Annotated in this window: 41 protein-coding genes and 2 pseudogenes (1 of these 43 running past the window's edge); 27 read left to right on the top strand and 16 right to left on the bottom strand. The window is 40.1% G+C overall.

Annotation, left to right across the window (positions count from 1 at the left end; all coding sequences use genetic code 11):
* Positions 1–480 precede the first annotated feature (480 nt).
* Positions 481–1,524, bottom strand: a complete 1,044-nt coding sequence (locus H5180_RS14580) for an IS110 family transposase (RefSeq protein ID WP_182758458.1) — start codon at positions 1,522–1,524, stop codon at positions 481–483.
* Between the two features lie 187 nt (positions 1,525–1,711).
* Here H5180_RS14580 and H5180_RS14575 point away from each other — a divergent pair, with 187 nt between their 5' ends.
* Positions 1,712–1,963: a hypothetical protein gene (locus tag H5180_RS14575; protein WP_101343115.1), complete on the top strand. Its 252-nt coding sequence runs from the start codon at positions 1,712–1,714 to the stop codon at positions 1,961–1,963.
* 94 nt (positions 1,964–2,057) lie between these two features.
* On the opposite strand, the pseudogene H5180_RS23635 reads toward H5180_RS14575, so the two are convergent.
* Positions 2,058–2,353 (bottom strand): annotated as a pseudogene (locus H5180_RS23635) (hypothetical protein); the annotation flags it as partial.
* A 14-nt stretch (positions 2,354–2,367) separates the two neighbouring features.
* Here H5180_RS23635 and H5180_RS14570 point away from each other — a divergent pair.
* A pseudogene (locus H5180_RS14570) lies at positions 2,368–2,596 on the top strand (transposase); the annotation flags it as partial.
* A gap of 798 nt (positions 2,597–3,394) precedes the next feature.
* On the opposite strand, the gene H5180_RS14565 reads toward H5180_RS14570, so the two are convergent.
* The gene (locus tag H5180_RS14565) at positions 3,395–6,112 is read right to left on the bottom strand and encodes a TonB-dependent receptor (RefSeq protein WP_182758457.1); all 2,718 of its coding nucleotides are present in this window, start codon (positions 6,110–6,112) and stop codon (positions 3,395–3,397) included.
* A gap of 568 nt (positions 6,113–6,680) precedes the next feature.
* On the opposite strand from H5180_RS14565, the gene H5180_RS14560 reads away from it, so the two are divergent.
* Together H5180_RS14560 and H5180_RS14555 are read left to right on the top strand one after the other, a co-directional pair.
* Positions 6,681–7,592 (top strand): pectinesterase family protein, encoded by a 912-nt coding sequence (locus H5180_RS14560; RefSeq protein WP_310736504.1) that lies wholly within the window; start codon positions 6,681–6,683, stop codon positions 7,590–7,592.
* 64 nt (positions 7,593–7,656) lie between these two features.
* Entirely contained in the window at positions 7,657–9,741 is a 2,085-nt protein-coding gene (locus H5180_RS14555; protein WP_182758456.1) for a pectinesterase family protein, read from the top strand.
* A gap of 241 nt (positions 9,742–9,982) precedes the next feature.
* Here the strand turns inward: H5180_RS14555 and serA are convergent, their stop codons facing one another.
* The 5 genes from serA to H5180_RS14530 all read right to left on the bottom strand — a co-directional run bounded on the left by serA (position 9,983) and on the right by H5180_RS14530 (position 14,733).
* Positions 9,983–11,212, bottom strand: coding sequence for a phosphoglycerate dehydrogenase (serA, locus tag H5180_RS14550; RefSeq protein ID WP_145241268.1), 1,230 nt, complete (start codon positions 11,210–11,212; stop codon positions 9,983–9,985).
* A gap of 13 nt (positions 11,213–11,225) precedes the next feature.
* Entirely contained in the window at positions 11,226–11,879 is a 654-nt protein-coding gene (gene rpiA, locus H5180_RS14545; RefSeq protein WP_145241270.1) for a ribose-5-phosphate isomerase RpiA, read from the bottom strand.
* A gap of 53 nt (positions 11,880–11,932) precedes the next feature.
* Entirely contained in the window at positions 11,933–12,529 is a 597-nt protein-coding gene (locus tag H5180_RS14540) for a 5-formyltetrahydrofolate cyclo-ligase (RefSeq protein ID WP_182758455.1), read from the bottom strand.
* 20 nt (positions 12,530–12,549) lie between these two features.
* Positions 12,550–13,107, bottom strand: a complete 558-nt coding sequence (locus tag H5180_RS14535) for a hypothetical protein (protein ID WP_145241274.1) — start codon at positions 13,105–13,107, stop codon at positions 12,550–12,552.
* A gap of 108 nt (positions 13,108–13,215) precedes the next feature.
* Entirely contained in the window at positions 13,216–14,733 is a 1,518-nt protein-coding gene (locus H5180_RS14530; protein WP_145241276.1) for a S10 family peptidase, read from the bottom strand.
* Between the two features lie 268 nt (positions 14,734–15,001).
* Here H5180_RS14530 and H5180_RS14525 point away from each other — a divergent pair, with 268 nt between their 5' ends.
* From H5180_RS14525 to mrcB, 5 genes are all read left to right on the top strand, one after another.
* On the top strand, positions 15,002–16,234 hold the full coding sequence (locus tag H5180_RS14525) for a diguanylate cyclase (protein ID WP_182731495.1): 1,233 nt from the start codon (positions 15,002–15,004) through the stop codon (positions 16,232–16,234).
* 176 nt (positions 16,235–16,410) lie between these two features.
* Positions 16,411–16,749, top strand: coding sequence for a P-II family nitrogen regulator (locus H5180_RS14520; protein WP_016708666.1), 339 nt, complete (start codon positions 16,411–16,413; stop codon positions 16,747–16,749).
* Between the two features lie 9 nt (positions 16,750–16,758).
* Positions 16,759–17,988: an ammonium transporter gene (locus H5180_RS14515; RefSeq protein ID WP_145241280.1), complete on the top strand. Its 1,230-nt coding sequence runs from the start codon at positions 16,759–16,761 to the stop codon at positions 17,986–17,988.
* Positions 17,989–18,164: 176 nt separating this feature from the next.
* A complete protein-coding gene (locus H5180_RS14510; protein ID WP_145241282.1) occupies positions 18,165–18,326 on the top strand; it encodes a YqaE/Pmp3 family membrane protein in 162 nt (53 codons plus the stop codon).
* 411 nt (positions 18,327–18,737) lie between these two features.
* On the top strand, positions 18,738–21,086 hold the full coding sequence (mrcB, locus tag H5180_RS14505; RefSeq protein ID WP_145241284.1) for a penicillin-binding protein 1B: 2,349 nt from the start codon (positions 18,738–18,740) through the stop codon (positions 21,084–21,086).
* A 71-nt stretch (positions 21,087–21,157) separates the two neighbouring features.
* Here mrcB and hemL read toward each other — a convergent pair whose 3' ends face one another.
* The 4 genes from hemL to H5180_RS14485 all read right to left on the bottom strand — a co-directional run bounded on the left by hemL (position 21,158) and on the right by H5180_RS14485 (position 25,757).
* On the bottom strand, positions 21,158–22,438 hold the full coding sequence (hemL, locus tag H5180_RS14500; protein WP_182758454.1) for a glutamate-1-semialdehyde 2,1-aminomutase: 1,281 nt from the start codon (positions 22,436–22,438) through the stop codon (positions 21,158–21,160).
* A gap of 29 nt (positions 22,439–22,467) precedes the next feature.
* Positions 22,468–23,484, bottom strand: a complete 1,017-nt coding sequence (locus H5180_RS14495) for an aspartate carbamoyltransferase (RefSeq protein WP_145241288.1) — start codon at positions 23,482–23,484, stop codon at positions 22,468–22,470.
* A 136-nt stretch (positions 23,485–23,620) separates the two neighbouring features.
* Complete coding sequence (locus H5180_RS14490) at positions 23,621–24,055, bottom strand: CopD family protein (protein ID WP_145241290.1); 435 nt, start codon at positions 24,053–24,055, stop codon at positions 23,621–23,623.
* Positions 24,056–24,074: 19 nt separating this feature from the next.
* Positions 24,075–25,757, bottom strand: a complete 1,683-nt coding sequence (locus H5180_RS14485) for a chloride channel protein (RefSeq protein ID WP_145241292.1) — start codon at positions 25,755–25,757, stop codon at positions 24,075–24,077.
* 458 nt (positions 25,758–26,215) lie between these two features.
* Here H5180_RS14485 and H5180_RS14480 point away from each other — a divergent pair, with 458 nt between their 5' ends.
* From H5180_RS14480 to H5180_RS14440, 9 genes are all read left to right on the top strand, one after another.
* Positions 26,216–27,049 (top strand): MipA/OmpV family protein, encoded by an 834-nt coding sequence (locus H5180_RS14480; RefSeq protein WP_145241294.1) that lies wholly within the window; start codon positions 26,216–26,218, stop codon positions 27,047–27,049.
* Between the two features lie 11 nt (positions 27,050–27,060).
* Positions 27,061–27,492: a DUF3019 domain-containing protein gene (locus H5180_RS14475; protein WP_259398234.1), complete on the top strand. Its 432-nt coding sequence runs from the start codon at positions 27,061–27,063 to the stop codon at positions 27,490–27,492.
* A 26-nt stretch (positions 27,493–27,518) separates the two neighbouring features.
* The gene (locus tag H5180_RS14470; RefSeq protein WP_182731507.1) at positions 27,519–28,208 is read left to right on the top strand and encodes a winged helix-turn-helix domain-containing protein; all 690 of its coding nucleotides are present in this window, start codon (positions 27,519–27,521) and stop codon (positions 28,206–28,208) included.
* A gap of 1 nt (position 28,209) precedes the next feature.
* Positions 28,210–29,502 carry an ATP-binding protein gene (locus H5180_RS14465; RefSeq protein WP_182758453.1) on the top strand — a complete coding sequence of 431 codons (1,293 nt, stop codon included), beginning with the start codon at positions 28,210–28,212 and terminating at the stop codon, positions 29,500–29,502.
* A 474-nt stretch (positions 29,503–29,976) separates the two neighbouring features.
* Positions 29,977–31,656 (top strand): phosphoethanolamine transferase, encoded by a 1,680-nt coding sequence (locus tag H5180_RS14460; protein ID WP_182758452.1) that lies wholly within the window; start codon positions 29,977–29,979, stop codon positions 31,654–31,656.
* Positions 31,653–33,356 (top strand): ShlB/FhaC/HecB family hemolysin secretion/activation protein, encoded by a 1,704-nt coding sequence (locus H5180_RS14455; RefSeq protein WP_182758451.1) that lies wholly within the window; start codon positions 31,653–31,655, stop codon positions 33,354–33,356. Before H5180_RS14460 ends, H5180_RS14455 begins: the two co-directional genes overlap by 4 nt.
* A gap of 29 nt (positions 33,357–33,385) precedes the next feature.
* Entirely contained in the window at positions 33,386–33,778 is a 393-nt protein-coding gene (locus H5180_RS14450) for a diacylglycerol kinase (protein WP_145241304.1), read from the top strand.
* Between the two features lie 203 nt (positions 33,779–33,981).
* The gene (gene erpA / locus H5180_RS14445) at positions 33,982–34,320 is read left to right on the top strand and encodes an iron-sulfur cluster insertion protein ErpA (RefSeq protein WP_058560150.1); all 339 of its coding nucleotides are present in this window, start codon (positions 33,982–33,984) and stop codon (positions 34,318–34,320) included.
* Between the two features lie 882 nt (positions 34,321–35,202).
* Positions 35,203–35,442: a helix-turn-helix domain-containing protein gene (locus tag H5180_RS14440; RefSeq protein ID WP_016708680.1), complete on the top strand. Its 240-nt coding sequence runs from the start codon at positions 35,203–35,205 to the stop codon at positions 35,440–35,442.
* Positions 35,443–35,508: 66 nt separating this feature from the next.
* Here the strand turns inward: H5180_RS14440 and H5180_RS14435 are convergent, their stop codons facing one another.
* The 4 genes from H5180_RS14435 to H5180_RS14420 are packed head-to-tail and all read right to left on the bottom strand — an operon-like array spanning position 35,509 to position 39,260.
* Positions 35,509–36,888: an AmpG family muropeptide MFS transporter gene (locus H5180_RS14435; protein ID WP_145241306.1), complete on the bottom strand. Its 1,380-nt coding sequence runs from the start codon at positions 36,886–36,888 to the stop codon at positions 35,509–35,511.
* A 43-nt stretch (positions 36,889–36,931) separates the two neighbouring features.
* The gene (locus tag H5180_RS14430; RefSeq protein WP_145241308.1) at positions 36,932–37,552 is read right to left on the bottom strand and encodes a peptidylprolyl isomerase; all 621 of its coding nucleotides are present in this window, start codon (positions 37,550–37,552) and stop codon (positions 36,932–36,934) included.
* Between the two features lie 2 nt (positions 37,553–37,554).
* Complete coding sequence (locus H5180_RS14425) at positions 37,555–38,109, bottom strand: YajG family lipoprotein (RefSeq protein WP_182731490.1); 555 nt, start codon at positions 38,107–38,109, stop codon at positions 37,555–37,557.
* Positions 38,110–38,111: 2 nt separating this feature from the next.
* A complete protein-coding gene (locus H5180_RS14420) occupies positions 38,112–39,260 on the bottom strand; it encodes a methyltransferase (RefSeq protein WP_145241311.1) in 1,149 nt (382 codons plus the stop codon).
* A 42-nt stretch (positions 39,261–39,302) separates the two neighbouring features.
* Here H5180_RS14420 and H5180_RS14415 point away from each other — a divergent pair, with 42 nt between their 5' ends.
* From H5180_RS14415 to nqrF, 9 genes are all read left to right on the top strand, one after another.
* Positions 39,303–39,896: an alpha-ketoglutarate-dependent dioxygenase AlkB gene (locus H5180_RS14415; RefSeq protein WP_182719114.1), complete on the top strand. Its 594-nt coding sequence runs from the start codon at positions 39,303–39,305 to the stop codon at positions 39,894–39,896.
* A 73-nt stretch (positions 39,897–39,969) separates the two neighbouring features.
* Positions 39,970–40,281, top strand: coding sequence for a BolA family transcriptional regulator (locus tag H5180_RS14410; protein ID WP_145241315.1), 312 nt, complete (start codon positions 39,970–39,972; stop codon positions 40,279–40,281).
* Between the two features lie 100 nt (positions 40,282–40,381).
* Positions 40,382–41,575 (top strand): enoyl-ACP reductase FabV, encoded by a 1,194-nt coding sequence (fabV, locus tag H5180_RS14405; protein WP_145241317.1) that lies wholly within the window; start codon positions 40,382–40,384, stop codon positions 41,573–41,575.
* A gap of 376 nt (positions 41,576–41,951) precedes the next feature.
* Complete coding sequence (locus tag H5180_RS14400; protein ID WP_145241319.1) at positions 41,952–43,295, top strand: Na(+)-translocating NADH-quinone reductase subunit A; 1,344 nt, start codon at positions 41,952–41,954, stop codon at positions 43,293–43,295.
* 4 nt (positions 43,296–43,299) lie between these two features.
* Positions 43,300–44,502 (top strand): NADH:ubiquinone reductase (Na(+)-transporting) subunit B, encoded by a 1,203-nt coding sequence (locus tag H5180_RS14395; RefSeq protein WP_145241321.1) that lies wholly within the window; start codon positions 43,300–43,302, stop codon positions 44,500–44,502.
* Complete coding sequence (locus H5180_RS14390; protein ID WP_145241323.1) at positions 44,495–45,259, top strand: Na(+)-translocating NADH-quinone reductase subunit C; 765 nt, start codon at positions 44,495–44,497, stop codon at positions 45,257–45,259. The genes H5180_RS14395 and H5180_RS14390 overlap by 8 nt, the downstream gene beginning before the upstream one ends.
* Positions 45,259–45,891 (top strand): NADH:ubiquinone reductase (Na(+)-transporting) subunit D, encoded by a 633-nt coding sequence (locus H5180_RS14385; RefSeq protein ID WP_145241325.1) that lies wholly within the window; start codon positions 45,259–45,261, stop codon positions 45,889–45,891. Before H5180_RS14390 ends, H5180_RS14385 begins: the two co-directional genes overlap by 1 nt.
* Positions 45,892–45,901: 10 nt before the next feature.
* A complete protein-coding gene (gene nqrE, locus H5180_RS14380; RefSeq protein WP_145241327.1) occupies positions 45,902–46,510 on the top strand; it encodes an NADH:ubiquinone reductase (Na(+)-transporting) subunit E in 609 nt (202 codons plus the stop codon).
* Positions 46,511–46,529: 19 nt separating this feature from the next.
* Positions 46,530–47,470, top strand: the 5' portion of a protein-coding gene (gene nqrF / locus H5180_RS14375) for an NADH:ubiquinone reductase (Na(+)-transporting) subunit F (RefSeq protein WP_145241329.1). Its footprint extends 289 nt past the window's final position; only the first 941 of its 1,230 coding nucleotides appear in the window; it begins with the start codon at positions 46,530–46,532; its stop codon lies beyond the right edge, outside the window.

Below are 47,470 nucleotides of genomic sequence, written 5' to 3'. Positions count from 1 at the left end.
TAACACATATGAGCCTTAACTCTGTCAATAGGCAGTAGTGTTTTTTTTGACCGTTTTTATAAATTGACGGTCAATTAAAAATCAATAAACAAATTCGTTTACTTCGCCTGTCGATGTGGCTGTTAAGCAAGTTGCTTACGGCAAACACATATAGAGGCTCTCTTATTGCGATCTCATCGCAGCCTACAAATCCATATCCTTATGGATTTGTAGGGGCACTAGACATTCATCGGTTAACCTAATCATGGCACTATTCAAGGCGGCTGGTTCATCATTATGACCAGTTAGTTTCAGGCTCAAGTCAGGTGTAAGCGACTTTGTTTATTGTATTAATGCACGCGTACTGAGCGTCTAATCAAGGCAAGTGGCTTAGGTCTGTAGGCATATAATCAGGTTAAACCTTGTTGGTTATTAACTCACCCAATTGATTGATGCTCAGCCTTATATCCAGTTAGATGTTCAGCTCACTCAGTACCGTGACTAACTCTTTAAGAATTTTGCTTCATCGAATACCGTCTCTTTTTTAAGCATAAAATAAACACAGCGACCCAGCTTATGCGCAAGCGCTGACAGTGCTTTGGCTTTGCTCATTCGCTTTTGTAGTTTTTCAAGGTATTTGTTGGCGTTGTGATTGTGGCGCAGCAGCAATACAGCGGCTTCGGAGAACGCCCATTTTAGATGTGCATTGCCAATTTTATTGCCTTGTGTGCCGTAAGTTTTACCAGCTGACTCCGCTTTGCATTTGACTAACCGACTGTATGAAGCGAACTTTTGTACGCTTGAAAAACGATTGATGTCACCAATTTCGTAAATGATGGTAAGTGCTAAAATGCGGCCTATGCCATTAATTGTTTGCAAAATATTAAGGTGGACAGGGTTGTGCTGCTTGGCCATTTGTTCAATATAATGCTCTAGAGGCTTAAGCTCCTTATGATAGCAATCGAGTATAGCCATGTTTAAATTAATAGAGCGTTGTACAACGGGATCAGGAAAGTAATAGCGCATCTTTTCTCTGTCGCAGACGTTCTTTAAATTGACATTATGGGCAGGTAAATTGTACTGGCTGGCAGTATTGGCGACATGGGCTTTTAAATCAGCGCCGTGACGAACAATTTTGGTTCTGCGACGTAATAAGTCACGCGTAGCACGCATATCTTTGTCATAAACATAAGCAAGAGGGAAATTACCACCACGGATGAGTTTGGCAATTTTATGTGAATCTATTTTATCGTTTTTAGCTTTACCGCCATGAATCGCTTTCATATACAAAGCATGACCAAGGATAAAATCGATAGTGTGTTCTTTGCAAAAATCAGCGACCCAATACCAACAGTGCATGCACTCTACGCCAACCACAATGTCACCGATATACGGTTTAAGTAGTTTTAGAAGTGCGTCAGGATCATCTTTAATTTTCTTGTGAACAAGGATAAGTCCTGTATTATCAATGATACAGACGTAAAGTAATCGCGCGTGTAAATCGATTCCACAATAATATGGATGCATGTTATTGTAAAAGTTCATTGAGCTTTCTCCTGTAAGGTTGGTTGCCTTTTCAGCGTAGCGAATAATCGCGATGCTGGGGAGGAGGCTCAATGAGTATCAAGGCCAGTCAATCTGACCTCCGTAAACTGTCTTCTTTTTTGCAAAAAGACGCAAAAAAGCAGCCAATTCACTCCGGCAGTTGCTGGCGGCGTTATAAGGTTTTGATATGGAAGTCACATTAGAGTTGATTATTGGCATCGCATTTTTCTTAGTCGGTGCTAGATTTGTTTATATTGGTAAAATGGATGTCGAGTTTGGTATCACTAATGGTCAATCAGGCTCTCGTACAAAATTCACTTCTTCTCAAACTAAATCTTTAGAGGGAACAAGTGCTAGACTAGCTGGTGCATTAATATCTATCTTTGGTATTTTACTGTACGTGTTTATGGAAAAAGGTGACGTCTTGTTTGTGTTGTAAACAACCTTATAATCGGGTAGCCTGAGGTCTCTAACCTCCAGCCCCCACACCACCCATCATGCGCTTTTTATTAGCAGGAAGTGCAATGGGCGGTTCATCTCCCGTAATGAATATTGATCCAAATATCTCTCAATGACACTAACCCTTGTGAAGCTAAGTAATCATTGCTTAATGCAATGTTAATCCCTTTTGTTTTTGAGCTTCTACAAGGATCTTCGCTTCCAAGCGCCTACTTTTGGTACTGGTGATACCACAGGCTATGGCGAGCCGTTCGCTGACACCCAGTTTCATTAAACTGCGTACTTTAGTGCGTGCTATTCCTTATAAATAGTGCCATTGTCGCCAGTAGCACATTTTTATCCTACGGCGGATCCAGAGATCTAAATCCACCGTTAGCTATAATAATCAAAGTCAAAATAGACAGCCCAATGGGGCGACGGCAGCTTTTTATTGAAGGAATGGCAAACGACTAGGCTGTATAGAGCCTGCATTCCTTTAAATAAACAGCGGAATATTACAGTCAATAAAGGCATGAACAAACTGACCTTGAGAGGACAAACGAAAGTGAATGCGCAATGGCAACTGTACTGCCTTGTTCATAATATAGAAAAGCTGCAAAACACGATGCATTAATAAAGGTAAGCTGCTACCTCTCCAAATAAGCCACTTAAACACCTGCAATCCCTTCCAAAACGCCCATTAAAGAAACAGCAAATCCTCTTTTTATATTTTACGTAAAAGTCAGTTGTCGATTGAATCAAAATAGGAACTCAGCTATGGTTAATGCATCAATAAAAATAAATTAAAAACGAGTTATTCTACAGGCTCGTTAGTTGCACTGGAAAATTATGAGTACAGCTGGAATTATCATTTTTGTGTTCCTACTTATCACATTTATCTTCACTTTTAGAAATTTCGTCATTTTCATAACAGCTTTTTGGCGTGGTAAATTTAAACTAAAAGAGTGTAATTGCTGGTTGTTGGGTTTTATTATTTTTGTATTAACTTTTAGTGTCACAACACATTTTCACGAAGAGTTAGGTATAAAGAAAACTTGTGCACAAAATGCTGCAACTTGCTGAGTGGGTGCAACTTAACACATATGAGCCTTAACTCTGTCAATAGGCACTAGTATTTTCTTTGAGCGTTTTTATTCAGTGACGGTCAATTCTAAATCAACTCTAATTCAATAAGCAAATTCGTTTACTTCGTTTGTCGATGTGGCTGTTAAGCAAGTAGCTTAGGCAAATACATATAAGGTGCGTTACGCAGTAATCGATTATTGCAATCTCATTGCAGCCTACTTTTTTGCATATCTTTAATGGGTTTTTACAAACATTACATAAAAGCTAGATACAAAAAAGCCCGCATATTTTATGTATCTGCGGGCTTTTTTATCAGTTCAAATAGACACTGATTCGTTGCAGTTTACTAAAATGTATAACTTGCGCCGATAAAGTATTGTGTACCGGTATGGCTGTATTCTCTCGTTAAGTTGAGATCTCCGTCTCCGGTACCATATATACGTTCAACTTCGTCTGTTAAATTAATAATTTCCAGTGAAAGCGAAATGTTTTCATTCACATTATAAAATGCAGATACGTCTACATGAGTCGGACCAAACTTACGCTCTTGAGCATGGCCGTTTCCGGCTGGCTCTTGAAGTAGGTAATCATCGCGTTTGTTTAATGATATACGAGCGCCATAGTTTTCTTCATCATAATACAATGTTGCATTATAAGAATTGGGTGACAAGCCTGTAGAGTCTTGTGCGCTTACATGTGTGAAGTTAGCAACCACACCAAAGTTAGACAGCCAACCGTCTAAAAAGATAAAGGGTTGTTGATACATCAGCTCATAACCAGTCACGCTATAGCCGTCGTTATTATTGACTGGTATGCGGTGTGTATAGGTTTGCGATGCGGGGTCACCTAGGGGGGCTGTGGCTATATACTGAGGATCAGCGTAAATAGATGGCCAAAACTCTTCGTCTACCAGTTTTTCTACTTCTTCAGTATCAAGAGAGGTCACTATGTCTTTATTAAAAACATTAAAAGCAACAACAGCTTCTTCAGCGAAATACCATTCAACACTCAGGTCAACATCATTTGATTCATAAGGGTTCAGTCCAGGATTACCTAAGTTACCTACAGTAAAAGTCGTATACCCAAACTGCGGTGAAGCAATATTTAAACTACCTAGACTTGGGCGAGTCATGCTGCGAGCATAAGCAAAACGAGTCACTATATCATCGGTGACTTCAAGTGCTAAATTCATCGATGGTAAGAAGTTATTGTAATCGCGCGTAACCGACAAAGGACTATTGTTTATAATGGCTTCAGAAGTGACCTCAGTGTTGACATAGCGCACGCCAAAGTTAGTACGAAGATACATGTCACCAATTTCATGATCACTGTTTAATTCAAGGTAAAGGGCTTGTGTTTTCTCACCTACCACCCAGCCTTGAGCTGCATTATTGGTATAATTATGAGTAAGAATACCGTCGGCCTCTAGCTTATCAAAGTCAGCAACAAGAAAAGGAGCCAAAGTAGCGCCATCTAAGCCTTTACCAAAATCCGAATACGGAAATGGGGTTGTATATTTTGAAGGGTCAAAGGGAGTAAAGTCACCATCTGCCGTTCGATATTCTACTTCTCTGTCATTAAAGGCAAGTCCGGTTTTTATATCAAAGCTATCTCCGGCATAAGCGAGATCCAGTTTCACTGTGGTATTTGATTTTTTAACATCGTCACTACGATTAGAGGCATTGACTGCATCAAGGTAGTTATTAGGATCGGTCGTATCGTAATCGCCATAATCTACTGTCGCTGCATTTCCACTGCTGTAATCATAGGAGTAGAAGTGGGGAACCGATCGGTAGTAATAACGAATTTCTTCTCTGTCAGCGTCGTTTTTAGCCAAACCAGCCATAAGGTCAAGCGACCAGCGATCATTAAGTTGAATATCGCCAGATAACACATACTGGTCAAATATCGAATCGGACACCTGGTATCGGCTTTCGTACCATGAGGTGACATTTTCAAAACTGCCAGCAATAAGGACTTTACCCGACTCATCGACCGTAAACGAAACGGGGCTTTGACCTTGGAAATCACCCGGAGCACCACGATTAACTAGCCACTCCATAGAGTTGTAGTTTCTGCGATCATTTTCTAACTCAGAATGCAATATATCCAATGTGAATAACATGTCGTCATTAGGCTTATATTGCAAAGAACCGGTAACCCCAATACGTTTTTGCTCATTCCCGAAAAAATCAGCCCGCGGTAACCGAGGTACCCATAAACAGGATATAGCTTCTTCAGCACCACAGTAATTACTAGGCGTTCCGTTGATGGTCGATAGCCCAGAAGTGTCACCCCATGTGCCATTACCAATTCGATTTGTTGGCTCCCAGCGCACGCTGCCAAAGCCTTCTTGACGCACACTTCTATCTGATACTGCAACCGAAAAAAGTGTACCAAAGGTATTATCAGCAAATGTATTACTGGCTAAGAAAGCAAACCTAGGGTCAACTTCACTGGTTAAATCATTATAGCCACCTTTAAGTGACAGGGTCGAATTGAAGCCGGGGTTATCAAAAGGGCGTGCAGAGTACATATCGACTGTACCAGCAATACCACCTTCTTCAATCGAGGCTGTTTGCGTTTTTTGAATATCTATACGGTTGAAAAGCTCTGATGCAAATACATGGAAGTCAAAGGCTCGACTATTGTTAACAGTTACGCCGCCAGAATCGAGACCATCACTTCCTGCGGGTACTTCCATACCGTTAAGCGTGGTTCGGGTAAAACCCGGGCTAAAACCTCGTAGAACAATATTACGACCTTCACCACCTTCGCGCGATATTGCCACTCCAGGAACTCGCTGAATGGCTTCTGCCACATTCAAGTCTGGAAACTTACCAATATCTTCAGCCATAATTGACTCACGAGTATTAGCTGCATCTCGTTTGGCTTCTAAGGCTTTAATTAAAGAACCACGAAAGCCTTTTACTTCAATGACCTCAACATCCTCAGATGCTGCTGGTTGAGATTCTTGAGCGTTACTAAAGAATGAACTTACGGTAAGGGCGGCAAGCACGTTAGTAGCAATTAAGCTTTTTATAAATGTGTGTGTTAGTTTCATTATTGCTTCCTTGGAACAAAGAGAGATTAAATTGCGCACTATTTGATAAGGTAGCGCGTTAAATTAAAAGTAGAGATGCTGTTACTTTGTTTACATAAGTTACCACTAATAAAATTTATTTTTATCAGATTGCCACCGGTGGCAGTTTGGTGTCAAGTTGTTTGTTAATATAATGTATTATTTGTATCGTTAGATCTGCGAGCTTTATTTTTGTAAAAAATAACACGCTGATTTTTTTAGGGAATGATATTTAAATAAATTTGCCACCGGTAGCATAATTTGTTAGAAATAAGTATTGAAGAAGATTTTTTGGATAAATACCAGTCCAATTAGTTGGAATTGCGTTACATGCTAACTTCGTTCACAGATAATCAGCTATGTTGCAAACTGTGACTGCTATGTAGAAGTTATGGCTACAGGTGTTCAGTTGCTGTCCCCATAAGATGAGAGCGATTGTGATATCAATAATAAAAGGGTGGTTACGACAGTGATTACAAAAAACAAAAGAACAAGTCCTTTAGCGCTTTTAATTACATTGTTTCTTGTATCATTTGGGGCGCGATCGGTAGTGGCTCAAGAGTACGCCACAAAGATGGTAGTCTCCAAAGATGGTACGGGCGATTTTACTTCCATTCAGGCAGCAATCAATGCAAGTAAAACTTACCCTTGGCATGACATAAGTATTTTCGTTAAAAATGGCGTTTATGCAGAAAAGGTAGAAGTTTACTCATGGAATACACGAATAAAACTAATAGGTGAAAGTAAAGAAAATACAATTATTACCTATGGCGACCATTTTAATAAGATAAATTTAGGTCGAAATAGTACCTTTCACACATATACATTAATGGTGCGAGGGAATGACTTTAGCGCCCAAAATTTGACTATTATTAATAGTGCAGGCGCGGTTGGGCAGGCTGTTGCTTTGCATATCGAGGCTGATCGAGTAAGCATAAATAACGTAGCTATCAAAGGCCATCAAGATTCCTTGTACCTAGCTGGCGAAGGGTTTCGCTCGTATTTCAAAGATTGTTATATCGAAGGCACCACAGACTTTATTTTTGGTGAAGGCACAGCAATGTTCGAAGACTGTGAAGTTAAGTCACTCAGTAACTCTTATATTACAGCTGCTTCTACCCCTAAAAATCAGGCGTTTGGATTTGTGTTTAATCGTGTGAAGCTAACTGCCAGTGCTGCTGTTGATAAAGTTTATCTTGGCCGTCCTTGGAGACACCACGCTAAAACTGTGTTCATTAACTCTGACTTAGGTCTGCATATTGCTCCTGAAGGTTGGCAAAATTGGGGGGATGTTAGTAAACAGGAAACCGTTTTTTATGCTGAGTTTAATAACTCAGGGCAGGGGACTAATAGTATTAAGCGAGTGGCTTGGGCGCATCAACTGAGTCAAGCCGAAGCGCAAGACTACACCATTAAAAACGTGATGCGTGGCTGGCAGCCAAATATAGTTAGTAAAAAATGATCTTACTTACTCGCCACAGGCCTACTTTAAACATGCTATTTTTACTATGTAAGGAAAACTTCACATGCAGTTACATGGTCGGTTAAAAACAATAAGCGGTACTATTCAGGGCTTATTATTTTTCTTTGGACTTATATGTCAAAGTTTATCTGCGAATGAACTCGTATCACCACGAGTTGATGCAATTGTTGATAAAAACAATGAACACGCTTTTGCCACCATTGCACAAGCTATTGAGCAAGCACCTAATAATTTATCTCAGCCCTATATTATTAAAATAGCCTCTGGTGACTATTATGAAAAACTCGTTATTAACAAACCTTTTATTACGTTATCAGGTGCAGGGGCTGATACTACTCGATTATATTTTGATGACTATTCAGGAAAAGCAACAGTAAATGGTGGCAACCTAGGAACATCAAACTCAGCCACGTTAACTATTAAATCACCCAATTTTAGTGTTGAAAACTTGCATATTGAGAACACCTTTGACTTTGCGTATTACGATGCGCTGAGTAACGAGGATCCAAAACGCGTATCAGGTCTACAAGCAGTGGCTGTATTGACCGACTATGGTAGTGATAAAGCATTGTTTAATCATGTAAAAATCAGTGGATATCAAGATACTCTTTACACGAAAGCAGGGAGATCTTTATTTATCAATAATACCATAAGTGGTCATGTTGACTTTATTTTTGGGGGCGGAGCCGCCGTTTTTTATAAGTCGAACATAGTGACTCGGGCTAGACCTAACAAACAGTTACCGATAGGTTTTATTACTGCACCAAGTACTAATATTGAGCAAGCATTTGGTCTGGTTTTTATTGATTGTGCTCTTAGCGCAGAGGAAGGGGTGCAAGACAATAGTATGGGGTTAGGAAGACCTTGGCATCCTACAACTACATTCCCTGATGGAAGGTATGCAGATCCTAATGCAATAGGACAAACAGTATTTATAGATACTTGGATGGGAGCGCATATTCAACAACAAGCTTGGCATCCAATGGAAGGAACAGCTAGAGCCGGTGGGAAAAAGGTGTTTCGTGCAGAAGATGCTCGTTTTTTTGAGTACAATTCTTCCGGTCCTGGGGCGTTTATAACAACGAATAGAAGACAGCTAAATGAGAGTAAAGCAGCATCTTTTACTTGGGAAAATATCTTGGGTGAATGGTATCAATCTCCCCGTATTCAACAAGCAACACAGCAGGTATCGACGCGTGAGGTTGTCAGTTCACTCAGTGGTGAAATGGCTGAGTACACCATTGAAAGTGAGTATCGAAAAAACAAGAAACAGTTTCCTTTTATTAGTCCGATAAACAAACCGGAAAATATCGAGCAAACAGCACAGTCTATCAGTGAACATTACAACTTAGCTTACAAAACGGTGGATGGCTTAACGCTGCACCTTGACTTATTTTATCCTAATAAAGCAGAGCAGGCTAAACCGTTGGTCGTAATGATCCATGGCGGCGGATGGAGGACAGGTAACAAGTCTCATCAAACGCCAACGGCACGCTGGTTAGCTGGCCAAGGTTTTGTGGCGGTAAGTGTCGAATATAGAACCTCTAAAATGGCGCTCTATCCAGCTGCAATGGCAGATATCAACGATGCGATTAAGTGGCTAAAACAACATCATAAATTATATATGATAGATACCAAAAAAATCGCGGTGTTAGGGGCGTCTTCTGGTGCTCATATGGCCACGTTATTCGGGGCCATGAGTACCAATCACGATACCAAATCGCCTTACGAAGCAGTGCAAGCAATCGTGAACATTGACGGCGTGGCTGATTTAACCTCAACAGCGGCGAGGATGTTTGAAGATAAACCTGGAAAGATTTCTTATGCAGCGCTTTGGTTAGGTGGGCGTTATGCACAAGAGCCAAAACGTTGGCATGCGGTTTCGCCGGTAGAATATTTAAGTAAACATACTCCAGCAACATTATTTATTAACTCTTCCCATGACCGTTTTCATGTTGGCAGAGATGCTTTTGTAGCGCAGCTAATTAAAAACAACGTCCATCAACAAGTGTATACCATACCCGATACACCGCACACCTTTTGGCTATTTCACCCTTGGGTAGACGAAATGCGCAGCGTACTTGCGTCGTTTCTCAATAAGGTTTTGGTAGAGGAAAACCCTCGCTAACGCCTCTATTGAGGAATTTAGTAATAGAGAAATCTTTGACCGAGTTGTGAAAATATTCTTAAAAGCGAGCCGTTATAGCAAATACAGTAAGATGTAACTTAAGTGAAACTTGTTTAATACAGACAATAAAACTGGCAATATTTCATCGGCTAAGGTTGAAAAAAGTATTATTCTTCATCCAAATAAAAGCCGTGCTTGATTTAACAAGCACGGCTTTTATTTTTTGACCAGCTGACAGCTGTTAGTGAAGAATACGTGCTCTGATCGTGCCTTCTACTGCACTTAGTTCTTTTAGTGCAATTTCAGAGTGGTCGGTATCTACGTCTATTACTACGTAACCAATCGCTTCGTCTGTTTGCAAGTATTGCGCGGCGATGTTGATGCCGTGCTGGGCAAACGCTTGGTTAATTTGGGTTAACACACCTGGGCGGTTGTGGTGTACGTGTAATAAACGGCTACGGTTAGCAAGCTCTGGCAGTGATACTTCAGGGAAATTAACAGCAGTAATAGTTGAGCCGTTATCTGAGTATTTTGCTAGTTTACCCGCTACTTCAATACCAATGTTTTCTTGCGCTTCTTGAGTTGAACCACCAATGTGTGGTGTTAAAATTACGTTGTCGAATTCGCGTAGTGGCGATACAAATTCTTCATCGTTTGATTTTGGCTCAACTGGGAATACGTCGATGGCAGCGCCGCTGATTTTTTTATCACGAAGTGCTTCTGCTAGGGCGTCAATATCAACTACAGTGCCGCGTGAGGCGTTGATCAAAATTGAACCTTGCTTCATTACTGAAATTTCCGCGCTACCAATCAGGTTTTTAGTCTGCGGTGTTTCAGGTACGTGTAAGCTAATAACATCAGCGCGTTGCAGTAGCTGCGTTAGGTTATGTACTTGTGTGGCATTACCTAGGGTTAGCTTGTCTTCAATATCGTAAAATTCAACGTTCATACCGATATTTTCAGCCATGATACCTAGCTGCGTACCAATGTGGCCATAACCAATAATACCTAGAGTTTTACCACGGGCTTCAAATGAGCCATTGGCGGTTTTTAACCAGCCGCCACGGTGGGCAATGGCATTACGCTCTGGAATACCACGGAACAATAGTAAAATTTCACCAAGTACTAACTCAGCAACAGAGCGGGTATTAGAAAACGGTGCGTTGAATACTGCAATACCGCGCTTGCGTGCGGCACTTAAATCAACCTGGTTAGTGCCGATACAAAAACAACCAACGGCAACCAGTTTTTCTGCCGCTTCAAGTACAGCTTCAGAAATATGAGTACGAGAACGAAGGCCTACAAAATGCACATCTTTAATGCGCTCAATTAGTTCGTCCTCAGGCAATGAGGTTTTTACATAATCAATATTGCTGTAGCCGTTACGTTTTAGCGTTTCTACAGCGCTTTGATGTACACCTTCAAGCAAAAGAATTTTAATTTTGTCTTTTGCTAACGATACCTTACTCATATCCTCATCCTATTTATCTAATTTGCGGCCCATTTTTGGTACCGATAATCACTTTATCTGCGCCACGGTGGGCAAATAAGCCGTTGGTTACTACGCCAACAATTTGATTAATTGTCAGCTCTAAATCTTTTGCTTGGCTGATCGACAAGTTATGTACGTCTAAAATAACGTTACCATTATCTGTTACCACGCCATGGCGATAAACTGGATCGCCGCCTAGTTTAAGCAATTCACGAGCAACATAACTGCGTGCCATTGGAATAACTTCTACCGGCAGTGGAAATTCACCCAAGGTGTCCACTATTTTTGTTTCATCAACAATACATACAAATTGTTTTGCTACAGCTGCGACTATTTTTTCGCGGGTTAGTGCTGCGCCACCGCCTTTGATCATTTCGTTCAGCGCATTTATTTCATCTGCGCCATCAACGTACACGTCAAGGGCATCAACATCATTAAGTTCAAATACTTCAAGACCGAGTGCTTTTAGTTTTTCGGTTGAAGCGTCAGAACTTGATACCACACCGCGTATGGTGTCTTTTACTGAGCCTAATGCATCAATAAAATGGTTTACAGTTGAGCCTGTGCCAACACCCACAATGGTGTCTTTTTTTACAAATTCGAGTGCAGCCCAAGCAGCTGCTTTTTTTAATTCATCTTGTGTCATGATTATGTGCTCAATAGGTGAGAGGGATTGCCATTAGTATATAAATAAATTGCTTACCAATGGTAGATTTTCTGTGGTGTGATTATGTAATTTAATGGTACATCCCACGATTCAACCGGTAAACTTGGAACATGTTGGCATTGATGTGCAAGGCCAATCAGTTGTGGTTTTTGCCAGTTTTCTTTTTCGTAGCGCGCCAAAGTTTTATCATAAAAGCCACCCCCCATCCCTAACCGGTTACCGTTATCATCAAATGCAACTAATGGCATTAGCAGATAATCAAGCTCCGCTAGTGGGCATATCTGACTACAATTTAACTTAGGCTCCAAGATACCATAGCGATTTGCCCTCATGGGTGAATTTTCTTCATAGCGCTGGAAGTATAAAGTAGTGCCGTTAAATGGGTGGATTACAGGTAGGTAAAGGGCGTGGTTTTTAGTCCAAAGATCTTTTATTAACAATGAGGTATCTAGTTCTGCGTCATTGCTAAAATAAATGCCAATATGGGTATCTTCAATAGTTTTTTGCTGTTTTAAGTGTTGAGTAAAATTCACTTTAAGCGATTCTGCGGCAATTTTTTGCTCGAATTTTGACAGTGAGTTACGTGCTTTACGGATTTGTTGGCGGATCAGTGCTCTTTTTTCGCTCATATTTATTTTTGCTTTATCTGTTAATTATCCATAAAACTGAATAAATCAGGGAATGCAAACGACAATCCTAGTACTACAAGCAAGACAACAACCATAGCTATAAGTGAATACAGCAGCATGTTACTGCGTTTTTTGATCGGCGTTGTCAGCTCTTCATCTAGCAATAGGTCGTCAGTTTGCCACTCGTCGCCTTCATCAGGATCTGGTTGTTGGGTTGTGGCTGGTAAGCGTTGCTCTAGGTCGTCGAGTTTTTCTTCGATGCGAATTAAACTACTGGTGATGTAATCAAGGGCGTTAAAAATACGCTCATCTCGCTGGTTGGTTGTATCGCTGCTACTTACCGCTGGTGTGTTGTTGGTTATTGGTTGCAGTTTACTTTTGATGCCTACGCTGGCAAGTAGCTTTGCTTGCTTGAGTGCTTTTTCTTTTTCACAAGGCGCAAATAGGGGTTTGTTTTCAAAAAATGCAGCTACTTTACTTTCAGGGGCTTTGAGCTTTACAGCCAGTTGTTTAATTGCATTCGATTGCTCAATATCTTGAGCTAGACCTGCATACATAACACGGAAGTTTTCAGTCATCTGTGTTTTCCAAAAACGTAAAATCAATAGTTTGAGTATATCCGAATTATCGATAAACAAAAGCCCGTAAAAACGGGCTTTTTTTAATCCAGTGGTTTTAAGCGCTGTTTAATACTTCGCAGCTTCACCTTCTTTTGGTAGTGACTGTAAAATAAAATCACGTAAATCGTTATTTGATGTTTCTAAATCTGCATGGCGTAAATACATCATGTGGCCACTGCGGTAGCCTTTAAAGCTTAGGCGATCACGCATTTTACTACTTGGATCTAGTTGCCATAAAGTGTATTTAGCATCAAAGTAGTTAGTGGCACCATCATAGTATCCTGATTGGATCATCACATTGAGGTATGGGTTTTGCGCCATTGCTAAACGCAGATTTTCACCAGTGTTATTATTGCTGCGATCCCACGGGTGTACATTACCAAACAGGTTATATTTTACGTCAGTTTTATAGTTAAGCTCTTCACGTAAGTAGTGATTGATGGCTGGTGTAAATGAATGCAACCATGATGTTAGCTCAGCCCAGTAGTCTGGAGATTCGCCAGCGTCACGCTTGTCCATGCCTAAATAACGCGAATCTAGACGGCCTAACGTTTGACCGCGCTCACGTAGTAGTTCTTTCCAAAAGAAGTTGGTAGGAATATCAAGGTTGTTTTGCGCAACAAACTTTTCAGATACACCGGCATACAGTGCCATTTGTTTAATGATAGCGCGTTTTTCTTCATCATTAATAAAGCCACCTTTAGCAAGTGCAGGAATTAGCTTGTTAACGGTAAAGTCTTCAACTTCTGGTAGTAATTCATCTAAATCTTTAGCTTGCAATGCTGGGCTTAAAGCTTTGTGATACCACGCCGTTGCAGCAAAGTAAGGTAGACGGTTAGCTGCTTTTATCGGACCGTCGCGTTTAATACCAATGTCTGTTGGTGAAACCAGCACAACACCATTGATATACATCCATTGACTGTTTTGTAATTCATGGGCAAGGCCTGATACGCGGGTTGTGCCGTAGCTCTCACCAATTAAAAATTTAGGTGAGCGCCAGCGCTCTGTGCGATTTACAAAGGTGTTTAACCATTCTGCTAGGTATTTAATGTCGGCATTGACACCAAAAAACATGCTTTTTTGCGCCTCTTTACTTGGTAATTCACCTTTATCGTTTTCAAGAATACGCGAGTAGCCAGTGTTTACTGGGTTAACGTAAACGATATCAGCAACATCAAGCACTGAGTATGGGTTATCTTTGACGCCATACGGTTGAATAGGGTAGCCTTCGTCATCAATTTTTAATACCCGTGGTCCAGTATAGGCTAAGTGCATCCATACTGATGCAGAACCAGGTCCGCCATTAAATGAAATTAATAATGGGCGTTTAGTGCGATCGTCAACTTTGTCGCGTTCATAATAAGTGTATTGCAATGTAGCAACGGCATCGCCTTTGTCATCCCATACCGGTTGTGTGCCTGTGGTTGCGGTATATGAAAAACGCTCGCCATTGATGCGCGCTTTATGTTCAGTGACAACTTTACTATCGACATCGATACGACGTTGATTTTCTGCATAACTGACTGTGCTTACACTCAAAGTAAGTATGGCCACAGAGACACTAATGATACTAATAAGCTTCATGGTGGATCCTTTAAACAATAGTTAACCTATTAAAGATAATTTTTAAGCAAATAACAAAGGGAATGAGACTAGACGACGATATTAATCGGTGAGCACTAGACATAAATATTATCAGTAATGCAAAGGCTATGCTTTTATGCGTATATTTTCAGCAATATATTTTGCTCAAGCTAATAATAAAGTATATTACCGCCTGTTATGACTTTTAGTTTTTTTATTCGTAAAAAGTTTACCCTCGCAATGTCCACCTGAAGTGTAGAGAAGATATATGCAAAGAGTTTTAGTTGTTGAAGATAGTAAAGTGGTCCAGCAGGTGTTGCGACACTTATCAGCTCATTATCTTGATGTTGCTGTCGATTTTGCCTGGTCACTTGCCGAGACCAAAGAATTCATTGCGAAGCATCAGTACACACTTGCTTTGGTCGATTTAACCCTGCCTGATGCGATGAATGGCGAAGTTGTTAAATATACCTTGGCGCAAGCTATCCCTACAGTGGTACTAACATCTACCATCGATGAATATAAGCGCCAGCAAATATTAGAGCTTGGGGTCGTTGATTATGTAATTAAAGATAATCGTGATTCATATCATTATGCGGTTAAATTAGTGGCGCAGCTATTACGTAATCAAGGTTGCAAAGCCTTAATCGCCGATGATTCAGTTTTAAGTCGTTCATTAATGAAGCAAATGCTCGAAAAGCAGCTGTTTGATGTGCAAGATGCGCATGATGGTGAGCAAGCTCTAAAAATACTGAAAAATGATCCCGAGATTAAATTGTTACTAACTGATTATGCGATGCCGACAATGGATGGCTTTGAGCTTGTTAAGGCGGTGCGAAATTTTCGTGGTCGTGATGATTTAGCTATTATTGGTTTGTCAGGTGCGGGTAAGCATGGTTTATCTGCACGGTTTATTAAATTTGGCGCGAATGATTTTTTAACCAAACCCTTTATGAATGAAGAGTTCCATTGTCGTGTATTACAGACTATGGAGCAGCTGTCACTGATAGCAGATATTAAAGAAAGTGCCTTTCGCGATGATTTAACTAATCTTTATAATCGCCGTTATTTTTATCAATTTGCCGAAAAACTGCTAAAAGAAACATCGTCTAACAATAGTTTAGCATTACTTGATATTGATTTTTTCAAAGCGATCAATGATAAATTTGGCCATGAAGCTGGGGATCAGGCTTTAAAGCAAGTAGCGTCTTTATTACGCAGTTCGTTTAAAGATTTTACCGTTGCCCGTGTCGGTGGTGAAGAGTTTGCGGTTGTATTAACTAATTTAGATTTGGAACAAGCGTACTCTTTACTTGAAGCGTTTAGAGTGCGGTTGTCTGAGTATGATTTTGTGATCAATGGTGATGTATTTGCAATTACGGTAAGTATAGGTTTAACAAAATTTCAAAATGTTACGTTAACAAGTGCCATGCGCCTAGCTGATAAGGCTTTGTATCAAGCTAAAGAACAAAGTAGAGACTGTGTCGTCAGACAAAGCTAGGCTGCTGCACCAGTTCAGCTAATATGTTAAAAAAATGCACCTGTATGGTGCATTTTTTATGCGGTTAATTTGTTTTTATTATGTAATTTGTTGTTTTTAAAACGTTAAAAATAGTGGCACAAAGGTTGGATTGTCTTAGCAAACAGGATAACAATAAGCGTCCGAAGGGGGCCACTATGAAAATGATTAGTGCAATAATAAAGCCATTTAAATTAGATGATGTGCGAGAAGCGCTAGCTGATTTAGGCATTGAGGGGATGACAGTTGTTGACGTCAAAGGTTTTGGTCGTCAACGAGGTCATACAGAGTTGTATCGCGGAGCTGAATACCAGGTTGATTTTATTCCTAAAATTAAACTGGAAATTGCTACTCGTACCGAAAATTGTCAACGGGTCGTTGAGACCATTACCAAAATTGCATCAACAGGCAAAATTGGCGACGGCAAAATTTTCGTTTACGACTTAGATCAAATTGTCCGTATCCGTACGGGTGAATTAGATGAAGAAGCAATTTAAGGGGGCTTTATGGAAAACACGATCGTAGAACTCAAGTTTTCGTTAGATACATTTTATTTTTTAATGTCGGGTATTTTAGTAATGTGGATGGCAGCAGGTTTTGCCATGCTCGAAGCGGGCTTAGTGCGTTCAAAAAATACCACTGAAATTTTAACTAAGAACGTGGCGCTCTATGCCATCGCATGTACCATGTTCTTACTAGTTGGCTACAACATTATGTATGTAGACAACGCTGAAGGTGGCTTAATTCCATCTCTAGGTGGGCTTATTGGCACCCAAGCCGCTGATGCTAATCATTCTTTAGAATCTGACTTTTTCTTTCAAGTCGTATTTGTTGCAACCGCTATGTCGATTGTATCGGGTGCGGTTGCTGAACGCATGAAGTTGTGGGCTTTTCTAGCCTTTGCGGTAGTGTTAACTGGTTTTATCTACCCAGTTGAAGGTTACTGGACATGGGGCGGCGGTTTCTTATCTGAAATGGGTTTTGTTGATTTTGCAGGCTCTGCCATTGTTCACGGCACAGGCGCTGCTGCAGCACTTGCCGGTGTATTAATGCTCGGCGCTCGCAAAGGAAAATATGGTAAAAATGGTGAAATTTATCCAATTCCAGGCTCTAACTTACCATTGGCTACATTAGGTACATTTATTTTATGGATGGGTTGGTTCGGCTTTAATGGTGGTTCACAATTACTTATCTCTGATGCTGAAAACGCGACTGCAGTAGGTAAAATATTGTTAAATACTAACGCTGCTGCGGCAACCGGTGCCATTGCTTCACTGTTTGTTTGTAAAGTGTTGTGGGGTAAAGCAGATTTAACTATGGTACTTAATGGTGCGCTTGCTGGCTTGGTTGTTATCACTGCTGATCCATTATCACCGTCACCTTTACTTGCTTGCTTACTGGGTATTTTAGGTGGTTCATTAGTGGTGTTTAGCATTGTAGCACTAGACAAAGTTAAAATTGATGACCCTGTAGGTGCTATTTCAGTGCACGGTGTGTGCGGTATCTTGGGTATTCTCTTAGTGCCAGTATCAAATACTGATGCAACCCTAGTGAACCAGTTAATTGGCTTAGTATGTATCTTAGGTTTTGTATTTATTGCTTCACTTATTGTGTGGACAATACTTAAGAAAACCATGGGTATCCGGGTAACAGAGGAAGAAGAACTAAACGGTATGGATCAACACGATTGTGGCATTGATGCTTACCCTGAGTTTGTTTCGGTACGTAGTAACTAATTAAAAGTAAAAAGTTTTAAAATCATTGTGTGTTCAATACAAAGCCCTAATTTAGATTAGGGCTTTTTTTGTACTTACGCAGAGGCTAAATTGTTTTAATTAAAGTTTATTAAAACAGCAAAAATCACAATAAGTAACTATGCTTAAAATTAGTCCAACTACAAATAAGGTTAAGCATGGATAACAAACTATTACTGATTATTTTGTCTATATTCTTACCACCTGTTGCTGTGTTTTTGAAAGCGGGTGTGGGTAAAGATTTGATTATTAATATTGTCTTGTGCTTTATATTTTTTATACCGGCAATGATCCACTCATTGTGGTTGTGTACACGCTAAAATTAAGCCACCGCAACTGAGGTTAAAAGATTTAATGCCCAAAGTTCGGAGCAAGTAGTTTCAGTCAAGGTTAATTTTGCAGGTGTAATATACCCAAACCACCTCAAGAAGCGAGTTTCAGTTGGAATTAAAAGCGATTTAGGTAAGGCATTGATTGCAAGTAATAGTGGTTCTATTGCTAAAATCAATAACGCAGTATAAATCGCATTTAAACCAACCCCTTGGGCGTTTCACAGGAACTTACTCTCAGCGTTGTTACTTCTTAAAAGGGATTACCATTCTTGCAAAGTAACGCCTTGATATTAAGCCCCTGTGAAACGCTGAATTCTGCATCTTGAGGTGGCTTGGGTATATAGCTATATGCTAAGCTCGCACCTGCAAATTTAACTCTGGAAATAAATAGCAACGTCAATGGCTGATAAAAAAGACTCCCGCTCCACTAAAACTCCATCAAAACGCCCAGCAAAGAAAGCACCAAGCACAGCGTCTAAGTCGGTGAAAAAAACTTCGACTAAAAATACGTCTGCAGCGAATATAAAAAAACGTGGAATTGGTCGCAAAGTCTGGTCTATTTTTTGGAAACTAAGCTTAGCTGGTATTGTTGCGATGGGCTTATATTTAATTTATCTAGATGCCAAAATTACGCGTCAATTTGAAGGTAATAAATGGCAATTACCAGCACAAGTTTATGCACGAGCAATGGGTTTTTACCCAGGACAATTCTTATCTAGCCAAGAAGTGGTGTGGGAGCTTGATAGGCTAAACTATTCATCGGTCAATCAGTTAAGTCGAACTGGTCAGTATGTAAAAGCGGGCGATAGTATTAAAATCTTCCGTCGTGAATTTGAATTTTATGATGGCTTAGAGCAAGCACAGGTTATTGAGTTACGCTTTGCAGGACAAAAACTCGCGAGTATTAAAGATAAGTTTGGCAGGCGTTTAAACAATGCTCGATTAGAGCCAGTACAAATTGCGCGCATAGGCAATGATTCAAAACAAGATCGAGAGTTTGTGCCGTTGGATAAATTCCCGCCGATGCTTACAGATACATTATTAGTGGTTGAAGATCAGAACTTTTATCAGCACCACGGTGTATCCGTGTTTTCGATTATGCGGGCTTTATACAGCAATATTAAAGCAGGGCGTACAGTTCAAGGCGGTAGTACGTTAACCCAGCAGCTGGCAAAAAATATTTATTTAACCCGTGATCGTACGCTGGTCCGTAAATTTAACGAAGCGTTGATCGCGTTAATTTTAGATTATCGCTATTCAAAAGATCAAATTTTAGAAGCTTATCTAAACGAAGTATACCTTGGTCAATCGTATAACCAAGGTGTGCATGGCATGGGCTTAGCTTCTGAGTTTTACTTCTCTAAGCCTGTTGATGAGCTTGAATTCGATCAAATTGCACTACTCGTTGCGATGGTGAAAGGCCCTTCATATTATAATCCACGCCGTTATCCTGAACGCACTATGGAACGTCGTGATTTAGTGCTACGTTTGATGGTTGATAATAAATTAATTGATACCCGCGAATACCGTGCTGCATTAAAGCGGCCAATTGATATTGCACCTATGAAAGACAGCTTGCCTAAATCGTATCCTGGTTATTTAGAGCTGGTGGATCGTGAGCTGAAAAAATTACTACCGGACCAAGAAGTACTCGATGCGGGCGTGCGTGTATTCACTTACTTTGATCTCCAAAAACAAGCGGCAATGGAAGAGGCAATTGAAAAAAGCCTACCTTACCTTGAAAAACGCGCCACGACAGAGCAGCTTGAAGCGGCGATGATCTCAGTGAATGTAGAGAAAGGCGGTATATCTGCTTTAGTTGCGGGACGCGATCCGCGCTTTTTAGGTTTTAACCGCGTACTTGATACTAAGCGCAACATAGGCTCGTTAGTTAAACCGGCTGTGTATTTAACAGCTTTGGGTTTACCGCACTATAACTTAGCTACTTTGTTAGATGACTCGCCAGTACAAGTGACTAATGAGCAAGGCAAAGTATGGCAACCAGAGAATTTTGATCATCAATATCGCGGTATGCTGCCACTATATAAAGCGTTTAGTCAAAGTATCAATATTCCTGCGGTCAACTTGGGGCTTGATGTCGGGGTTGATAAAGTAGCGAACACACTCAATAAACTCGGCGCTAAAGAGCAAATATCACATTATCCATCATTACTGCTTGGTGCCGTTGAAATGTCGAGCTTTGAAGTCGCACAGCTTTATACCACGTTGGCGGCTGATGGCGAATACCGTCAATTAACATCTATTTCGGCATTAACCGACTCTGTTGGGCGTGTGCTTTATCAGCACCAAGTTAGTTCTGAACCGCGTTTTGATAAAGCCGCTGTTTATATGACTAAATACGCGATGAAGCGAGTCACCAAAGATGGCACTGCTAAACGTTTAAATGCCCATTTCCCATCAATTCAGCTGGCTGGTAAAACGGGCACCAGTAATGATCTACGTGATAGTTGGTATGCAGGGTTTGATCAAAATACAGTAACCGTTGCTTGGCTTGGTCGTGATGATAATAAAAGTACAGGCTTAACGGGTAGTGTTGGTGCATTAGAAACGTATATTCGTTATCTTAAGCCGCTCAACCCTGAGGCAATAGCAGATACTCGTCCGCCTTCAATTCGCTGGGCTTTTATTAATGAATTAACGGGTAAGCAAGCGCCACCGGGCTGCGGTAAAGTAATTCAACTGCCACTTAGAGCCAGTGAATTTGAGCCAAGGCCTAGCTGTCAGTAAAGTAATTACTGGAGCAGGTATTTATTTTAGACATAAAAAAAGCCCTTGCGGGCTTTTTTATGTTTAATAGTTTAAAGCTTAGCAAAAGCTCTTTTTGCTGCTGCAATTGTATCGGCAATTTCTTGCTCAGAGTGTTCAGAGCAAACAAAACCAGCTTCAAATGCTGATGGCGCTAAATACACGCCTTCTTCAAGCATCAAGTGAAAGAACTTTTTAAAGCGTTCTAAATCGCAATGGGTAGCTTGTTGGTAAGTGGTTACTTTCTCTTGTTCAGTAAAGAAGAAACCATACATACCACCGGCATAGTTAGTTGTAAGAGCAATCCCTGCAGCTTTTGCTGCGGCTTCAAAACCTTCACAGATTGCTTTACTTTTTGCTTCAAGATCAGCATGTAGTCCTTCAACGCACAGTAACTCTAGCGATTTTAGACCCGCAGCCATGGCAATTGGGTTACCTGATAAAGTGCCTGCTTGATAAACTGGGCCAACAGGAGCGATGTAATCCATGATCTCAGTTTTACCGCCGAACGCGCCTACTGGCATGCCGCCGCCAATCACTTTACCTAAACAGGTTAAGTCTGGAATGATGTTGTAATAGGCTTGTGCACCACCTAGGGCTACGCGAAAGCCGGTCATTACTTCATCAAAAATAAGCACTGATTTATATTCATCACATACTGCACGCAGGCCTTCTAAAAAGCCTGGTACTGGTGGAATACAGTTCATGTTACCAGCAACTGGCTCTACGATAATACAGGCGATTTCGTCAGCGTATTTGGCAAAAATAGCTTTTACTTCATCAAGGTTATTAAACGAAACAGTTAATGTATGTTTGGCAAAATCTTCAGGGATACCTGGCGAGTTTGGTACGCCCATAGTCAATGCGCCAGAACCCGCTTTCACTAATAATGAATCAGCATGTCCGTGGTAACAGCCTTCAAACTTTAAAATTTTATCGCGGCCAGTAAAGCCGCGAGCAAGGCGAATTGCACTCATGGTCGCTTCTGTGCCAGAACTTACCATACGAACTTTTTCGATTGATGGTACTAGCTCTTTTACTTTTTCAGCCATTAGAATTTCAGCTTCTGTTGGCGCACCGTAACTTAGGCCATTTTCTACCGCATCAAGCACTGCTTGTTTGATAGCTGGGTGATTATGACCCATGATCATCGGGCCCCATGAGCCAACATAATCAATATAACGGTTGCCGTCAGCATCAAATGTAAATGGGCCTTGGGCTTTGGTAATAAATAGCGGTGTGCCGCCAACGCCATTAAATGCACGTACTGGAGAGTTAACGCCACCGGGAATCGATTGTTGTGCGCGGGCAAATAAATCTTGGCTAATTGTCATAAAAAATCCTATTAGTTGTCACGTTAAAATTAACTATCGCGTTTACGGCTAAACCAAGGCACAGCAACTTCGTATTGCTCTACTTTATCGGCAACATCGAGTGTCAATGCAAACAGCGCCATGCGAATTAACACGCCATTTTGTACTTGGCGGAAAATAGCTAAATTGTCATTAAGGTTTAAATCGTTATCAAGCTCATTGGCTTCTATACGACTATCGCGTGGTAATGGGTGCATTAACACGGAGTTTGGTTTGCAGTGGGTGTTATAAATTGATTGGCTAATTCTAAAACCACCACGGTATTTATTGGCTTCTTCTTGCGATGGGAAGCGTTCTTCTTGGATACGGGTTTGATAGACGATATCGGCGGCTAAGTTACCTTCCATTTTATCGACGATTTCAATTTTATGGCCCGCATTATCGACGGCATCAAGAATATAGCTAGGCATTTGTAAGCCATCAGGTGCCACCATCGAAAATTTTATATCTTTATAATGACATAATAATTTTGATAATGAATGCACGGTACGACCGTATTTTAAATCACCAACAAGGGCGATATGCATACCATCTATTTTTTGATCGAAGCGATGTAACTCACGCTCAATTGTCAATAAATCAAGTAATGCTTGAGTTGGATGCTCGTTAGGGCCATCGCCACCATTGATCACCGGCACTGAGCAGCCAGTAGCAAATTCAGCCACTGAGCCTGCATCAGGATGGCGCATAGCGACCGCATCGGCGTAAGCTGAAATAACGCGCGCGGTATCGTATAAAGACTCGCCTTTGGCTAATGCAGAGCTTTGCATCCCCGTTGTTTCTCGAACCAAACCACCTAATAAATTAAAGGCTGTACCAAAGCTTACGCGGGTACGGGTACTTGGCTCAAAGAATAAGTTTGCTAAGATTGCGCCTTCTAATACATTGGTGCGTTTTTGCTTTTTAGCATACGGCTCCATTTTTTTGGCTACTGCAAAAATACGTTCAATACAGTCGCGATCGAGCTGATTGACAGAAAGAATATTTTCACCTTGGAAACTTAACATGGGGGCTGTTCCTATCACATTGAAAAGGGGCGCGATCAACCATCATCGATGGGCACGCAATCGCGCGATATTATACCCAAACCACCTCAAGAAGCGAGTTTCTGCATCTTGAAGTGGTTTGGGTATATAGCAAATTTTACAAGCTGGGTTTAGTTATAGCTAAAAATACGATGACTAATAGCACTAATACCGGTAGTTCGTTAAAAATACGATAAAAGCGGTGGCTGCGAGTATTACGGTCGTGTTTAAAGTCCGCTAGTAATTTAAAACAATAGCCATGGTAAATGTATAGCACGATCACTAATACTAGTTTGTAGTGCATCCACATGCTGTATTTAAACCAGTCGCGGCCATATTCAACAATTGTCAGCACGCCAAACACCGCCGTTAGTACTGCAAATGGCGTCACAAAATACAGTAACCGTCGCTCCATCACTTTGAGCATGGAGTTACAGGACTTTTCTTCGCTCATAGCGTGATAAACAAAGAGGCGGGGTAAGTAAAATATGCCAGCAAACCAGGCAATCATAAAAAATACATGTAAGGCTTTATAGATCAGTAGCGCGCTCATAATGTTCTCTTATTGTTAGTTACAGTAAGCTATTACGTATGGTAAGAATGTGGCGGATCTGATCCCAGCGCATTATTCCCATAATTTGTTGATTATCGAGTAAGTTATAAATATACACAGCTCCGCTGCGCTTATCTTTTAATACATCAAACACATCGGCCAAAGTAGCTTGACTGCTGATCCCTTGCAAGCTGATGTAGTTAATCGAAATATTTTGATCTGACATTAAACTTAAATCATATTCTGCAAGGCGATAACCATTTTCAGGATCATAAACAATTAACGGGGTTTGGCTATCAACAGCATTTAAGGTGCTTTCTATTTGTTCTTTATCATCTGAATAGAGTAGTTTGAAGTTTTCATCCATCTCGTCCATCACCCCGACTTTTTGCAGTGCTTCGGTGGCAGGGGAGACATGATAGGCTAAACCTTGAAAGTCGAGCTGCTGTAAAAATATCGACCGATTGCCAAATACTTGTAATGCGGTGACGTATGCCGCTGAGATAACTAACATGGCCGGCACGATTATTTCAGGACTTGAGGTTAACTCCATTACCGTAGTTAAAGCAGCCAGTGGAGCATGTAAGGTGGCAGCTAATAAGCCTGCCATGCCTAAGACGCTATAAGTACCAGAGATATCAACGCCGGGACTAATAAATTGTGCAAAAAAGGCCATTAAAGTGCCCATCAGTACGCCTAAACCAATCACTGGGCCAATGATCCCGCCGGGAATACCCAAGCCAATGGCAAATAATGTCGCCAGTAATTTAGCAATTAAAATAGTGGTTAATAGTTGCACATCATCAGGGCTTTCTACGGCCAAAGTTATTGCACTCATACCAGAACCCATCGCTTGTGGCACCATATAAGCAATGCCGCCAGCAATCAGACCTGCCAGCAATAAACGTGGAAACATACTCAAAGGTTTGAAGGTACGAATGATCAACATTAGATTTTGGTTAAAAGCATAAGCAACCGCGCCCAAAGCCATACCAAACAGGATTAAAAATGGATAGTGCCAGCCACTTAATGCCGTCACTGTGATCAGTGCTAATTCTGATGCGTCACCAAATACAAACTGCGTCGCCAGTGCACCAGTGACTGCAGCGAGCATTATTGGCACAAATATATGTACTTTGTATTCCCTAAGCACCACTTCCATCACAAAAATAACAGCTGCAAGTGGTGTATTAAATGATGCGGCAATACCAGCTGCAACCCCGCAACCGCTGAGTGTCCGCATGGCGTTATGAGGCAAATGTAATTTATCGGCCAGCAAACTTGCACCGGTTGCGCCCATATGTACAGATGGCCCTTCACGGCCAACCGAGAAACCACTGATCAATGCCAGTGCACCACCGACAAATTGATTTACCGTGTTGTATAACGGCATTTGCCCGTAATGGCGTTTAATACGGTGAATAACAAAGGGAATACCTAATCGATAATGTTTAAAACCAGTCAAAGCAGCAAATAGCGCAATTAAAAAGGCAGCAATAATAGGCATTAAAACCCGCTCAAGAGGCGGTAAGGTAGTAAAATCGTCAGGATTTTCAAGGAACAAACCTTGGAAAAATAGAATCGTTAAGCGAAATAGAATGATCAAAAACGCCGCAATGAGTCCAGCACTTACGCCGAGTAAGCACAATTGCACCGATGTTTTTGGCTTTGCCAAGCGACGCCTAAGCGTTTCAAGCCACATGCATATTTCCTCGCCACCTATTTCAGCGGGCAGTTTATCAAAAGTGTGACAGTAAGTCCTTTTGATTTTAGAATTATCTACACATAACCAAGGATTTACTCTTGGTTAAATTAGTGGGCCGAGTGATGACTAGAGGCCCGATATTAGTAATGAAAGAAAATATTTTACAGGTCATATTAAAAGTAAAAGTTAGGTCGCAGCTCTATCGATCAGTTATAGCTGCACCGCCATCTTCCTAGCAAAACTTCTTATTAGCTTAATTTAGGTTTATCAATTGTACTTAAGCAATTTTTTAAATTGATTAGATTAACTAGGTTGTTTATTATTTAGGTACTTTTATTTTAGCTAATGTAATCTTAGAGTCTACATTTTGTTACATACTCAGCATCTTGATACGTTTTTTTAGGTATCAAAGAATATAATGGATGGGTGATTAATCAATAAGGAAGTCGGCGTAAATGTATTCACCGCTCAAACACCTACTAGTCGTTATTTTATTATTTTGTTTTTCGTCTTTTAGTTATGCCGCAGACTTAACAAGAGAGATTGGTTTAAATATCGATAAAAGCAGTGAGCCTGAAAATTTTTTTGAAGTCGGTTTAGGACTAAATGCTTTTAATCGTTCAATTATTAATGTTGATGATAAAGAAGATCTTGATATCGGTATCACACTCATCGGAAGTTATAATTGGCATAACTTTTTTGTCGATTTTGCCAACCAAGCGCCTGATTCACTTGTTTTTGGCTACACCGCATACAATAGAGAAAACTGGTCATTCGATGTTATTTTAACAGGACCAGGCTCAGGGTTAAGAAAAAAAGAAAACCAAGTTAATTTTGAAGGTATAGAAGAGCGGGATGTGAACACTATGATCGGAGGTCGATTAACGGGCTACATTGGTGAAAATGTTGTGCAATTGACTCTTAAACAAGGTTTAACGAGCAGAAATGGCGGTGCTGTAGCCTCTGCTCTCATTGGTCGCAACTGGCAAATAAGAAACTTGAACTTTCATAGCATTTTCGCGCTGTCGTTTCGCCAAGCCAAGCTTAATGACTATTATTATGGCGTTTCAGAAGAAGAAGCTGCAAGGACTAATTTTGCAGCATATGACGGCAAATCCTCCCTCAATTTTGATTCATCAATAGGCTTAACTTATCCTATTTCAGAAAACGTATTGCTGCGTGCAGAAGTTTTCTTTGGTTCGGAATTCGGTTACAACGAAAGCCCGCTATTTAGTAAGCAACAAGACTTTTATACTGGTATAAGTTCAAGCATTAGTTATGTATTTTAAGTGGATAAACAATGACGCTAACTAATCAAACAAGCTTACAGAGTAAACTTATTATTTACTTGGGCTTATTTTTTCTGTTTCAGTTGGCAATGAGTAGTGCATACGCAGCGAACCATTCGCGCAAAGAAAACGAATTACTTGTTACACCTAAGCGTTGTGTTGCACTGCGAAAAGGGCAAACGTGTTATCAGCAGGTTACTTTTAAATGGCATCAAGAAGAGCTTGGCGATTATTGCTTAGTCGAGCTGTCTGAGTTGCGTAACGTAGAATGTTGGACGCAAGTCAACAATGCTGAATTCAGTTTTGATTTTCAATCAGATTCAACTCGTCACTACGCGCTTCGAAAAAGTAAACAGAATAACAATATCGCTACGGTTATTATTACAGTGTCATGGGTATTTGAATCCTCTAAACGGCCTAAATCAAGGTGGAAGTTATTTTGATCGAACAGACAAATCCTCAGCATATAATGTTAGTTGAAGACGATATGTCTTTGGCCGAATGGTTTAGTGATTACTTAACTGAACATGGTTATTTGGTTACTTTAGTTAATCGGGGGGATATGGCGGTTGAATTAATCAAAAGCGATATTCCAGAACTTGTTGTGTTAGATATTATGTTGCCTGTAAAAGATGGTTTTGATGTATGCAAAGAAGTACGTAACTTTTATCATGGGCCTATTTTAATGATGACTGCCCGTGATGATGAAATGGACGAAGTTTTGGGGTTAGAATTAGGGGCTGATGATTATGTAACAAAACCGGTGAAACCACGGGTATTGCTATCTCGAATTAAAGCTTTGTTACGACGCTTAAAAACCCATCATAACACTGCAAATCTAACCGAAAATCATATACAAATTGGTCAGTTGAGTATTGATGCTAATTCTCGTGCTACTAGGCTACACGATCAGCCTGTTGCAATTTCATCTAACGAATTTGATTTACTTTGGTATCTAGCGCAATCTGCAGGTCAAGTTGTTAGCCGTGCGGAGCTGTTTAATCAACTCAGTGGTATTGATTATGACGGGTTTGATCGCCGTGTTGATATTATTGTATCTAGATTAAGAAAAAAGCTTGGTGATGATGCTAATAACCCATGCAGGATCAAAACTGTGTGGGGTAAAGGGTATTTATTTGTAGCAGACGCTTGGTCCTAATGTGAAGAAGCTGATCGTCTCATTAGTCGTTGTAATACTCTCTGCAATTATATTTTTAGGCTGGGGTTTAGATAGTTTTTTTAACGAGTATCAGCATAAAAAAAACACGGATGAATTTAGCCCTTATAGGCAAATAATTAACTCATTAGCAAATACGCTTGAAGAAACGGGTAACCTTGCACAATTTGTAAGCGCTTGGCAACAGCAAAACCAGCAACAACTAACACTAACGCCCATATCTGAATTTCCTTTACCTATTAGTTTGCGAGATAGTTTCAGTCAGGGCCATCCTCTGGTTCTTGAATCTGCTGAGTTGATCACCGTAAATAAGCTATTACAAACTCAGCAACAAGTATTGACGCTCAGTATCCCACAGCAAGGCAAGCAACAAGATAATCTCGCGCTACAAATTATTTTAACAACCATATTTTATTTGGGGGTTTTACTGTGTGCCTTTATTTGGCTTGGCCCTTTAATTAAACGATTACAGCTACTAAGAAATACGGCAAAACGCTTTGGTGAAGGTGATTTCTCTGCTCGTATTAATATTTCAAATTCGTCTTATATAATTGATATTGAAAATGAGTTTAATTTTATGGCGGAGCAGATAAATACTCTAATTAAGGATAACAAATTATTAAGTAACGCGGTGTCACATGATTTACGAACTCCATTAGCTCGATTACGCTTTGGTATTGAAGCCCTTGGCGAGACGAATAACCCAAAAAACAAAGAAAAGTATGTCCGTCATTTGAGTCGAGATATTCAAGAAATGGAAAATCTCGTTGCCGTTTTACTTAATTACGCCAGTTTAGAGCAGAAAATGATTAAAGTTAAACGCATGCCTCTAAACTTAAATGCTTTGATAAAATCAGCTGTGTGTAACCTTACTTCAAGTGATGCTTGTTCGGTTGCAATGGATATAGCCAAATTAGCCAAGGAAAATATAATCATTGATGGTGATGAGAATTATTTAGCAATGTTAATTAATAATCTACTTTCAAATGCACAGCAATATGCAGCTAAGTACGTGCGGATAACAACACAGCAAACATGTAATAGTGTGAGCATGTGTATTGAAGACGATGGCCCAGGCATTTCAAAAGAAATGTGCGAACACGTATTTAAACCGTTTACCAGAGGTGAAAGCGACACCGTTCAACAAGGTTATGGAATGGGGTTAGCTATTGTTGTTAGAGTTGCCGCATGGCATGGTGGCAAAGTGTCTATTAGTCAATCAGAAGTGTTAGGTGGAGCTAAGTTTAAGGTGGTTTTTAAGCGAGCATCACACTGATTAGACTTAAAAACTCATCGCTGCTAAGTACTGAACCTGAGCTTCGGATAATAAATCTATCATCAGCAGCTATTTTCAACGCTAACTGCGTTGAATTTACTTACAATAGGCGAGCTATTTACGCGTAAATTCGCCTTGTTCTCCCTGAAAACTTCCGGCTGAAGAATAAAAATATTCATTTTAAATCAATTTATTAGCAAGTATCTTAACCAAAGTTCAGGTTATTTAATTCACATATGGCGTTTCCTTTCTTAAAGTTTCATCATTTTGGCATACTTTGCAAAGAAGATGTTGTATCAGAGTGTCGTAATCAAAGTTAATTATTCCTCATAAATTACCGCAACAAATTTGTACATAAAGCTACATTCTAAAAGTTTTGAACGCACATCCGTACATGTTACAACATCTACATACAGCTCTGATTTTTTCATCAGGTTAAGCTATTTCCTAACAATGGAATGGGCTAAAAACAAGATGCAAAAAATTACATTTACTTATTTATTATCAAAGTTTTATTCACTAAATGAAACCATGGGGAAAGCTAAAGAGCAACGTATTATCTCTCCTTTTACTTTATTACTCAGCTGCTCAGTATTTATCGTTTTAATGGCAAATACAGTGTTCTTTGACAAACTCAACGCTTTATATTCTTGGCAAGAAAACTTGAGTTTTATTATCTCGTTAAGTCTGTTGCTTTTGAGTCTTATTCTTTTCGTGATGTTTGTTCTTAATATTTTACTACCCACCAAAGTCGTGGTGTTTGTGATGCTATTGATTGCTGCAATGGTTGATTATTATGGCGTTGTATTAGGGGTGCTGATTGACAAAACGATGATCCAAAATGTTGCTGAAACCAACCTCGCTGAAGCACAAGAAATAATTAATTTAGGATTGTTCAGTCGAGTTATATTTATGGCTATTTTACCCGCGGCTTTATTGTTATTTATACAAGTGAAAAATATCACTTGGTTACAACGACTGCGTCAACAGGCTATCAGTATTACCATGATTATGGTGTTGATCCCAATACTTATCGCGCCGTTTAGTGCGCAATACACCAGTTTTTTTCGTCTACATAAAGAGCTTCGTTATTACACTAATCCTTTATATCCAATTTACTCGGTATTCGATTATTTAGCAGAACAAACCGCATCACTAAACTCGAAACAGTTTATCAACCTCACGACACAGATAACTAAAAGTAGCAGCACGCGAAAACCTAAATTAATGATTTTAGTGGTCGGTGAAGCAGTAAGGGCTGACCACCTCAGTTTAAATGGTTATTCACGCGACACTACGCCAAATATGTCAAAGCAAGCGGGACTCATTAATTTTAGCCAAGTGAGTTCCTGCGGTACGTCAACAGCAGTGTCTGTGCCTTGTATGTTTTCATTTTTTGGTCGTGATGATTTTACTGTGAGCAAAGCTAAGTATACTCAAAACGTTCTTGATGTACTCGCTGCAAGTTCAGTGAGAGTAAGCTGGCGTGACAACAACTCTAGCTCAAAGGGTGTTGCCGATAGGCTGATGTATCAAAGCTATCGCAGTTCAGAGGTTAATACAGTATGTGATGTGGAATGCCGTGACGTTGGCATGTTGGTTAATTTACAGCAATACGTTGATCAACACACCCAAGACACCGTTATTGTTTTACACCAAATGGGTAATCACGGGCCTGCTTATTTTAAACGTTACCCGAACGAGTTTGAGTTTTTTACACCTGCTTGCCAATCAGCAGAGTTATCAGAGTGCAGTCAGCACGAAATAATTAATGCATATGACAATGCAATCCGCTATACAGATTATTTTTTGGCTGAAGTGATCAAGCTTCTGCAAGCCAATTCTGTGCAATATAACACCGCTATGCTGTATGTCAGTGATCATGGTGAGTCACTTGGTGAAAACGGGCTGTATTTACATGGTATGCCTTATGCTTTTGCGCCCGATGCACAAACACATGTCCCTATTATTTCTTGGTTTTCAGCTCCTTATATTGATATTGAAAAAACTAAAGCACATCAGGATGACGCTTATTCACATGACACCATTGCGAATACTCTACTGACCTTTTTTGAAGTTAATACCAACATTGCTGATGAGTTTAAAGTAACCCCGCCTCTTTTTTATCTAAAGCCGAAGGGGGACGATAAATGAACACTATAAAATTGTCTCAACAGTTGCACCATAGTGAGTTTAATATAGGTAGTGAGCTAAGCTCTCGATTTAAAAAGCTAATCAATCAAGGAATTAAAGCCAGCTTTATAGCGTTTTTTATTAATAGCTTTACTGTAAGTGGTCAGGAAGTTGAGTGCGCGTCAAAAGCTGATAGTGAAGAGTCTGTTACGATAGATAAGCTCACACTTATTAGCCATCCTGTATTTGATGAGAGTCAACCAGACAGCTTATATCTGCACAGTTTAGCTAACTGGTTACATATTAATACCCAACAGCATGTTGTGGAAAAGCTACTTCCTTTTGCTCAGGCTGACGTTATTTCTAGAGCGCAGTTTGCTGAGACTGAGCGCATACTTAATCAGTATTCGTTTTTGCGTAAAAGTCGAGTTAGCTTGATTGAGGATTGCGAGAGTCAGCAAGAAAATGAGCTTAAAGTTGAAACGTGGGATACTTGGTCACTAGTACCTTATATTAGTTTTGGTCGTCGTGCCGGCAATAATAAATATGCTTTTGGTTTTAAAGAAGATAATTTCTTAGGCTTAGGGGTTCATGCAGGTGTGCAATATAAAAAAGACCACCTGCGATCAGGCTATCAAGTTGCTTTTAGTATGCCGCTTAGTTTTCCTAAACAATCAACTGTTGAACTTGAATTTGCTGATAATGATGATGGACAAAAAACCTACCTTGCTTATTCAAAGCCCTTTTATCAGCAATCATCTAAGCAGCAACATTTGGCGTCAATACTCAAAGAAAATCGTCGTGACAGTATTTATCAAAATGGTGAGCTTGCATGGCAATTCTCTCATGAAGTTGAGCAGTCTACTTTAGCTTTCGGGCATTTAATAACTCAGCATCAATTAGGAGCGGTGCGAATGCATTTAGGGATCAACAAAGAGTTACATCGTTTTACAAGTTTGGATAGCGCGATATTAGCCGAATTACCTTCAGATAGAAGGTTCACCTTCCCTTGGATAGGTTTGGAATATAGCCAAGCAGATTATCAGATTTTCTCTAACATTCGCTTTATCGATCATCGTGAGGATATTAATTTAGGCTGGCAGTTAATAAGCAAAATAGGTGTAGATATTAGCTCATTAAATACTGATGAAAGCCAAGGTGTTCACCTTGAAAATATTTTATCCAAAGGTATGCAATGGCAAAACACGCTAATGCTGTTTTCTACAAATTACAAAGCTTATTGGCAGAGGGAGCAACCTGATCACCAACAAGTAGCAGCAGAGTTTGAATTGTATCAATACCTAACACCTCGTTGGGCCGGTTACTTTAAAGCGCAATGGCAAGCAGAAAAAAATCAATATCTTGATATACCGCTTGCTTTAGGTGGAGACACCGGAGTTCGTGGTTATGCAGAGCAATATCAACATGGTGAGCATTTATGGTCAGCAAGCGCCGAGCTGCGTTATAACCCCCATTGGGAGTTATATCAGTTGGTGAATGTTGCATGGGCAGCATTTGTCGATAGCGGTAAGGCGTGGGGGCAAACACCAGCAATTAATAGTAATGATACAACCTTACAGAGTATCGGTATTGGTGCAAGGTTGTTTTCATCTCATTCAAGTGAAGGCAATGTCGTTCATATGGATATTATTAAACCTCTTACGATGGGCCCTAATGTTGATAGTTGGCAGTGGCGGGTGCAAGTAAAACAAAGTCTTTAAATTCATTTTAACTATAATTAGGAATAACGATGAAAAACGTAATCAGTAGTGTAAATAAGCCTAATGGTAAAGGGATCAATCGAATTATTAAAGCCACACATTGCTCTTATAAGGGGTTTATAGCTGCATGGCAATATGAATCAGCATTTAGGCAGGAGTTTGTAATGGCTATAATATTACTACCATTTGCTATCATCTTGTCATCTTCGATAAGTCATTTGTTTTTATTGATCAGTAGCTTAGTGTTCATTTTATTTGCCGAAATAATCAACTCGGCTGTTGAAGCGCTTGCTGATGCAGTTACGCTAGATCACAATATACTCATTGGTCGAGCGAAAGACCTTGGCTCAGCAGCAGTATTTATATCGTTAAGTATATTTACTACCGTATGGGGCTATGCCATCTATAGCTACCCATTTTGATACCAAAAAAGTATTAAAGTAGTAAATTAAAACCGCGCTTTTTCTGCTGATTGTGCTCGTTGCCATTATTCTGTTGTCAGGCTTAATTGGTATGAGATTTTAAATGTGCATATAGCGTCAAAGCTTAGTAAGTAAACGCTATACTTGATTAAAACACTCGGGTATTAGATAATCAAAACAATGTAGGTATAGAGGGTTATGGTATGTCAGAAGAATTACCCATTAAGTTCAGCGATGCAGCTGCTGTTCGCGTTAAACAGTTAATCGACGAAGAAGAAAATCCAGATCTAAAACTGCGTGTTTATGTAACAGGCGGAGGTTGTTCAGGTTTCCAATATGGTTTTACTTTTGATGAAAAAGCAAACCCAGGCGATTTAGAAATTGTAAAAAATGGCGTAACCTTAGTGGTTGACCCAATGAGTATTCAATATTTAGTTGATGGTGAGGTGGATTACACCGAAGGACTTGAAGGCGCACGCTTTTTTGTTTCCAATCCCAATGCAACTACCACCTGCGGGTGTGGCGCTAGTTTCAGCGTTTAAAGCAATTGATTAAAGCCGCAGCTAGCGGCTTTTTTATTACCTAAGACATCTTATTATCTAAAATTACTGCGTAGCTATTATTTCATTAAATGAAACCGATTTCGTAATGATTTTTAACGCGGGCAAAAAGTAGCTGAACAGCTTACTGAAGTATTCCCCACTCAATAATCCTCCTTAAAAACAAGGTCTAGATCCGCGTAGCAAGATTAAAATACTTACGTGAGTTTATACAATTATTCAGAGTTAATACTTCTAGATTATTGTCATTAATAGATGCTGTTGCTGGTGGCCTGAGCTTTGTACCTTATGTGGCTTTAGCCGTTATTTCTTGTTTATAGATGCTAATTGAACGTCAAATTGGCTTGCTTTAGGCTAAGTCACTCATTTATGTAGGGTGAGTGACTTGGAGCATTAGAATAAAAAAACCTAACACTATTGCAGAAAACGCTAAAATATATATAAAGCCTTTCTTACCTTGTTTGATCGGAACGCCATTTGCTTTAAGAAAAAAATACCAAACTAAGCAGAGGATAATGGGTAGTAAAAACAATAATCTGAACATAAACGCTTGCTCCTAACAATAAAGGGACAGTTAATAATGTAACTATTTAATTTATAAGTCAAAAATAATTAATCATAAAAAAGGTTTATTTAAATTAATTATTTGTTACATTAAAAAGGAACTAATTATAGAACGCGCGTTTTGTTGTGACTTTAACAATAAAGCTGCTCATCTATAATAGCTGGTTCCTTAAATGGGGACTCGGCTGAAATTAGTTATTTCACATGAGTCTGAATAGTATATAATGTATCCAAGAGTGAGACGGGCAAATTTCACTCTTAATTAATTAACTTTAAATCATCTAGTAGGAGATGTTTTTTATGATGGGTAAAACAGTTTCTTCTGAAGAAAACTCAAAACTAACCAAGTGGCTTAAAACTAAGCGTCACGAGAAAGGTCACACAATGCGAAGCCTTGCTCAAGTACTTGGTACACCACATTCATTTATTGGCAAAATTGAAAACCAAGAGCGCCGTTTAGACGTAATTGAATTTTTACGTTATTGTGATGCATTAGAAGTCGACCCGTATGAAGGTTTAGGCTTATTAAAAGAAGACTAATATTTAGTTTCTTTTTGTAAGCGCAGGGAAGCGCTCTCATTGATGTGAAATGATTTCTTTCCCTTATTAATTCCTACCGTGATAACTATTTTCTAATTCATACAATTTATGCCGAATAAGATATAAGAATATGAGTGATGGTATTACCATCAGGGCAGTCAAAATAAAAAATAACGACCAATTTCCACCTAACCAATCATCAATCACCACACCGCTATAACTTGAAAGTAAGGTTCGTCCTAAATTTCCCAATGACGCTAATAAAGCATAATGTGTTGCGCTAAAAGCGCGATCACATAGCATAGATATAAATGCTACCATAGCAACTAATGACCATGCTTGAGTAAAGCCATCGACGACAATTGCCATTGCGTACAAGTGTTCTTGCGGGCCTGCGAGAGCGATCCAAGAAAACATTAAGTTAGAAGCAGCCATTGCCACACCGCTAATAAACAAACCTTTAACGATGCCGTACTTGTGATTAAAAATACTGCCTAAAAATGCGAACACAATGGTGATAAGCCCCGTGCCGAGCTTTGAATAGTTTGCTATTTGAGTGTTTGAAAAGCCGACTTCTTTATAAAACACAATCGACATACGGGCCAGAAATGCTTCACCAATTTTAAATAAAAAGATAAAAGCGAGCAGCGCAAGTGCAGTCTTCACGCCATTACGCGCGAAGAATGTTTTAAAAGGATCAAGTACAGTAACAGCCAACCATGCCGCAACTTTAGTTAATTGTGTTTGCTTACCAAGCGCCAGTTTTTGCCGATAAATACGTTCTAGTTCTGCATGTACAACTTCGCGGTTAGATTCAGGTTCTTTTGCCCAAAATACACAACTCATAAGTAATAACATCACAATAGCTAAAAAGTAATACACTTGTGGCCAGTCAATGCTTGGCATATCTGCCATATAAAACGGAATAGCACCTAGCAGAGCATAACCGCTCCACCAACCAGAAGTAGCCATTGCTGCTGCTGCGGTTGCTTTATGGCTCTCGTTTTCACTGAGGGTATCGATACGAAAAGCATCAATAGCAATATCTTGAGTCGCTGAGGCGATAGCAATTAATAAGCATAACGCAGCTGCGATGGCTAAATGCGCGGTGATATCTAATCCTGCCAGTAAAATAACTCCTAGCAAAATAAAGCATTGGCAAAATAGTATCCAACTACGGCGCTGGCCTAGCCAGTTATATAGCAACGGCAGTTTTATTCTATCGACTAAGGGTGACCATAAAAAATTAATGCTGTAAGCACCAAATACAATGCCAAATAAGCCAATCATGCTGCGACTGAGGCCTTCATCTTTTAGCCACGCAGACATCACGGAGCCTATGAGGACCCAAGGAAAACCGCTGCTCATACCAAAAATAAACACATTTATAAGTCGTTTATCTTTAAAGTACGAAAAATATTCTGATACCGACAAGCTTTTAGTCATAACGCCTTCATTGGCAATAGCGGTTTGGCCGCTATTTTTATTGTTATAGTGGGGTTGGCTCTAATACAGTTATATTTAAAATAACAACCGGGGTTTTTGGTACAAAGTCATAACCAATTTTTTCATTAAATCCCGTTTCAACTTGCATGATTTTATCAAGCGTTTCGTAGCCTTCCATTACCATACCGAACACGGCAAAGCCCCAGTCTTTACCTGGGTTTAGGTGGTCGTTATTGTCCATGTTAAAGAAAAACTGACGAGTACCAGAATGAGGTTGACGATCTTGATAGGCCATGGCGATACTGTACATATCGTTTTTTGAACCGTTACCGCTTTCATTAAAGATAGGTTCGCCTTCATAAACCCCGTCATATTCTTTATCGTAGCCACCGCCTTGAATGACAAAGTCTCGGTCGTTTTCTACATCACGTTCAACACGATGAAATACGGTGCCTTTATAGCTGCCATCCATCACATAAGTTAAAAAATTATTGACGGTGATAGGGGCTTTTGAGCGATCCATCTCGACTATGATTTTCCCCATTGTGGTAGTTATTTCAACTCGTGGGAACATATTGTTTTTTTGCACAAAGCGTCCTTCGGTCGCTGCCATTGCGGTTTGGCTAAGTTGCACTAATATAAATAATAAAAATAGACGTTTCATGGTTAACCTTCTAAAAATGCGAGTAATTCAGGGTCTGATACCATGCGGGTAATTAACTGCTCAGTCAACTTATTGAGTTGTCCTTCAATTTTTGCTCTATCGTGACCTAGTGGTCCTTCAAGGCTTGCATTACCACGGTAAATTTTACTGAAGTTACTATCGCTGCGAATAACACGCACACCTAATTCAATCTTTGCATTGCTGGTATGCGACATCATTTTTTCAGTTACTACGGCTTGCAGTGTATGAATATCAACTTCAAAACGAGTGGTCGCAAGATTTGAAATGCTTGCACCGTTTCGGCTAAGAGCGCTATCAAGGGCACTTTTAATTGATTCAGTAAGGCCTTGGCTGGCAATTGTTTGGGTTTTGTCTGAGGTTATTAATTTTAATGTTGCTGGGTCACCTCTAAGATCAATAACACTGGTACTTAAACTTTGATTAATTGAGCTTAATTTGCCACCTTGATAGAGCGGATTTAAGATCAATTGATTAGGCTGACTACTGCAAGCCGACAGTGATAATAAAGCACAACAAGGTAAAACATATTTCATCATAGCTATAGCATTCCATTATTTTTAGTGGCACTTAATACTACAAACTTTTTATTTGAACCAAGTAATTCACAATTGCCAAACATACGTTTTAGTTTGTCATGGTAGTCCAGGTGGCGGTTACCAATAATACGTAATTCTCCGCCATTTTTTAATGTGTCTTTGGCTTGTTTAAACATTTGCCATGCAATGTGATCTGTCACGGCTTGTGCTTGGTGAAAAGGCGGATTACATAACACTACATCGACACTTTCACGTTCAAAGCCCGTTAAGCAATCATTTTCAATAAAGCGGCATTGCTCAAACTTATCTTCCATATTGAGCTCTACAGTTAATCGTGCTGATTCAACCGCCATATATGATTCGTCCACAAAGGTAACTTCAGCGTTAGGGCAGCGTGCGAGTGTCATCAAACCCACCACACCATTACCGCAACCTAGATCAATAATACTTTTTGCTTTATTGGTTTGTGGTAAAAAGTCAAAAAAGAACCGTGCACCAATGTCCAGAGAATCCCGCGAGAACACATTGGCGTGATTACTAATGGTAAAATCAGTGCCTTCAAGAGGCCAATTAACAGGAAAATCAGCAGCTTTATAACCACCTTCCGCTTGGCTAATAATTAGGCGAGATTTTTTCACTGCTAAACTAGTTTTAGTTTCACCAATAAATTGCTCGAAAGCTTTAATTGTTGAATTATGTACATCTTTGGTTTTTGCTGCGCCAATAACCGGAGTGCCAGGTGCGAGTACTTCGCTGAGCTCAGATAATTGATATTGCAAGAAGCCCAATGTGCGTGGCACTTTTAAAATAACTAAATCAACGTGTTCAGGCAAAGCCGATAAGCTATCTAGCTGGCTAAATGCGGTGGTTGGTATTTTATTTTCTGCTAAGTTGTAAGCCGCCGCTTGGTGGCTAATATAAGAATCGTTTACTGAACAAACCGTTAATTGTTGTTTACTAAAATAACAAGACAAGGCTCCAAAACTATCATTTAAAATCAGCAAAGAGCGACAATCAGGATAATGTTCAGTAACATAGTCAATTAGGTACTCGTCTGCTGAATCCCAAGCTTGTAAGCTACGGTTTTTTTGATCCAAAGGAAAACGTTCAAGAGTAAATGTTTTATCGCCGAACTGTGCTTGCGTGGTCATAATAGTTAGTGATCAGTAATCAAATGATAGGTAAATTCTAACATGCAACGGCAAAAGGCCAACCCCCATATGTTACCAAATGGCTTTTACTACCAAGCAAAAGCGTTAAGTGCGCAAAAAAGTCTCGATTTATTCTACTATTTACGCGACTCACTGACTTGGCAGCAACCAAAAACGACCGTGTTTGGGAAAACGAACCCCATTCCACGTATGCAATGTTTTATTGCTGATGCTGGTGTACGTTACGGTTATTCTGGTTCGACATTAAATGTTGAACCATGGCCTGATGTATTAGATGCCATGCGACTACGATTAAATAAACAATTTGATGTTGGATTTAATGCCTTATTAGTTAACTTATACCGTGATGGGAATGATTGCATGGGCTGGCACGCCGATGATGAAGCAGAACTTGGCCATGAGCCTATTATTGTATCGATTTCATTAGGGGCTGAACGAGTATTTAAAATAAAACATAAAGTAACCAAGGAAGTCACTTCGCTTACGTTACACAGCGGGAGTTGCTTGGTTATGAATGGACTTAGCCAGCAACAATATCTACATGCGCTTCCTAAACAAACACGTTTGGCACACCCTCGAATCAACTTAACTTTTCGAACAATTTTTCAAAAATGAATATTTGTTGGCCTTTATAGTAGTGGCCTTGATATAGTAAGCACATAAATAACCAGTAAAATATGAGTGTTTTATGTCAATGCAACAACAGATTGAAAGCAAGTTAGCTGATGCGATTGCGTGTAAGCACCTTAATGTGGTGAACGAAAGCCATATGCATAGTCGTGGTAGCGATTCACACTTTAAAGTGATTGTAGTAAGTGAAGAGTTTAGCGGTAAACGTTTATTGCAACGCCATCGTCAAATTAATGAAGTGCTAAAAGATGAGTTAGCGAATCATATTCATGCATTGGCTATCCATACTTTTACGCCTGATGAATTTACAGAGCAAAGTGGTCAGGTTGCTGACTCACCGACTTGTTTAGGTGGCTCTAAATTAGATTAACGGCAAGGTCTGAGAGTACACAAAACTCATCAGACCTGTATTTTTACAATTAGCCTTTAAACTAGCGCTAATTTTTATTGAGATAAATATAGGATGATCAATGGTCATTAAGCCTAAAATTCGCGGTTTCATTTGTACTAACGCCCACCCAGTAGGTTGTGCAGAGCACGTACAAGAACAAATTAACTATGTAAAACAACAAGGCGCATTAAAAAATGCCCCTAAAAATGTATTAGTTATCGGTGCTTCAACTGGCTATGGCCTTGCATCTCGTATTACTGCTGCATTTGGTGGCGGTGCTAAAACTTTAGGTATTTTTTTCGAAAAAGAAGGTACTGAGCGTAAAACCGGTTCTGCAGGTTGGTATAATACTGCTGCATTTCAAGCGGCCGCAGACGCTGAAGGTTTATGGTCAAAAAATATTAATGGCGATGCGTTCTCTAACGAAATCAAACAAAAAGCGATTGATACAATTAAAGCGGATTTAGGCAAAGTAGACCTAGTTATATACAGCCTTGCATCGCCGCGTCGAACTGATCCAAATACCGGCGAAGTTTACTCATCAACGCTTAAGCCAATTGGTAACTCAGTTACGACTAAAAACTTAAACACCTCAAAACGTGAAATTGATGCTATTACTGTAGAAGCTGCAAACCAAGATGATATTGATAACACTATTAAGGTGATGGGCGGCGAAGACTGGGAAATGTGGATTGATGCATTAAAAGAGGCTGATGTACTAGCTGATAACTTTAAAACCAGTGCTTATACTTATATCGGTAAAGAACTAACATGGCCAATTTACGGTCACGCGACTATTGGTAAAGCGAAAGAAGATTTAGATCGCGCAACCGTAGCAATCAAAGAATCAACTAAAGCATTAAACGGTGAAGCTTATGTATCATCATTAAATGCAGTGGTCACCCAAGCAAGTTCTGCAATTCCTATTATGCCGCTTTATATTTCAGCGCTATTTAAAGTAATGAAAGCGGATGGGACCTATGAAGGCACGATCGAGCAAATTCACGCGTTATTTACTGAGAACCTTTATGGAGACTCACCACGCTTTGATGACGGCGGTCATTTATTCCAAAACTACAAAGAGCTGGAAGATGATGTACAAGCGCGTATTCAAACTGTGTGGGACAGCGTAACCACAGAAACAATAGACGAATTAACTGATTACGTGGGTTACCACAATGAGTTTTTACGTTTATTTGGGTTTGGTATTGATGCTGTTGATTATGAACAAGATGTCGATCCAGTTGCCGCTATAGCTAACATGATTGATTAATTCAGCCATGTTTATTTGAAAAGTCGCTATGGCGACTTTTTTTATTGATAAATTTTACTTTATCGTTATTTAGCGGATTAATTTCCATCCCACCTCGCAAGCAATAGCACTTTGGTCTATATTGAATTTTATTCAAATGCGGCTAATAGGTTAAATAACTGCTCCTGTCGTATAAATTTCATAATTACACTCGCATAGTGACCCTGATTGATGTTAAAATTCGGGCAATATATGTGAGGAATTTTACTGCGTTGCTTGTTTTGTAATTTAAACAGGCGGTTCTTCGTTATCTTGAATTTGGCTTAGGGTTATCAAGAAAAGCGACGTGGTCGGTACGATTTTTCAGTTTCTTTCCGTTAATGTAGTGCAAGTGCGTATGATCAACATAAAAAAAGGTCTGGACTTACCCATAGAGGGCGCGCCTCAGCAAGTTATTCATGATGGTTCTACCGTCAAACGTGTAGCTGTGCTAGGTGAAGAGTTTATTGGTATGCGTCCAACCATGCATGTTCGTGTGGATGACCAAGTTAAAAAAGGCCAGGTACTTTTTGAAGACAAAAAGAACCCTGGTGTATTATTTACTGCTCCAGCTGCTGGTACAGTAAAAGAAATTAATCGTGGTGCAAAACGTGTGCTGCAATCTGTCGTTATTGAAATAAACGGCAGTGAGCAAATCACCTTTGACGCTTTCTCGACTGAGCAACTTTCGAGTCTCGATCGTGAAAAAGCCAAAGAAGTACTGATCCAGTCAGGTCAATGGACAGCATTACGTGCTCGTCCATTCAGCAAAGTAGCAGCTGTGGATGCAAATCCTAGCTCGATCTTTGTGACGGCTATCGACACTAACCCTCTTGCTGCAGATCCTGCAGTGATTATTGCTGAAAATGTACAAGCATTTGAAGCAGGTTTAGCTGTGGTATCACGTCTGACTGATGGTAAGGTATTTGTTTGTAAACAAGCAGGTAGCCAAGTACCTAGCTCATCAATTCCTCAAGTAGAAGTACATGAGTTTGGTGGCGTACATCCGGCTGGCCTTGTTGGCACACATATCCATCACTTAGATCCAGTATCGGTAAGCAAGCAAGTTTGGCATATCGGTTACCAAGACGTTATTGCCTTTGGTCACTTATTCCTAACTGGTGAAATTAGCACAGACCGTGTGATTTCTCTTGCTGGTCCGCGTGTTAAAAACCCACGTTTAGTGAAAACTCAACTGGGTGCTGCTTTAGATGATTTAGTTGCAGGCGAATTAGAAGACGGCGATAACCGTGTTATCTCTGGCTCTGTTTTAGCGGGCGCTACTTCACAAGGTCCTCAAGCATTCTTAGGTCGTTACCACATTCAAGTATCGGTATTACTTGAAGGTCGCGAAAAAGAGTTGTTTGGTTGGATTGCTCCAGGCACAGATAAATTCTCTGTAACACGTACTTTCTTATCACACCTAACACCGAGTCGTTTATTTAAAATGACAACGTCTACAGGCGGTTCAAAACGTGCCATGGTACCACTTGGTAGCTATGAGCGTGTTATGCCTTTAGATATTTTGCCAACGCCTTTATTACGTGACTTAATTGCCCGTGATTTGGATAGTGCAATTTCATTAGGGGCGCTTGAACTTGATGAAGAAGATTTAGCGTTATGTACCTTCGTTTGTCCAGGCAAATACGAGTATGGTTCAATCCTACGCGATTGCTTGACTACGATCGAGAAGGAAGGCTAGAGAGATGGGTTTAAAGAAATTTCTAGAAGATATCGAGCCGCATTTTGAAGCCGGTGGTAAACATGAAAAGTTTTATGCGCTGTATGAAGCAGCTGCAACTATTTTTTATACCCCTGGTCACGTAAATAAAGGCGCGACACACGTTCGTGATAACATCGACCTAAAACGCATGATGATTTTAGTGTGGATGGCGACGTTCCCTGCAATGTTTTTTGGTATGTTCAATATCGGTCATCAGGCCGCTGGTGCATTAGCACAAGGTTTTGAACTAGCAAATTCTTGGCAAGTTGGCCTGTTCCAGATATTTGGTGGTGAATTAACTGCTGAATCCGGCTGGGGCGCTAAAATGTTTTATGGCGCATGTTTCTTCCTACCTATTTACGCAGTTACATTTGCTGTAGGTGGTTTCTGGGAAGTTATATTTGCTTCAGTGCGTAAGCATGAAATTAACGAAGGTTTCTTCGTAACGTCTGTGTTATTCGCGCTTATCCTACCTGCAACCATTCCTTTATGGCAAGTTGCACTAGGTATTACATTCGGTGTAGTAATCGCTAAAGAAATCTTTGGTGGTACTGGTCGTAACTTCTTAAACCCTGCATTAGCGGGTCGTGCGTTTTTATTCTTCGCATACCCTGCACAAATTTCAGGTGACACAGTATGGACAGCAGTAGATTCATTCTCTGGTGCAACTATGCTAGGTCAAGCGTTTGTTGGTTCACTTGATTACAGCAACATGGCTCTTTGGTGGGATGCGTTTTATGGTTTCATTCAAGGTTCAGTAGGTGAGACATCTACACTTGCATTGCTAGTTGGTGGCTTATTCCTCATTTACGTACGTATTGCTTCATGGCGCATCGTGCTAGGTGTGTTCTTGGGTATGGTGGCAACAGCATTCTTATTAAACGCTGTTGGTTCTGATACTAACCCAGTATTTGCAATGCCTTGGCATTGGCACTTTGTACTTGGTGGTTTTGCTTTTGGTATGTTCTTTATGGCGACAGACCCTGTGTCTGCAGCATTTACTGACAAAGCAAAGTTCGCATATGGCGCACTAATTGGTGTGATGGTAGTAATGATCCGTGTAATTAACCCTGCATTCCCTGAGGGTATGATGCTAGCAATCTTATTTGCTAACTTATTTGCACCATTGTTCGATCACTTCGTAGTGCAAGCTAATATCAAGCGGAGGTTGGCACGTAATGTCTAGTAATAACGAATCAATCGGCAAAACGCTAAGCGTTGTTGTAGCACTATGTTTAGTGTGTGCAATCATCGTATCGTTTGCTTCAGTTCAGCTTCGCCCTTTACAGCAAGCTAACAAAACGCAAGATATTCAAAAAAATATCTTGGCAGCTGCGGGCATTGATGTGTCTGGTTCTGTATCAGAAACTTTTAAAGCTAAGATCGAAACTCGCCTAGTTAATATGGAAACAGGTGAGTCTCAAACTGGCGAAGCAGTTCAGGCTAAAATCGACGCTTTCGATTTTGAAAAAAGCAAGTTTGATCAAAAAATTAGCTTTGCATTAAAAGCAGAGGGCATTAAGGATATCGCTGGTATTCAGCGTATGACTCATGAGTCTCCTGCATATATCTCGAAAAAAGCAGACGGTTCTACAGATGCTATCATTTTACCAATCCAAGGTTATGGCCTTTGGGGTATTATGTATGGTTTCTTAGCGCTTGAAAGCGATGGCGAGACAATTAAAGATATTAACTTCTATAAGCACGGTGAAACACCTGGTCTAGGTGGGGAAATTCAAAATCCACAATGGACTGCTAAATGGGGTGGCAAAGAGCTACCTATTGATGTAGTAAAAAGCGGCGCTAAAAATGATCATCAAATTGATGGTTTATCTGGTGCAACTTTAACTTCAAATGGTGTTGATCACACAGTTGACTTTTGGACTGGCGAAAACGGCTTTGGTCCTTTCCTTGCGAGAGTACGTGAAGGAGCGTTGAAATAATGGCTGATACTAAAGAAATGAAGTCGGTCCTATTTGGTCCGGTACTGGCAAATAACCCAATCGCATTACAAGTACTTGGTATTTGTTCTGCGCTTGCGGTAACGTCGAGCTTAAAAAATGCATTAATCATGTCAATCGCATTGACCTTGGTAACAGCGTTCTCAAGCTTCTTTATCTCAATTATTCGTAACCAGATCCCGTCATCTGTACGTATTATCGTGCAAATGACCATTATTGCATCATTGGTAATCGTTGTTGACCAAGTGTTACAAGCCTTCTCTTATGCTACGGCGAAAGAGTTGTCTGTATTCGTTGGTCTAATCATTACTAACTGTATCGTAATGGGTCGTGCAGAAGCATACGCAATGAAGTCGCCGCCAGTAATGTCGTTCCTTGATGGTATCGGTAATGGCTTAGGTTACTCAGTAGTGTTACTGACTGTTGGCTTTATTCGTGAACTATTTGGTAAAGGGTCATTATTTGGTGTTGAAATCATCCCTCTTGTACAAGATGGTGGTTGGTATCAACCTATGGGTCTATTGATTTTACCGCCTAGTGCATTCTTCATCATTGGTTTATTCATTTGGGTACTTCGTACTTATAAGAAAGACCAAGTAGAAGCGAAAGGGTAAGGGGCAGACTGTGGAACATTATATTAGTTTATTCGTAAAAGCAGTTTTCATTGAAAACTTAGCTTTGGCCTTCTTCCTAGGTATGTGTACTTTCCTTGCAGTATCAAAGAAAGTTACAACGTCTATCGGTCTAGGTGTGGCAGTTATCGTGGTATTGGGTATCTCAGTACCAGTTAACAACTTGGTTTATCATGCGGTTCTTGCACCTGGTGCACTTGAGTGGCTTGGTTATCCTGACGCGGATCTTAGCTTTTTACGTTTCTTGACGTTTATCGGTGTTATTGCGGCACTTGTACAAATTCTTGAAATGGCATTAGATAAGTTCTTCCCAGCACTTTATAACGCGTTAGGTATCTTCCTACCATTGATCACAGTTAACTGTGCAATCTTTGGTGCGGTATCTTTCATGGTTGAACGTAACTATAACTTCACTGAATCAGTGGTTTATGGTATCGGTTCTGGTGTGGGTTGGGCGCTAGCAATTACTTTGCTTGCTGGTATCCGTGAGAAAATGAAATATTCAGACGTGCCAGACGGCTTACGTGGTTTAGGTATTACCTTTATCACTGTTGGCTTGATGGGTCTTGGCTTTATGTCATTCTCTGGCATTTCACTTTAATAGGTAGCGAGGATAAATCATGAGTTATGAGATTTTCTTAGGCGTTGGTGTTTTCATCGCTATCGTTGTACTGCTAGTTTTAGTCATCATTGGTGCTAAATCTCAGCTAGTTGCAAGCGGTGACATCATCATTGGTGTAAATGGCGATCCAGACAAAGCCATTACAACATCTGCAGGTACCAAGCTTTTAGGCGCGTTATCTGAGTCAGGTATTTTCGTATCATCTGCATGTGGTGGCGGTGGCTCTTGTGGTCAGTGTCGTGTACACATTCATTCTGGTGGCGGCGATATCTTACCAACTGAACTTGATCACATCTCTAAAGGTGAAGCCCGTGAAGGCTGTCGTTTAGCGTGTCAGGTAAATGTTAAAAACGACATGGAAATTGAACTTGAAGAGTCAATTTTCGGTGTTAAAAAATGGGATTGTGAAGTTATTTCTAACGATAACAAAGCAACTTTCATTAAAGAGCTTAAACTACAGATCCCTGATGGCGAGTCAGTACCGTTTCGTGCCGGTGGTTATATTCAGATTGAAGCCCCTGCGCATCACGTTAAATATGCTGATTTCGATGTACCAGAAGAGTATCGTGGCGATTGGAACCATTTTGGTTTCTTCAAGCTGGAGTCAAAAGTAGACGAAGAAACAATTCGTGCTTACTCAATGGCTAACTACCCAGAAGAAGAAGGCATCATCATGCTTAACGTGCGTATCGCTGCGCCGCCGCCAAGAGATTTAAGCTTACCTTGTGGTAAAATGTCATCGTACATTTGGTCACTTAAAGAAGGTGATAAAGTAACTATCTCTGGTCCATTTGGTGAGTTCTTTGCAAAAGATACTGATGCTGAAATGGTATTTGTAGGTGGTGGTGCTGGTATGGCACCTATGCGTTCACACATCTTTGACCAACTTAAGCGTTTGAACTCTAAGCGTAAGATGAGTTTCTGGTATGGTGCACGTTC

The organism is Pseudoalteromonas sp. SR41-4 (genome assembly GCF_014163985.1).
GTDB lineage: Bacteria > Pseudomonadota > Gammaproteobacteria > Enterobacterales > Alteromonadaceae > Pseudoalteromonas > Pseudoalteromonas rhizosphaerae.
This window is presented reverse-complemented; position numbering and strand designations above follow the sequence as displayed.

Bases quoted from the DNA above. Each gene is read 5' to 3' on its own strand.
- H5180_RS14580 (WP_182758458.1), bottom strand. From the start codon at position 1,524: ATGAACTTTTACAATAACATGCATCCATATTATTGTGGAATCGATTTA.
- H5180_RS14575 (WP_101343115.1), top strand. From the start codon at position 1,712: ATGGAAGTCACATTAGAGTTGATTATTGGCATCGCATTTTTCTTAGTC.
- H5180_RS14565 (WP_182758457.1), bottom strand. From the start codon at position 6,112: ATGAAACTAACACACACATTTATAAAAAGCTTAATTGCTACTAACGTG.
- H5180_RS14555 (WP_182758456.1), top strand. From the start codon at position 7,657: ATGCAGTTACATGGTCGGTTAAAAACAATAAGCGGTACTATTCAGGGC.
- serA (WP_145241268.1), bottom strand. From the start codon at position 11,212: ATGAGTAAGGTATCGTTAGCAAAAGACAAAATTAAAATTCTTTTGCTT.
- rpiA (WP_145241270.1), bottom strand. From the start codon at position 11,879: ATGACACAAGATGAATTAAAAAAAGCAGCTGCTTGGGCTGCACTCGAA.
- H5180_RS14540 (WP_182758455.1), bottom strand. From the start codon at position 12,529: ATGAGCGAAAAAAGAGCACTGATCCGCCAACAAATCCGTAAAGCACGT.
- H5180_RS14535 (WP_145241274.1), bottom strand. From the start codon at position 13,107: ATGACTGAAAACTTCCGTGTTATGTATGCAGGTCTAGCTCAAGATATT.
- H5180_RS14530 (WP_145241276.1), bottom strand. From the start codon at position 14,733: ATGAAGCTTATTAGTATCATTAGTGTCTCTGTGGCCATACTTACTTTG.
- H5180_RS14525 (WP_182731495.1), top strand. From the start codon at position 15,002: ATGCAAAGAGTTTTAGTTGTTGAAGATAGTAAAGTGGTCCAGCAGGTG.
- H5180_RS14520 (WP_016708666.1), top strand. From the start codon at position 16,411: ATGAAAATGATTAGTGCAATAATAAAGCCATTTAAATTAGATGATGTG.
- H5180_RS14515 (WP_145241280.1), top strand. From the start codon at position 16,759: ATGGAAAACACGATCGTAGAACTCAAGTTTTCGTTAGATACATTTTAT.
- H5180_RS14510 (WP_145241282.1), top strand. From the start codon at position 18,165: ATGGATAACAAACTATTACTGATTATTTTGTCTATATTCTTACCACCT.
- mrcB (WP_145241284.1), top strand. From the start codon at position 18,738: ATGGCTGATAAAAAAGACTCCCGCTCCACTAAAACTCCATCAAAACGC.
- hemL (WP_182758454.1), bottom strand. From the start codon at position 22,438: ATGACAATTAGCCAAGATTTATTTGCCCGCGCACAACAATCGATTCCC.
- H5180_RS14495 (WP_145241288.1), bottom strand. From the start codon at position 23,484: ATGTTAAGTTTCCAAGGTGAAAATATTCTTTCTGTCAATCAGCTCGAT.
- H5180_RS14490 (WP_145241290.1), bottom strand. From the start codon at position 24,055: ATGAGCGCGCTACTGATCTATAAAGCCTTACATGTATTTTTTATGATT.
- H5180_RS14485 (WP_145241292.1), bottom strand. From the start codon at position 25,757: ATGTGGCTTGAAACGCTTAGGCGTCGCTTGGCAAAGCCAAAAACATCG.
- H5180_RS14480 (WP_145241294.1), top strand. From the start codon at position 26,216: ATGTATTCACCGCTCAAACACCTACTAGTCGTTATTTTATTATTTTGT.
- H5180_RS14475 (WP_259398234.1), top strand. From the start codon at position 27,061: ATGACGCTAACTAATCAAACAAGCTTACAGAGTAAACTTATTATTTAC.
- H5180_RS14470 (WP_182731507.1), top strand. From the start codon at position 27,519: ATGTTAGTTGAAGACGATATGTCTTTGGCCGAATGGTTTAGTGATTAC.
- H5180_RS14460 (WP_182758452.1), top strand. From the start codon at position 29,977: ATGCAAAAAATTACATTTACTTATTTATTATCAAAGTTTTATTCACTA.
- H5180_RS14455 (WP_182758451.1), top strand. From the start codon at position 31,653: ATGAACACTATAAAATTGTCTCAACAGTTGCACCATAGTGAGTTTAAT.
- H5180_RS14450 (WP_145241304.1), top strand. From the start codon at position 33,386: ATGAAAAACGTAATCAGTAGTGTAAATAAGCCTAATGGTAAAGGGATC.
- erpA (WP_058560150.1), top strand. From the start codon at position 33,982: ATGTCAGAAGAATTACCCATTAAGTTCAGCGATGCAGCTGCTGTTCGC.
- H5180_RS14440 (WP_016708680.1), top strand. From the start codon at position 35,203: ATGATGGGTAAAACAGTTTCTTCTGAAGAAAACTCAAAACTAACCAAG.
- H5180_RS14435 (WP_145241306.1), bottom strand. From the start codon at position 36,888: ATGACTAAAAGCTTGTCGGTATCAGAATATTTTTCGTACTTTAAAGAT.
- H5180_RS14430 (WP_145241308.1), bottom strand. From the start codon at position 37,552: ATGAAACGTCTATTTTTATTATTTATATTAGTGCAACTTAGCCAAACC.
- H5180_RS14425 (WP_182731490.1), bottom strand. From the start codon at position 38,109: ATGATGAAATATGTTTTACCTTGTTGTGCTTTATTATCACTGTCGGCT.
- H5180_RS14420 (WP_145241311.1), bottom strand. From the start codon at position 39,260: ATGACCACGCAAGCACAGTTCGGCGATAAAACATTTACTCTTGAACGT.
- H5180_RS14415 (WP_182719114.1), top strand. From the start codon at position 39,303: ATGCAACGGCAAAAGGCCAACCCCCATATGTTACCAAATGGCTTTTAC.
- H5180_RS14410 (WP_145241315.1), top strand. From the start codon at position 39,970: ATGTCAATGCAACAACAGATTGAAAGCAAGTTAGCTGATGCGATTGCG.
- fabV (WP_145241317.1), top strand. From the start codon at position 40,382: ATGGTCATTAAGCCTAAAATTCGCGGTTTCATTTGTACTAACGCCCAC.
- H5180_RS14400 (WP_145241319.1), top strand. From the start codon at position 41,952: ATGATCAACATAAAAAAAGGTCTGGACTTACCCATAGAGGGCGCGCCT.
- H5180_RS14395 (WP_145241321.1), top strand. From the start codon at position 43,300: ATGGGTTTAAAGAAATTTCTAGAAGATATCGAGCCGCATTTTGAAGCC.
- H5180_RS14390 (WP_145241323.1), top strand. From the start codon at position 44,495: ATGTCTAGTAATAACGAATCAATCGGCAAAACGCTAAGCGTTGTTGTA.
- H5180_RS14385 (WP_145241325.1), top strand. From the start codon at position 45,259: ATGGCTGATACTAAAGAAATGAAGTCGGTCCTATTTGGTCCGGTACTG.